The sequence below is a fragment of the Streptomyces sp. NPDC051183 genome, from assembly GCF_040682455.1.
In the GTDB taxonomy this organism is placed as follows: domain Bacteria; phylum Actinomycetota; class Actinomycetes; order Streptomycetales; family Streptomycetaceae; genus Streptomyces.
In genome coordinates this window covers 1-42,870 of record NZ_JBFBBA010000054.1, presented here as the reverse complement: position 1 = coordinate 42,870, position 42,870 = coordinate 1, and the positions used below count along the sequence as shown (strand labels likewise).

The window sequence follows — 42,870 nt, the reverse complement described above, 5'->3', positions numbered from 1 at the left end:
AGCCAGGTCTGGATCAACGACCCAGCCAAACGCAGAGAACCCGAACCACAAGGTTTATAGCACCACAAACGTCTCATTTGACTTGACAACTACCGCTCTGCGGCTGGTGCGAGCACAAGTGCCAGATGGCACCCATGGGCAACACTCTCGTCGATCACGGTGGACTCGGCTGGCTGGCTTATCGATGCCTTGGCTGCGGCGGCCTCTCGCTGGCCCAAGGCGAGCTCTGGGGGAGCTCGGGGCAGGCACGGGTTGAGGACTTCCGACCCAATGGCTGGTACCCCGAGAGCCCACTGATCAAGACCTACCCTGAGAGCGTTCCGTCACAGATCGCCGCGACGGCCTCGGATGCCTGGAAGTGCCACAGCGTCGGGGTCCACCAAGGCGCGGCCGTCCTCTCTCGGGCTGTTGTCGAATCCGCCGCCAAGAGCAAAGGCATCACAAGTGGCAGCTTGATGAAGAAGATCGAAGAACTCTTGGCCGGCGGACACATCTACCCACACGTGAAGGATGCCGCCGACGAGATCAGGCACGCCGGGAACGACATCGCACACGGCGATCTCGTAGACGAGCCCTTCACCGCAGACGAGGCGGAGGCGGTACTGGAACTGATGGATCAGGTCTTGGACGGAGTGTTCATAGCCCCTGCGAAGTCCTCCAAGCAGAAGGCTCGGCAGCTGGCGAAGGCTGCAGAGGCCATCTCCCTCGCGTCACCGACGGGCCTCACACCTGCCCAATAAGGAGTGGTGTACACATGGGACACTCGGTACCCTTGGGCGCATGACGCAGCCACTGCCCATAGAGTCCATCCGCGACGTACGCGCCCACCTGGCGGAGGTCGTCGAGCGGGCGGACCGCGACGACGTGCCCACGGTGATCACGCGCCGCGGCAAGGAAGTCGCTGCCGTGGTCTCCATCGAGGTGCTGCGCAAGTACCAGGAGTGGGAAGAGCGCGAGATCAATCGGATCATCGACGAGCGCATGGCCAGCCCCGCGCCTGGCATCCCGATCGAGGACATCATGAGGGAGACGCTGGCGCGCGGTGAGTGAGTACCGAACCGTCTTCCGCCCGGAGGCGCAGGCCGAACTTCGGAAGATCCCTCGCGACATGGCCCTGCGCATCCTGGCCAAGCTGACCGAGCTGGAGACCGACCCCCTCGGCTTCAACACCACCGCACTCGTATCCCAGCCCGAACGACGCCGCCTGCGCGTCGGCGACTACCGCGTCGTCTACACGCTCGACAACGGAGAACTCGTGGTCTGGGTCGTTCACGTGGGGCACCGGTCCACCGTTTACGAGACCTGATCTCCACTGACAAACCGTCAGAATATCCAGCACCCATCCAGCACGGTGACGACGAAGGGGCCGGACTCGATAGAGTCCGACCCCTTCTGACCTGCATGTTTGCCACGTCAGCGACGTGGTGTTATCTCATCCGCTCAGACGTTGAAGCGGAACTCCACCACGTCGCCGTCCTGCATGACGTAGTCCTTGCCTTCCATGCGGGCCTTGCCCTTGGCGCGGGCTTCGGCGACCGAGCCGCATTCGACCAGGTCCTCGAAGGAGATGACCTCGGCCTTGATGAAGCCGCGCTGGAAGTCGGTGTGGATCACGCCGGCCGCCTCGGGGGCGGTGGCGCCCTTCTTGATCGTCCAGGCGCGGGTTTCCTTCGGGCCGGCCGTCAGGTAGGTCTGCAGGCCCAGCGTGTCGAAGCCGACGCGGCCGAGGGTGGCCATGCCCGGCTCCTCCTGGCCGACCGACTGGAGGAGTTCGAGGGCCTCGTCGTCGTCGAGCTCGACGAGTTCCGCCTCCAGCTTGGCGTTCAGGAAGATCGCCTCGGCCGGGGCGACGATCGCGCTCTGCTCGGCCTTGAAGGCTTCGTCCGTCAGCTCGTCCTCGTCCACGTTGAAGACGTAGAGGAAGGGCTTCGTGGTCAGCAGGTGCAGCTCGTGGAGGAGGTCGCCCTTCTCCGTGCCCTTGGTGATGCCCTTCGAGAAGAGGGTGTCGCCCGCTTCGAGGATCTTCTTGGCCTCGACGACCGCCGCCAGGACCGCGACCTTCTCCTTCTGGAGGCGGGACTCCTTCGTCAGGCGCGGCTCCGCCTTCTCGATGGACTGGAGGTCCGCGAGGATCAGCTCGGTGTTGATCGTCTCGATGTCGTCCTTGGGCGAGACCTTGCCGTCGACGTGGACGACGTTCTCGTCCTTGAAGGCGCGGATGACCTGGCAGATGGCGTCCGACTCGCGGATGTTCGCGAGGAACTTGTTGCCCAGACCCTCGCCCTCCGACGCACCGCGCACGATGCCCGCGATGTCGACGAAGTCGACCGTCGCCGGGAGGAGCTTCTGCGAGCCGAAGATGCCGGCCAGGACGGTCAGGCGCTTGTCCGGGACGCCGACGACGCCGACGTTCGGCTCGATGGTGGCGAACGGGTAGTTGGCCGCCAGCACGTCGTTCTTGGTCAGGGCGTTGAACAGGGTCGACTTGCCGACATTCGGCAGGCCGACGATTCCGATCGTGAGCGACACGTTGGCGACTTCCCGTAGCTGGAGGGGGCGGCGGCCCGGGTGCGGGCCACCGGACAGTTTACTTTCCGTGGAGCGGCGCTGGATGTACGCGTGTCCGGGGCCCGATCCGGCCGCCTCCCCGCCTACTTTGGAAGGGTGGAGCGATACAGGACGCAACCGGCGGCTCACCCGCAGCGACCCCCGGCGCAGCGCGGCCGCCCGGCGGCGGCCCGGGCCGCGGCGGCCTCGGGCGTGCCCGAGCAGGGCGCCGCTGCCCGGCGGCCCGCCCCCGCGCGCCGGCTGCCGCGGCCCCGCCTGACCGGCCTCGGCGGCGGGCTCTTCGCGTGCGCCGCCATGGCGCTGGCGGGCGGGATCTCCTGGCTGCTGTTCGACGCCTCGCTGTTCGTGTACGGGCTGCTGTTCCTGCCCGTGGCCGCCGCGACCGCGCTGTGGGTGCGGCCCGCCGACCTGATCACCGCGCCGATCTCCGCGCCGATCGCCTTCGCCGCCGGAGTGTGGCCCGTGGCGGGCGGCTCCGGCGGCTTCGGCGGCCAGCTCATGGGTCTGGTGTCCGCGCTGTCCCTGCACGCCGGCTGGCTGTACGCCGGGACGCTGATCGCCGCGCTGATCGCGGTCGTACGCAAGGCCGTGCTGATCGGCAGGCGCAGGCTGCCCGGGCGAGCCCCCTAGGTGAACGGCCCGGTGGGCGGCAGGACCTAGCTCCGGCGGCCCTTCGGCGGCCGCGCCGCCATCGCCGCCCCCACGATGCCCGCGTTGTTCTGGAGCTTCGCCGGGACGATGTCGGCCCGGATGCCCTGGATCAGCGGCAGGAACTTCTCCGGCTTGCGGCTGACGCCCCCGCCGATGATGAAGAGGTCCGGGGAGAACAGCATCTCCACGTGGGCCAGGTACTTCTGGAGCCGGTGGGCCCAGCGCTCCCACGTCAGGTCCCCGTCCTCCTTGGCCTTCACCGACGCCCGGGTCTCCGCGTCGTGGCCCTTGAGCTCCAGGTGGCCCAGCTCCGTGTTCGGGACCAGCTTTCCGTCGACGAACAGCGCGCTGCCGATCCCGGTGCCCAGGGTGAGCAGGATGACCGTGCCGTCCCGCCCCTCCGCGGCCCCGTACGACCTCTCCGCGATCCCCGCCGCGTCCGCGTCGTTCAGGACCGTGACCGGCAGGCCGCCCAGCTTCCGCGAGAGCAGCGCCGCCGTGTCGACGCCGATCCACGACTTGTCCATGTTGGCCGCCGACCGGGTCACGCCGCCGGTCACCACCCCCGGGAAGGTCACCCCCACGGGGCCGTCCCAGTCGAAGTGGCGCACCACCTCGACGACACAGCCGGCCACCCCCTCGGGGGTGGCCGGCTGCGGTGTCAGTACCTTGTGGCGCTCGCGCGCCAGGTCGCCACGGTCCAGGTCCACGGGAGCGCCCTTGATCCCGGAACCGCCGATGTCCACGCCGAAAATCTGCATGGACACACCGTACGAAAGGGGCTACTTCTCGGCGACCAGTGCGGCCGCTTCGGCGCGCAGGTCGCGGCGCAGTTCCTTCGGCAGCGAGAAGACGATCGACTCCTCGGCCGTCTTGACGATCTCCACGTCCGCGTAACCGCGCGCGGCGAGCCACTCCAGGACTTCCTCGACCAGGACCTCCGGCACCGAGGCGCCCGAGGTCAGGCCGACGGTGGTGACGCCCTCCAGCCAGGCCTCGTCGATCTCGCTCGCGAAGTCGACGAGGTACGCGGCGCGCGCGCCGGCGTCGAGCGCGACCTCGACCAGCCGGATCGAGTTCGAGGAGTTCTTGGAGCCGACCACGATGACCAGGTCGGAGTCTGCGCCCATCACCTTGACGGCGGCCTGCCGGTTCGAGGTGGCGTAGCAGATGTCGTCGCTCGGCGGCGAGACCAGCAGCGGGAACTTGGTCTTCAGCGCGTCGACCGTCTCCATCGTCTCGTCGACCGAGAGCGTGGTCTGCGACAGCCAGACGACCTTCGACTCGTCGCGCACCTCGACCCGTGCCACGTCGTCCGGGCCGTCCACGATCGTGATGTGGTCCGGGGCCTCGCCGGAGGTGCCGATGACCTCCTCGTGGCCCTCGTGGCCGATGAGGAGGATGTCGAAGTCCTCGTTCGCGTACCGGATGGCTTCCTTGTGCACCTTGGTGACCAGCGGGCACGTCGCGTCGATCGTCGCGAGCCTGCCGCGCGCGGCCTCCTCGTGCACCACCGGCGCCACGCCGTGCGCGGAGAACATCACGATGGAGCCCTCGGGGACCTCTTCCGTCCGCTCGACGAAGATGGCGCCCTTCTTCTCCAGCGTCTGAACGACGTACTTGTTGTGCACGATCTCGTGGCGGACATAGACCGGCGCACCGTACTGCTCGAGAGCCTTCTCGACAGCGATCACGGCTCGGTCCACGCCCGCGCAGTAGCCGCGCGGGGCGGCGAGCAGGACACGGCGGGAAGCGGAAGCAGTCATAGGCTCCATCGTACGGGGGTCTCCAGGAGGCCCGCCGTCCCCCGTACGGCACAGACTGGGGCGAAAGCCCGTCCCACCTGTCACCCTGTCGCCCACCTGCCGCTCACCCCTATCACCCGGAGGACGGATGGCGTCCGTTACGGACACGGATCCCGCGACGGCGCCCGCACTGCGGCGGAGCCTCGGATTCCGGGACCTGGTGGTCTACGGGCTGCTCTTCATCGCCCCCATGGCCCCCGTCGGGGTCTTCGGCACGCTCGACGCCAAGTCGCACGGCGCCGTCGCCCTCGTCTACCTGGCCGCGACGGTCGCGATGGCCTTCACGGCCTTCTCGTACGCGCAGATGGTGCGGGTCGCCCCGCAGGCGGGCTCGGTCTTCACGTACGCCCGCAAGGGCCTGGGCGAGGGTCCGGGGCTGATCGCCGGGTGGATGGCGATGCTCGACTACCTGCTGATCCCGGCGGTGGCGTACCTCTTCTCCGGGATCGCGATGAACGCCCTGGTCCCGGAGGTGTCCCGGTGGGTGTGGACGGCGCTGGCGGTCGTGATCACGACGCTGCTCAACCTGTGGGGCGTACGGGCTGCCGCGCGCGTCGGCTTCGCCGTGCTGGCCATGGAGATCCTGGTCCTGCTGGTGTTCCTGGTCTCCGCGGTGACCGTACTGGTCCGGGACGGGGCCCGACGCGGCTGGCTCTCGCCGCTGACCGGCGACGGCTCGCTCGGCTTCTCCACGGCCGCCGTACTGGGCGCCGTGTCGGTGGCGGTGCTCTCGTACCTGGGCTTCGACGCCATCGCATCCTTCGCTGAGGAGGTGACGGGCGGTTCGGCGCGGGTGGCCCGGGCGGTGCTGTTCTGTCTGGCGCTGACCGGGGTGCTCTTCATCGCGCAGACCTACTTGGCGGCGCTGCTGATGCCCGTGTCCGCCGCCGAGCTGGCGGCCGATCCGGCGCGGCAGGGCCCGGCCTTCTACAACGCGGTGGAGTCCTCCGTCGGGCCCTGGCTGCACGACCTGGTCGCGGCCAGCAAGGCGATCGGCGCGGCCTTCGCGGCGCTGGCCGGGCAGGCCGCCGCGGGCCGGCTGCTCTTCGCGATGGCCCGGGAGCGCCGGCTGCCCCGCGTGCTGGCCGGAACCTCGCAGGGGACCCCGCGCCCGGCGCTGCTGGTGGCGGCCACCGTCACGCTGATCGCCGCCGTGTGGGCGGCCCGGCGCGACGACGGGCTCGACCACCTGGTCTCCGTCGTGGACGTCGGGGCGCTGGTCGCGTTCACGCTGCTGCACGCCTCGGTGGTGGGCTGGTTCGTGGCCAAGCGGATGGAGGGGCCCCCGAACTGGTGGAAGCACCTGGTCGTCCCGGTGCTCGGAGCCGCCGTGACCGTGGCCGTGATCGTCGAGGCGGCGTGGACGGCACAGGTCGTGGGGGCGGTGTGGCTGGCGGTGGGCCTGGGGGTACTGGTGTCCCAGCGCGGCCGACGCGCGAGCGACGGACGAGCCGGGCCCGGCTCCGGTGTCGGTCCCGGCGGCTAGCCTGCGTGCATGGGTCTGAATACATCGGCGGAGGCGCCCCTGCCCGTCGGCCAGGTGTCCCGGCTCATCGGGGGCTGGATCGACAAGCTCGGCCAGGTGTGGGTGGAGGGGCAGATCACCCAGCTCTCGCGGCGGCCGGGGGCGGGGGTGGTGTTCCTGACGCTGCGCGACCCTTCACATGACATCTCCCTCAGCGTGACCTGCTTCCGCCAGGTCTTCGACGAGGTCGCGGATTCGGTGACGGAGGGCGCGCGGGTCGTCGTACTGGCCAAGCCGGAGTGGTACGCCCCGCGCGGCCAGCTGTCCCTGCGGGCCACCGAGATACGGCCCGTCGGCATCGGTGAGCTGCTGGCCCGGCTGGAGCGGCTCAAGCGGTCGCTCGCCGGCGAGGGGCTGTTCGCGCTGGACCGCAAGAAGCCTCTGCCCTTCCTGCCGCAGCTGATCGGGCTGGTGGTGGGGCGGGCCTCGGCGGCCGAGCGCGACGTACTGGAGAACGCGCGGCGCCGCTGGCCCGCGGTCCGCTTCGAGGTGCGCAACGTCGCCGTCCAGGGGGTCAATGCCGTGCCCCAGGTGATCGAGGCGGTCAAGGAGCTCGACGCCCTGCCCGAGGTGGACGTGATCATCGTGGCGCGCGGCGGCGGCAGCGTGGAGGACCTGCTGCCGTTCTCCGACGAGGAGGTCGTGCGCACGGTCGCGGCGGCCCGCACCCCGGTGGTCTCCGCGATCGGCCACGAGCCGGACTCCCCACTGCTGGACCTGGTCGCGGACGTACGGGCCTCCACCCCCACGGACGCGGCGAAGAAGGTGGTCCCGGACGTGGGCGAGGAGCTGGAGCGGGTACGCCAGCTCCAGGGCCGGGGCCTGCGCGCGGTGCGGGGGCTGCTCGACCGGGAGGAGCGGGGGCTCGCGCACGCCCTGGCGCGGCCGGTCTTCGTGCATCCGCAGCGGATGGTGGAGACCCGCGAGGCCGAGGTGGAGGCGCTGCTGGCGCGCGGCCGGCGCACGCTGGGGCACCTGCTGGACCGGGCGGACTCGGAGCTCGCGCACACCCTGGCCCGGGTGGTGGCGCTGTCCCCGGCGGCGACGCTGGAGCGCGGGTACGCGGTGCTCCAGCGGGCGGACGGGCATGTGGTGCGTTCGCCGCGGGACGTGGCGGCGGGCGACGAGCTGCGGGCGCGGGTGGCGGAGGGCGAGTTCGCGGTGCGGGTCGCGACGGCCGACGCGCAGGGCGCCGACCAGGGCGCCGACCCGGACACCGGATCGGGCGACGGATCGGGCGCTGCCCAGGGCGTCGACCCGGCCTAGAGACCCAGCTCAGGGGCCCTCGCGGAGCCCCTGAGGACGACACACTGCCGCAACAATTTCTTCGTAGGACACATTTAAGGTGGGAGCGGGAATGGCCGAGACCGAAACGGCGCTGGGGTACGAGCAGGCTCGGGACGAGCTGATCGAGGTCGTCCGCAAGCTGGAGGCCGGCGGCACCTCGCTGGAGGACTCGCTGGCGCTCTGGGAGCGCGGCGAGGAGCTCGCGAAGGTGTGCCGGCACTGGCTGGAGGGAGCCCGTGCCCGGCTCGACTCGGCGCTGGCGGCCCGCGACACGGGGGCACAGACGGGCGCCGGAGCGGACGAGGAGTGAGGTCGCTCACCCCCGGGGGGATTTAGTTGAAGTTTCATCTATTTGCCCCGTAGAGTCTGGGACATCGCTTCACCTCCGTATGGAAGAAGGCTTTCCGATGTCTCTCGTTCTTGACTCCGCCGCTCAGGACCTCCTGTTCCGCGAGGCCCGTACCGCCAACTCGTTCTCCGACGAGCCGGTGACCGAGGAGCAGGTCCAGGCGATATACGACCTGGTGAAGTTCGGTCCCACCGCCTTCAACGCGACCCCGCTGCGCATCACCCTGGTCCGCTCCCCCGAGGCCCGCGAGCGCCTCGTGCGGCACATGGCCGACGGCAACAAGGCCAAGACCGCCTCCGCGCCGCTGGTCGCCATCCTCTCCGCGGACAACGAGTTCCACGAGGAGCTCCCGCACCTGCTGCCGCACTTCCCGCAGGCCAAGGACGCCTTCTTCTCCGAGCGCCCGGTCCGCGAGCAGGCCGCCCTGGTGAACGCCTCGCTGCAGGCCGCCTACTTCATCGTCGGCATCCGCGCCGCCGGCCTGGCCGCCGGTCCGATGACGGGCCTGGACTTCGCCGGTCTCCAGAAGGAGTTCCTGGACGACGACCACACCCCGCTGATGGTCGTCAACATCGGCAAGCCGGGCGAGGACGCCTGGCTCCCGCGCAGCCCGCGCCTGACCTCCGAGCAGGTCATCACCACCGTCTGACACCACCGTCCGACACCGACGGCAGTACCCGCAGGCACACGCGAAGGCCGCGCTCCCGGATTCCGGGGGCGCGGCCTTCCGCGTACGTTCCGCGCACGCCGCCGCCGCAGCAGCGACGACGGCGGCTACGACGACCGGGCGGCTACTTGTCGCCCTGCTTGAACTCCAGCGCCGCCGCCATCACGCCGAGCTGCTCGTAGGAGGCCGTGCCCGTCACGACGGTGACGTAGCCCTGCTCCCGGCGCACGAGGGCGTCGTACTTCTCGCCCTCCCAGCGCTCCCAGGCCGTGTCCCCCACCTGCTGCGTCCGGCCCGTGGCCGTCGCGCGCTGGGTGACCTTGCCGAGGTACTTGTCCGAGGTGTCCGTGGACTGCTCGACCGCCACGTACTGCTTATGCGGGTCGAGGAAGCCCAGGTGCCAGCTGTTGGCGTCCTTGCGGACGAAGTCCACCGAGGTCGCCCGCCAGTCCGACAGCCCCACGGGCGCCGCCACCGGATACGGCGCGGCGCGGCGGGCGGTGATCACCTCGACCCGGTAGTCCACGACGCGCGTCGGGTCGGCCTTGTCGTCGTGCGGGATGCACAGGTAGATCCCGCCGACAAGAAGACCGATCACGACCAGCGACCGGACCATGTCCCAGACCGTCTGCTTCCCCTTCATACCTGCCATCGCACCATCGTCCCGCATGGTCGGCGGCGATCACCGCCGGGGTCGGCGCGGCGGACAGAAGAGCCCCCGGATCTGTCCGCTCAGGCCAATCGCCTGACCGATATTCCGCTCATACGTGACCCGCTCTGCTCAATTTGTCGACGTACCGATAGAGTTCCAGCACCCTCACTTCCCGGCCGTCGCCGTACAGAAAGGTGCGCTCCGATGACCGAGCACAACCTGCCGCCCCAGCTCGAAGTCTCTCCGGAGGCCCCCGACCGCAACCTCGCCCTGGAACTCGTCCGGGTCACCGAGGCCGCCGCCATGGCCGCGGGCCGATGGGTCGGGCGCGGCGACAAGCTCGGCGCCGACGGCGCCGCGGTCAACGCGATGCGGACCCTGATCTCCACCGTCTCGATGAACGGCGTGGTCGTCATCGGCGAGGGCGAGAAGGACGAAGCCCCGATGCTGTTCAACGGCGAGCGGGTCGGCGACGGCACCGGTGCCGAGGTCGACATCGCCGTCGACCCGATCGACGGCACCACCCTGAACGCCAAGGGCATGCCGAACGCGATCGCCGTCCTGGCCGCCGCCGACCGCGGCACCATGTTCGACCCGTCCGCGGTGTTCTACATGGAGAAGCTGGTCACCGGCCCCGAGGCCGCCGACTTCGTCGACATCAACGCCCCCGTCTCGGTGAACATCCGCCGGGTGGCCAAGGCCAAGAAGATGGCCGTCGAGGACGTCACCGTGGTCATCCTGGACCGCCCCCGCCACGAGGGCATCGTCAAGGAGATCCGCGAGACCGGCGCCCGGATCAAGTTCATCTCGGACGGCGACGTCGCGGGCTCGGTCATGGCGGTCCGCGAGGGCACCGGCGTGGACCTGCTTCTCGGCATCGGCGGCACCCCCGAGGGCATCATCTCGGCCTGCGCCATCAAGTGCCTCGGCGGCACCATCCAGGGCAAGCTGTGGCCGAAGGACGACGCCGAGCGCCAGAAGGCCATCGACGCGGGCCACGACCTGGACCGGGTCCTGCACACCAACGACCTGGTCTCCGGCGAGAACGTCTTCTTCGTCGCCACCGGCATCACGGACGGCGAGCTGCTGCGCGGCGTCCACTACCGCTCCGAGACCGCGACCACGTCCTCGCTGGTCATGCGCTCGAAGTCGGGCACGATCCGGCAGATCGACTCGACCCACCGGCTCTCCAAGCTCCGGGCCTACAGCGCGATCGACTTCGACCGCGCCCTGTAGGACCCCGCCCGAACCCGAAGGGGCGCTTCCCTGTGCGGGGGAAGCGCCCCTTCGGCGTGTCTTTGCGCGGCTGCGCCCCTGCGGGCTCCGCGTACGGGCTCCGGGCGGACGGCCCGGCCCGGCTCAGCCCGCGGCGGCGATCGGGCCCGCCGCGGGCCCCTGGCGCAGCTCCGCCGCGCGGCGCCGCCTGCGTGCCAGCACCACGCGCCGCTCGGCGGCGGTGAGCCCGCCCCAGACCCCGTACGGCTCGGGCTGGAGCAGCGCGTGCTCCCGGCAGGCGACCATCACGGGGCAGCGGGCGCAGACCCGCTTGGCGGCCTCCTCGCGCGACAGCCTGGCCGCGGTCGGCTCCTTGGAGGGGGCGAAGAAGAGTCCCGCCTCGTCCCTCCGGCACACCGCCTCCGCGTGCCATGGGCCGTCCTCTTCCCTCGCCGGCACCCGCGGCTTCGGTACGGCTGACGGGCGCGCCCCGAGCCCCTGGAGGCTTTTTATGGCGGCTACCTGCAGGGACTGATGCGGCGGATGCGGCACGGTCTACTCCTGACGACGTATACGCGAGCGAGAGACGATGCACCAGTCCCTACCCGCTGTACGCCCCCCTATGCACTGCGTGCCGCGGGGCGAGGGAGGTTCGACCGAAATCCGACGCCCCCGTGCATACCCCGCGCCGTCCTCACGCCCCCGGCGGCGCCCAGCCGGGAGCGCGGCCGCGGGCGCCGGGCAGGAGACCGGGGGCGAAGCCGCGCAGGGGCTCGGCGACGGCCTCGGCGGTGCCGTCGGCGGGTATGCCGGCGGTGGCCGACCGCGGCCTCAGCCCTGGCCGCCCTCCAGGCGCTTGCGCATCTTCAGCGCCAGGTCGACCAGCCGGGCGCCGAGCTTGGGCCGGGCCTCGATGTTGCCCAGCAGGGCGAAGCCGCGGACGATCACGACCGGGGCCTGCGGGTCGGTCACGGCGCGGGCCTCGCCGCGCACCTCGAAGTTGCCGAGGACCCCGCTGCCGTAGCCGCGCAGGGTGACGTTCTCCGGGACCAGGACCTCGACGTTGCCGAGGACGCAGGTCACGTTGATCTCGGTGACCTGCTGCTCGAAGACGGCCTCGGTCAGGTCGATGGTGATGTCACCCATGACAGACACGGCGCGGGTGTGGGCGCTCGGGCGCCAGCGCCCCTTGCGGGCGGAGCTGCTGCACACGGCGACGACGGTCTCGGCGGGCCCGCCGGCGGGGACCCCCGCGGGCCCGGCGTGCGCGCCCGGCTGCGGGGCGCCGCCGGGCGCGGGCAGGTCCCGTACGAGGACCTCCAGCTCGCCGACCGTCTTCAGGGCGTACAGCGAGTCCAGGCGCTCGGAGTGCTCCTCGGCGTCGAGCCGGCCCTCGGCGAGGGCGTCGGCCAGGATCGCGGCGATCCGGTCCCGGTCCGCGTCGGAAGCGCGCAGCTCGGCGGGGGCCGGCGCGGCGGGAGCGGCAGGGGCGGCGGGAGCGGCAGGGGCGGCGGGGTGCTTTTCCAGGTCCACGGGACCCAGCATAGCGAGACACGATAGATCGCGATACTGGCCAGTGAGCCTTACCTCACAGACACAGCCCGCGGCGGAGGTCCTACGCTGGTTAACCGCGCTGCCAATTGGTCGTCAGCGCTGTCTGCCGAGTGAGGAATGACTGCCGTCATGCCAGAGTTTGCGTACACCGACCTGCTGCCCCTGGGCGAGGACGCCACCCCCTACCGGCTGGTGACCTCCGAAGGCGTCTCGACCTTCGAGGCCGACGGCCGTACGTTCCTCAAGGTCGAGCCGGAGGCGCTGCGCAAGCTCGCCGAAGAGGCGATCCACGACATCCAGCACTTCCTGCGCCCCGCGCACCTCGCGCAGCTGCGCCGCATCATCGACGACCCCGAGGCCTCGGCGAACGACAAGTTCGTCGCCCTGGACCTGCTCAAGAACGCGAACATCGCGGCGGCCGGCGTGCTCCCGATGTGCCAGGACACCGGCACGGCGATCGTGATGGGCAAGCGCGGCCAGAACGTCCTGACCGAGGGCGGTGACGAGGCGGCGCTGTCCCGCGGCATCTACGACGCGTACACGCGCCTGAACCTGCGCTACTCGCAGATGGCCCCCCTCACCATGTGGGAGGAGAAGAACACCGGCTCGAACCTGCCCGCGCAGATCGAGCTGTACGCGACCGACGGCGGCGCGTACAAGTTCCTCTTCATGGCCAAGGGCGGCGGCTCGGCCAACAAGTCCTTCCTCTACCAGGAGACGAAGGCGGTCCTCAACGAGGCCTCCATGATGAAGTTCCTGGAGGAGAAGATCCGCTCGCTCGGCACCGCGGCCTGCCCGCCGTACCACCTGGCGATCGTGGTCGGCGGCACCTCGGCGGAGCACGCGCTCAAGACCGCGAAGTACGCCTCGGCGCACTACCTGGACGAGCTGCCGACCGAGGGTTCCGCCCTGGGCCACGGCTTCCGCGACCTCGACCTGGAGCAGCAGGTCTTCGAGCTGACCCAGAAGATCGGCATCGGCGCGCAGTTCGGCGGCAAGTACTTCTGCCACGACGTCCGTGTCGTCCGCCTGCCCCGCCACGGCGCGTCGCTGCCGGTGGCCATCGCGGTGTCCTGCTCGGCGGACCGCCAGGCGACCGCGAAGATCACCGCCGAGGGCGTCTTCCTGGAGCAGCTGGAGCGCGACCCGGCCCGCTTCCTGCCGGAGACCACCGACGAGCACCTGGACGAGGCCTCGGACGTCGTCTCCATCGACCTGACCCAGCCGATGGCGGACATCCTCGCGACGCTCACCGAGCACCCGGTGAAGACGCGGCTCTCGCTGACCGGTCCGCTGGTCGTGGCGCGCGACATCGCGCACGCCAAGATCAAGGAGCTGCTGGACTCGGGCGCGGAGATGCCGCAGTACCTGAAGGACCACCCGGTCTACTACGCCGGCCCCGCGAAGACCCCCGAGGGCTACGCCTCGGGCTCCTTCGGCCCGACCACGGCCGGGCGGATGGACTCCTACGTCGAGCAGTTCCAGGCGGCGGGCGGCTCCATGGTCATGCTGGCCAAGGGCAACCGCTCCCAGCAGGTGACGGACGCGTGCGGTGCGCACGGCGGCTTCTACCTCGGCTCGATCGGCGGCCCGGCGGCGCGCCTGGCCCAGGACTGCATCAAGAAGGTCGAGGTCCTGGAGTACGAGGAGCTCGGCATGGAGGCGGTCTGGAAGATCGAGGTCGAGGACTTCCCGGCCTTCATCGTGGTGGACGACAAGGGCAACGACTTCTTCCAGAACCCGGCCCCGGAGCCGACGTTCACCCACATCCCGGTCCGCGGCCCGGGTCTGGCGTAACGCCCCGGCCGGGACCGGTCCGGCAGCTTCGGGCCCCGGGGGTGACCATCACCGCCGGGGCCCGCCGTGCGTCCCCCGCAGCAGCTCCGCCTCCAGCGGGGTCGCGGCCAGGCCGTGTACGCGCGCCTCGCGCAGCTGCGGGAGCGTGAGCGCGTACAGCTCGCGGACGAGGGCCAGGGGGACGCCGTCCGGTCCGCCTACGGCGAGGCGGACCGCGCCCTCCTCGGCGATGATCCGCTCGCGGATCCACGGCGGGGGCGGGCCCCAGCCGCCGCCGCTGGTCTCGTACCCGTTCGCCGGGTCGGTGCAGTGCGAGGACTCGTACCAGCGCAGCCGGCCGTCTATCAGGCGCTGCCAGACCCGGTTGTGGCAGGAGTCGCAGGGTTCGCCATGCAATGTCACGGAGAATTCGACCATCCGTGGATGATGCGGTACCCGGGGCTCCACCGCACCCGGTTAACGTCTCCCCCATGACGCAGCTGCTGCCCACCGCCCGCGCCACGCGCGTGGTCGCCCACCGCGGGGCCTCCCACGCGCACCCCGAGCACACGCTCGCGGCCTACCGGCAGGCCATCGCCGACGGAGCCGACTCGCTGGAGTGCGATGTGCGGCTCACCGCCGACCGGAAGCTCGTGTGCGTGCACGACCGGCGCGTCGAGCGGACCTCCGACGGGCGCGGGGTCGTCTCGGAGATGACGTACGAGGAGCTGCGCGCCCTCGACTTCGGGGCGTGGAAGGGGCCCGGGCACGCCGGGGCCCGGGTGCTGCTCTTCGAGGACCTGCTCCAGGAGGCGCTGGCCGCGCCCTACCCGGTCGGACTCGCCGTCGAGACCAAGCACCCGACCCGTGCGGGCGGCCGTCTGGAGGCCGAACTGGTGCGGATGCTGCGGCAGTACGGGCTGGCCGACGGGGCCGCCGGGCGCGTCGAGGTGATGAGCTTCTCCCGCGCCGCGCTGACCCGGATGCACCGGCTCGCGCCCGGGCTGCCCTCCGTGTACCTGATCGAGCGCCGGGTCCGGCCGGTCCGGCCGCCGTACGCCACCCACGCGGGCCCGGGGATCGACCTCGTACGGCGCGATCCGGGGCTGGTGGGCCGGCTCCGGGCCAGGGGGCTGGCGGTACGGGTGTGGACCGTGGACGAGCCCGAGGACGTGGAGCTGTGCGTGCGGCTCGGGGTGGACACCCTCATCACCAACCGGCCGCGCGAGGTGCGCAAGCTGCTGAACGACATGTGACACCCGGCCGGGGTGCGCCGGCCGGGTGTGGGGGGTTCGGATCTGGCGGTTCAGGTCCCGCGGAACGCTTACGCGAAGCGCTGGTTCGCCGAGCCGTTGCAGGTCTGCAGTCGCAGCGGCTCGTGCGGGGCGGACACCGTCAGGCACATGCCCGGGGCGGCCGCGGGGCGGATCGTGGCACCGTCACGGACGAACTGCTGGTTCGCGCCGCCGTGGCAGTTCCAGATGATCAGGCCGGTGCCGCTGCCGTAGTTGGCGCCGGGGGCGTCGAGGCAGCGGTCGTGGGTGAGCTCGATGTGGATCGACTTGCGGGCCGCGTCGTACCACCAGCCCTGGTTGCGGCCTCCGTGGCAGTCCCAGCCGACGACCTTGGTCTCGTTGGCGCTGGCACCGCCGAAGGAGTCGAGGCAGTTGCCGGTCGCCTCGTTCTTGAGCGGCTTGTACAGGTCGTCCCACGCCCCGGCCTGCAGGACGGGGGTGCCGGTGCTCGCCGGGTCCGCGCAGGACGCCTCGCGCAGGCCGGAGTCGTAGAGCTGGGTCAGGCAGGACGCGAACGCGCCGTGGCCCCGGTAGTTGGGGTGGAAGGACTGGCGGGCGGTGTTCTCGTCCCACGGGAAGTGGTCCCCGAGGTCCAGGTAGAGGCCGCGGGCCCAGGTGTCCTCCATGCACACCTCGTGGCCGTTGAAGAGCCGCGAGTTGTCCAGGTAGGTGGCGCCGGCCGCGCGGGCCGCGGCGCGCATGCCCTTCTCGAAGGTGGGCACCGCGTAGTTGCGGCCCCAGGTGGCGTCGGAGTCGTACCCGGCGCAGCCGCCGGGCAGTTTGCCGGGGAAGCTCGGGTTGTCGTAGAAGTCGGGCCCGATGGGGCTGGGGTAGCCCATGACGACGAGCTTGTAGTCCGAGTCGGCGTAGCCCGCGTCGCGCATGACCGTCTTGAGGTCCGCGATGGTGGACTCCACCTTGGGCCTCAGGCCGTCGACGCGCGCCTGCCACCCGGGGGCGTACTTGGGCTCGCAGGTGCCCTGGCTGAGCACCCAGCGGGTCACGCAGTCGGTCATGACCGGGCCGAACTGCAGGTCGTCGTTGGCGCCGGCGACCAGCAGCACCATCTTGATCCTGGTGTTGCGGGCCTTGATGGCGAGGCTGTCGCTCTGCACCAGCTCGTCGGCGTACTGCTTGCTGCCGCCGATCCGGATGTTGCCGGTGTACCCGCCGGAACAGGCCACGTTGAAGGTCAGGTCGGCCGGGATGCCGGTGCGGTGGATCGCCGAGTCGGGCGAGCGGTGGCACTGGTTGTTCGGCGTGTTGGTCGCGGGGTCGTAGTTGCCCACGCCCTCGCCCGATATCTCGCTGTCGCCGAGCGAGATGAGTCCGGTCTTGCGCTCGCCCGCCGGGCGGATCGCCGGGTCGCCGTAGATCCTGGTGGCCTCCGCGGCGCGGATGGCCTCCAGCTCGGGCGACAGGGGGGTGACGGCTGCGGCGGGGGCTGCCGCCTGGGCCATGGGGGTGATGGCGGTGACGCCCCCGAGGGCGGCCGCGACCGCCGCGACGGCGGCGAAGGTAGATCTGAGCCTTGGTTTCGTGCGTGTGCGCGCCATGAAGGCCTCCCCGAGATCGGTGTTACCCCCGGTATTTACTGGTCAGTAGGGGAGTTGGGAACACTTCGAACAAGACAATTGCTCAACTTTTTGAGGAGGCCACGAACATGACAGAAGATCAGCAGGCCGCAGCAGCCGGGAACGCCTACCGGATCGAGCACGACTCCATGGGCGACGTACGGGTCCCCGCGCACGCCAAGTGGCGGGCCCAGACCCAGCGCGCGGTGGAGAACTTCCCCATCTCCGGGCAGCACCTGGAGCGCGCCCACATCGAGGCACTGGCCCGGATCAAGGCCGCGGCCGCCAAGGTCAACGCCGGGCTCGGCGTCGTGGACCAGGACGTCGCCGAGGCGATCCGCTCCGCCGCGGCCGAGGTCGCCGAGGGCCGCTGGGACGAGCACTTCCCCGTCGACGTGTTCCAGACCGGCTCCGGCACCTCGTCCAACATGAACGCCAACGAGGTGATCGCCACCCTGGCCACCGAGCGGCTCGGCCGCGACGTGCACCCCAACGACCACGTCAACGCCTCGCAGAGCTCCAACGACGTCTTCCCGTCCTCCATCCACATCGCCGCGACCGCGGCCGTCACGCGCACGCTGATCCCGGCGCTGGAGCACCTCGCTGCCTCGCTGGAGCGTAAGTCCGAAGAGTTCGCCGACGTGGTCAAGGCCGGGCGCACCCACCTGATGGACGCCACCCCGGTCACCCTGGGCCAGGAGTTCGGCGGGTACGCCGCCCAGCTGCGCTACGGCGTGGAGCGGCTGCGCGCCGCGCTGCCCCGGCTGGCCGAGCTGCCGCTGGGCGGGACCGCCGTCGGCACCGGCATCAACACGCCGCCCGGTTTCTCCGCCGCCGTGATCGCGGAGGTGGCCGGGGCCACCGGGCTGCCGCTCACCGAGGCGCGCGACCACTTCGAGGCCCAGGGAGCCCGGGACGCGCTGGTGGAGACCTCGGGGATGCTCCGTACGGTCGCCGTCTCGCTCACCAAGATCTCCAACGATCTGCGCTGGATGGCCTCCGGACCGCGCACGGGATTGGCCGAAATCAACCTCCCGGATCTCCAGCCGGGGTCCTCGATCATGCCCGGGAAGGTCAATCCGGTCGTCCCGGAGGCCGTCCTGATGGTCGCCGCCCAGGTGATGGGCAACGACGCCGCGGTCGCGGTGGCGGGCGCCGCCGGCAACTTCGAGCTCAACGTGATGCTCCCCGTGATGGCCCGCAACCTGCTCGAATCGATCCGGCTGCTGAGCAGCGCGAGCCGCCTGCTGGCCGACCGTACGGTCGACGGGATCACCGCCAACACGGCCCGGGCCAGGGAGTACGCCGAGTCCTCGCCCTCCGTGGTGACCCCGCTGAACCGGTACATCGGCTATGAGGAGGCCGCCAAGGTCGCCAAGAAGTCGCTCGCGGACCGCAAGACGATCAGGGAGGTCGTGCTGGAGTCCGGCTACATCGAGCGCGGCGATCTGACCGTCGAGGAACTGGATCAGGCCCTTGACGTGCTGCGTATGACCCGACCCTGAGCGGGGGCCGGATTCGGTCGTTTCCCGTCCCCGAACACCTCCGTGACCTGCACCGCAGCGGGGCCGCGGGCCCCAGCCCTAAGATCTGCGCATGACAGGTACCGGAGGCCGCGGGGGCGGCGTGGCGCACGACGGGGCGCGGGGCACGCACTGGTCGCCCGGGGAGCAGATCCTCTGGCGGTACCGCGACCACGCCCCGGGCCTGAGGGGCCAGGTGCACATCTGCCGCCCGGTGACCGTGGTGCAGGACACCGACGAGCTGCTCGCCGTGTGGATGGCCCCCGGAACCGAGTGCGTCAAGCCGGTGCTCGCCGACGGGAGCCCCGTGCACGAGGAGCCGCTCGCCACCCGCTACACCGCGCCGCGGACCACCGTGCGCGCGCACTGGTTCGGGGCGGGCGTGCTGAAGCTGGCGCGGCCCGGGGAGCCGTGGTCGGTGTGGCTGTTCTGGGAGCACGGCTGGCGGTTCAAGAGCTGGTACGTGAACCTTGAGGAGCCCCGCTCGCGCTGGTCGGGCGGGGTGGACTCGGAGGACCACTTCCTGGACATCTCCGTCTACCCGGACCGGACGTGGAAGTGGCGCGACGAGGACGAGTTCGCGCAGGCCCAGCGGTCCGGTCTGATGGACCGGGAGCAGGCGCTGCGGGTGCAGGCCGCCGGGCGCGCGGCGGTGGACGTGATCAAGGACTGGGGCACGCCCTTCCGCGACGGCTGGCAGGACTGGAGACCGGACCCGGCCTGGGGAGTTCCCGTTCTGCCCGAGAACTGGGACCGCACTCCGGCGCATATGACCTCATGAGACCCTTGATGCGCCCCCGGGGGGCAAACATAGGATCGTCCTCCGCCGGGTTCCCCGCGGCGCCGCCGCGAGGTCGTCCATCCGTAAATGTCGTGCCGTGAGCCGGACTTGACCGGAGGTCAACGCGAGACGATGAGGTAACGAGCGGGACGCGGAACCGCGGGGTGATGGTGTCCCCGCCGCTGAGCGGGTATACCGCGACTGACCGAGTTGAGTGCAGCGCACATCGAGCGCAAACGGACGGAATTCCACGCGTGACGGAGTACCCCACCTCGCAGGAGGGCCCGCAGCCCGCCACGGCCGCCGCGACACCGGCCCCGGGCGGCTCCGGCGCGCCCTCCTCCGGTACGGCCCGCGGCGGGCTCGGCCAGGTCGCCGTCGCCTCCGGCGCCTCCGGCGGAGGAAGCGACGAACCGGGCCACGGCAAGGCCCCGGTGCCGGCCGCCGAGGCCGTACGCGGCACGGGCGCGGGCACGCCCGGCGGCCGCCTGCCGCACGCACGCGGTGGCGAGGCCGCCCGGGGCAAGGCCTCGGCGGCGGGCGGCGACACCCCCGGTGACGCCCTCCAGGACCCTGCCCGGGCCGCGGCCGCGGGTACGGGCCCGGGACCCTCCGGCGCCCCCGCGTCCGGTGCCCCGGCCACCGCGGCCGGCGGCGCGGGCCGCCACGGCGGCGGCGCGATACCGGGCGGCGCGGCCGGGGAGGCCACCGCCGCGCGCCGCGAGGGCGACCGGCTGCGCTTCGTCGGCGCCGCCACCCGCCGGATCGCGCGCGGGATCGACCTCGACGAGATCGTGCTCGGCCTGTGCCGGGCCACCGTGCCCACCTTCTCGGACGCCATCCTGGTCTACCTGCGCGACCCGCTCCCGGTCGGGGACGAACGCCCCGTCGGCCCGGTCGTTTTAAGGCTGCGGCGCACCGACCGGCTCCGTCCGATCGACGACCTCACGGGCGGCGTGACGGGCGCCATGGCCGCCGCCGACACGGCCGCCGCCACCCATGCGGCCCTCGCCCCGGGCGGCGAACTCGACTTCAGCCAGCTCCCGATGGTCGGCCCGCAGGGTGACCTGCCGGCCGCCGAGCTCTGCGAGATCCGCCCCGGCGGAGCCCTCGCCGAGGTGCTGCGCGGCGTACGGCCCGTCTTCGGGTCCTCCGCCGCCGCGCGGGCCGCGCTGCCGGAGCTGCTGGGCGCGGAGCACCCCGTCCCGCGCGGGCAGCGGGCCATCCTGGCTCCGCTGCGCGGCCGCCGGCGCGTGATCGGCGCGGCGGTGTTCCTGCGTACCCCGGACCGGCCCGCCTTCGAGCAGAACGACCTGCTGGTCGCCGCCCAGCTGGCCACCCACACCGCGCTCGGCATCGACAAGGCGGTGCTCTACGGCCGCGAGGCGTACATCGCCGACGAGCTCCAGCGCACCATGCTCCCCGACAGCCTCCCCCAGCCCACCGGGGTCCGCCTCGCCTCGCGCTACCTGCCGGCCGCCGAGACGGCCCGGGTCGGAGGGGACTGGTACGACGCGATACCGCTGCCCGGCAGCCGGGTCGCGCTCGTCGTGGGCGACGTCATGGGCCACTCCATGACCTCCGCCGCGATCATGGGCCAGCTGCGCACCACCGCGCAGACCCTCGCCCAGCTCGACCTGCCGCCCGCCGAGGTCCTGCACCACCTGGACGAGCAGGCCCAGCGCCTGGGCTCCGACCGGATGGCCACCTGCCTCTACGCGGTCTACGACCCGGTCTCGCACCGGATCACCATCGCCAACGCCGGCCACCCGCCGCCGGTGCTGCTGCACCTGGGCGGCCGCGCCGAGGTGCTCCGCGTACCGCCCGGCGCCCCGATCGGCGTCGGCGGCGTGGACTTCGAGGCCGTGGAGCTGGACGCGCCCGCCGGGGCCACCCTGCTGCTGTACACCGACGGCCTGGTGGAATCCCGGCTGCGCGACGTGTGGACCGGCATCGAGCAGCTCCGCGAGCGCCTGGCCACCACCGCCCAGCTGACGGGTCTGGACCACCCGCCGCCGCTGGAGGCGCTCTGCGACGACGTGCTGGACATGCTCGGCCCGGGCGACCGGGACGACGACATCGCGCTGCTCGCGGCCCGGTTCGACGGGATCGCGCCCAGCGACGTCGCGTACTGGTTCCTGGACCCGGAGGAGACCGCGCCGGGCCGGGCCCGCCGGTTCGCCCGCCGTGCCCTGACCCGGTGGGGCCTGGAGGAGCTCCAGGACTCCCTGGAGCTGCTGGTCAGCGAGGTGGTCACCAATGCCGTGCGGTACGCCGAACGGCCCGTGACCCTGCGCCTGCTGCGTACGGACGTACTGCGCTGCGAGGTCGGCGACGACTCCCCGCAGCTGCCCCGCCAGCGCCGGGCCCGGGACACCGACGAGGGCGGCCGCGGCCTGTTCCTGGTCAACCGGATGGCCCGCCGGTGGGGTGCCACCCGCCTCAGCAGCGGCAAGGTGGTCTGGTTCGAGCTCGCGCTGCCGGGGGCGGCTGCCGAGCGGCGCTGACACCGGAGCGGAGCGAACGAGAGCCGCCCCGCAGCCTTCGGGCTGCGGGGCGGCTCTCGTTCGCTTACGGCTGCGGCACCTGGTTCGGCGGCACCACCGGCGGGTCCGGGGTCTTCGTCGGGGTCTTCGTCGGGGTCTTGGTCGGGTCCGGCGACTTCGTCGCGCTCCCGGTCGGGTCCACCGGCTTGGAGGTGCCCGGGTCCGGGCTGTTCTGCGTCGGCGGGGTGTACACCGGCGTGCTCGGGGTCTGGCTCGGCGTGTTCGACGGGGAGTTGCTCCGCGTCGGCGTCTGGGTCGGGCCCATCTTGGCCTCCTCCAGATCGAAGTCGCCGGTCTTCTGGCCCTTGAGCGCGGCCAGGGTGTACGCCTTCCAGATGGCCGCGGGGAAGCTGGAGCCGCCCGCACGGCCGCCGCCCGCCGTGCCGGTCAGGCTGACCTGCTCGTGGGAGGTGGGGTCGGTACCGAACATGGCGACGACGGTGACCAGCTCCGGGGTGTACCCGGTGAACCAGGCGGCGACGTTCTTCTCGGTGGTACCGGTCTTGCCGGCCGCCTCGTAGACGGAGCTCTTGACGGCCTTGCCCGAGCCGTCCTCGACGACTCCGGTGAGCACCTTGGTGACGGTGTCGGCGGTCTCGCGGCTGATGGCCTGGTCGCCGACGGGGCGGACGGGCTTGTACTCCCGGTCCGCGTGCACGGCGGACTTGATGACGGTCGGGGTGATCTTCTTGCCGTGGCTGTCGAGGGTGGCGTAGACCCCCGCCATCTCCAGGGTGTTGGCGCTCATCGTGCCGAGGGCCATGGCCGGCTGGTCCGCCGGCCAGCCGGGCCGGTCCTGCATGCCGAGGGCGAGACCGGTCGTCTTCACGTTCTGCGGCTTCGTGTCCACGATCATCTGGGCGTAGACCGAGTTCACCGACGAGTTGGTGGCGGACTGGACCGTCATCATCGGGTCGCCGTAGTCCTTGTCGTCCTGGTTCTGCGGGTTGAAGGGGACCTTGCTGCCGACCACGGGGCGCTTGCTGGTGCCGTCGTAGAGGGTGTTCGGGGTGATCGGCTTGCCGTCCTGGGTGGTGGCCTTGTTCTCCAGGGCGGAGGCGAGCACGATCGGCTTGAAGGTCGAGCCCGGCTGGTAGTCGGTGCGCAGCGCGTTGCTGGCCCACTGGTCGGACAGGCCGGTGCCGCCGTACATCGCGACGACGGCGCCGGTCTTCGGGTCCACCGAGGTGGCGCCCGCCTGGACGGCGCCGTCGACGGCGCGGCCCTTGCGGTCGAGCTTGGACTCCAGCTCGTCCTGGACGGCCTTCTCCAGCTCGGCCTGCTTCTTCGGGTCGATGTTGAGGGTGATCTCCCAGCCACCGGCCTTGAGCTCGGCGTCGGTCATGCCGGTCTGCTTCTTCAGCTCCGCGTCGGCGGCCTGGACCAGGTAGCCCTTCTGTCCCTCCATGCCCGGGGCGGCCTTGGGCTTGATGGGCTCCTGGAACTTCATCTCCTTGCGCTTGGCCGCGTCCAGCTTGCCCATCTCGACCATGTTGTCGAGGACCGCGTTGAAGCGGACCATGACCAGCCGCTTGCCGTTCTCCCCGGCGGTCGCCCAGTCGTACTGGCTGGGGGCCTGGAGGACGGCGGCGAGGTACGCGCCCTGCTCCAGGGTCAGGTTCTCGGCGTCGACGCCGTAGTACGCCTGGGCCGCGGCCTGGATGCCGTACGCGTTGCGCCCGTAGAAGTTGGTGTTCAGGTAACCGGCGAGGATGTCCGGCTTCTCCATGCGCTGGTCGACCTTGAGGGAGATCACCAGCTCCTTGAGCTTGCGGGTCGCCGTCTGGTCCTGGGTCAGGTAGAAGTTCTTGACGTACTGCTGGGTGATGGTCGAGCCGCCGGCCTTGCCCTTGCCGGTGGCCGTGTTCCACACACCGCGGGCGATGCCCTTGAGGTCGACGCCGCTGTCCTTGTAGAAGGACTTGTTCTCGATCGCGATGAAGGCCGTCTGGACGTCCGACGGGATCTTGCTGATGGGCAGGATCTGGCGGTTGAGCTTGCCGTCCTGGGCCATGACCGAGCCGTCGGAGTACTTGTAGACGTTGCTCTGCTTGAGGGCGTCGGCGTTGGGGTCGGGCTCCTCCACGTAGAAGTAGAGGGCGATCAGGGCGCCCATGCCGAGCAGGATCAGCCCGAGGAACGTGCCCAGGATCTTCTTCCAGGTGAAGAAGCGGCGTATGCCGGTCGGTTTGCCCGCGCTGCCCTTCCCCTTGGCGCGCTCGCGCGGCGCCCGCCGCGCACCGCGCTGCTGCTGCGCCCGTCGCGCTTCTGCTCGGCCCATCGCTCCCGCTCCGCTCGATTACCCCCCCGACATCAGCTCAGAAAGCTAACACCGCAGGCTGTGACAAAGGTTGACTAACCGTGCTTATAACCGGTCAATTCGGACGTGAGAATCAGCACCCACATCAATGGAACCGACGCACGCAAAGCCATAAGGGTTGCGGCCCGCCAGAAAAGTGATATCACTTTGCTAAGCGGTCTGACCGGCCGCCGACAAGCGAAACGGGGCAGATCATGACAGACACGGCAACGGAGATCGAGTCGGGTACCGGCGCGGCCACGCGGGAGTTCGCCGCACGCAGCGTCGGCGGCGGACTGGCGCTGCTGCTCGGGCTCGTGGGCCTGGCGGCCGGTGCGGGCCTGATCGCCTTCGGCGCCGCGGCCACGGCCACCGCCCTCAAGGTCTGCCTGATATTCGCGGGCGTCGCCACGATCCTCGCCGCCATCACGGCCATGAGCGGGCTGAACACGGTGGCCCCCGGCGAGGCCCGCGTGGTCCAGCTGTTCGGCCGCTACCGCGGCACGATCCGCACCGACGGCCTGCGCTGGGTCAACCCGCTGACCTCGCGGGAGAAGATCTCCACCCGGGTCCGCAACCACGAGACCGCCGTCATGAAGGTCAACGACGCCTACGGCAACCCGATCGAGCTGGCCGCGGTCGTGGTCTGGCGGGTCGAGGACACCGCGCGCGCCGTCTTCGAGGTCGACGACTTCACGGAGTTCGTCGAGACCCAGACCGAGGCGGCGGTCCGCCACATCGCGATCGAGTACCCCTACGACTCCCACGACGAGGGCGGCCTGTCGCTGCGCGGGAACGCCGAGGAGATCACCGAGAAGCTGGCCGTCGAGCTGCACGCCCGGGTGGAGGCGGCCGGTGTGCACATCATCGAGTCCCGCTTCACGCATCTCGCGTACGCTCCGGAGATCGCCTCCGCGATGCTCCAGCGCCAGCAGGCGGGCGCGGTCGTGGCGGCCCGCAAGCAGATCGTCGAGGGCGCGGTGGGCATGGTCGAACTGGCCCTGACCCGCCTGGCCGAGCAGGAAATCGTGGAGCTCGACCCGGAGCGGAAGGCAGCGATGGTCTCCAACCTGATGGTGGTCCTGTGCGGTGATCGCGCGGCCCAGCCGGTCGTCAACACGGGCACCCTCTACCAGTGAGTCCCGCCGAGGAGGACCCCGCCCCGGCCCCCGGGGCGAAGCGGCAGGCGCGCAAGCAGGTGCTGCTGCGGCTCGACCCGCAGGTGCACGACGCGCTCGCGCGCTGGGCCGGCGAGGAACTGCGCAGCGCCAACGCGCAGATCGAGTTCCTGCTCCGGCGGGCCCTGGCGGAGGCCGGCCGGCTCCCGGGCGGGGCCGGCCCGATCCCGCCCCGCGGCCGCCCCCGCACCTCTCCGGACTCCTGACCTTCAGGGCCGGCGGTTCAGCAGGACGAACCCGTCCTGCTGGGCCACCGTCCGGTACCCGTCGCCCTTCGCCATGTCGAGGGCGATCGCCTCCTCCACCACGGACAGCGGCCAGCGCCGGTGCGGCGCCACCTTCGTGTCCACGATGATCCACTCGGGGCGCGGCCGGCTCTGCGGCCAGCCGTACAGGCTGGTGCTGGTGCGGTTGGTCAGGTGCGGCACCAGCCCGTCCGAGGCCTGGACCGTGGCCCCGTCGGGGATCCGGTCCATCAGCTCCTGCGCCACGGCGACCCGGGGGTCCGCCCGCCAGGTGTCCGGCTGGACCAGCTGCCACACCGGGAATCCGGGCAGCAGCAACAGGCAGATCCCGGCCGCGCCCGCGAGGTACCGGCGCAGCCCGGCCACCGTGGTGCCGCGCCGGACCAGGGCGTCGGTGAACGCCGCGAAGACGATCGGCATCAGCACCAGCGAGTAGTGGTAACCGGTGCCCCAGTGGGCCGAGTTCTGCGAGACGAACCGCCACAGCAGCGTCGGCAGGGCCACCAGCGCGATCGGCGAGCGCAGGGCCAGGAACAGGGTCGGCGCCAGCACCAGCACCAGGGTCGAGACCTTGGTCTCGGGGGTGACCAGCCCGACCGTGGCCTCGTGCAGCAGCTCCCCGGCGCCGGCCCAGAAGCCCGCCCCGCCGCCCTCGGAGCCGCCCAGGTACGACGTGTAGGCGTACTCGCCGCCCGGGTTGAAGGCGGGCAGCACCACCAGCATGGCCAACGCCGTCCCGGCCACGCCCACCACGGCGGTGACGATCCCGAGCCGCCTCGCGCCCGGGCCCGCGCGCCAGGCGATGACCAGGCCGATGACGGCCACCGTCAGCCCGAGGTCCTCCTTCACCAGCACCAGCGGCACCGCCCAGTACGCGGCCGCCCGCAGCCGCCCGGAGCCGAGGGCCGCGAGCGAGCACGCGAGCAGCGGGAGGGCGAAGGCCACCTCGTGGAAGTCGAAGCCGACTCCGCTCGCGATGCCCCAGGACAGCCCGTAGCAGAGCCCGATCACCACGGCGGGCACCCGGCCCAGCGACCGGTGCGCCCAGCCGGCGAGCGGCACCACGCTCGCGGCGACGAGCACCGCCTGCGCGACGAGCAGGGTCTGGGCCGAGGGCCACAGCCGGTACAGGGGCGCGAGGACGGCGAGGACCGGCGAGAAGTGGTCCCCCAGGATGGGGAAGTCCGGGGCCTTGAGCTCGGACACGGGCAGCCGGCCCACCGCGTAGGAGCGGACGACCTGGTCGAAGATGCCGAGGTCGTAGCTGTGCGAGAGCAACCGGTGGTGGATGCGCAGGGACAGGGCCAGGTAGCAGAGGAGGAGCCCGGCGGCGAGGGTCCAGATCCACCACGGGGGCGTGTACGGAGCCTCGGCGGACCGCTCCGGCTCCGTCCGGCCCGCGGGTCCGGACTGCTGCGGGGGGAGGGTGGCGGCGACGTCGGAGGGGGGTGCGTGCATGGCGCGCCTTTCGGAAAGCGGGGCCGACTGCCTCAACCTGCCAGCCGCCTCCGGCCCCCGCGCCGTGCGGCATCCAGGAGGACCCGAGTCCCTACGAATGGCCCCCATCGGCGTGCGCGGCGCCCGCTGCACCGTGCGTATACACCACGCGTATACACCATGTGTATAGTCGCTGTCATGTCCATCGGTCACACGCTCCTCGCGCTGCTGGAGGCCGGCCCCCGGCACGGCTACGACCTCAAGCGGACCTTCGACGAGAAATTCGGCCACGACCGCCCGCTCGCCTACGGACAGGTCTACTCGACCATGTCCCGCCTCCTGAAGAACGGCCTCGTCGAGGTCGACGGAGTGGAGATCGACGGCGGTCCCGAGCGCAAGCGCTACGCCATCACCGAGGCCGGCATCACCGACGTCGCCGCCTGGCTGGCCACCCCCGAGAAGCCGGAGCCCTACCTCCACTCGACGCTCTACACCAAGGTCGTCCTCGCGCTGCTCACCGGCCGCAGCGCCCAGGAGCTGGTGGACTCCCAGCGCTCCGAACACCTGCGCCTCATGCGCACCCTGACCTCCCGCAAGCGCAAGGGCGGCCTCACCGACCAGCTGATCTGCGACCACGCCCTGTTCCATCTGGAGGCCGACCTGCGGTGGCTGGAACTCGCCGCGGCCCGCCTCGACCAGCTCGCCCAGGAGATACGCCGATGAGGATCCCGCCCGGCACCCTGCTCGCCGCCCAGGACCTGCGCAAGGCGTACGGGACCACCCAGGCGCTGGACGGAGCCGAATTCACCATCCACCCCGGCGAGATCGTCGCCGTCATGGGCCCGTCCGGCTCCGGCAAGTCGACCCTGCTGCACTGCCTCGCCGGGATCGTCCCGCCCGACTCCGGCTCCATCACCTACGACGGCCGCGAGATCGCCGGGATGAGCGACGCGGCGCGCAGCGCCCTGCGCCGCACCGAGTTCGGCTTCGTCTTCCAGTTCGGCCGGCTCGTCCCCGAGCTGACCTGCCTGGAGAACGTCGCTCTCCCGCTGCGCCTGAGCGGCGTCAGGCGCAAGGCGGCCGAGGCCACCGCCCTGGAGTGGATGGTCCAGTTGGAGGTGGACCACGTCGCAGGCCGGCGCCCCGGCGAGGTCTCGGGCGGTCAGGGTCAGCGGGTGGCCATCTCCCGCGCGCTCGTCACGCGGCCCCGGGTCGTCTTCGCGGACGAGCCCACCGGGGCCCTGGACTCCCTCAACGGCGAGCTGGTGATGCGGCTGCTGACCGAGGCGGCCCGCTCCGCCGGAGCCGCCGTCGTCCTCGTCACGCACGAGACGCGCGTGGCGGCGTACTCCGACCGCGAGATCCTCGTGCGCGACGGCAGGTCCCGCGACATGGAACACGTCGTATGAGCCTGACGGAGAACGGCCGGGCCTGGTGGCGCGACCTGGCCATGGGCGTCCGCTTCGCCTTCGGCGGCGGCCGCGAGAGCTGGATCCGCACCCTGTTCACCGGCGTCGGCGTCGGCCTCGGCGTCGCCCTGCTGCTGGTCACCACCGCCCTGCCGAGCGCGCTGACGGCCCGGACCGACCGCGGCGACGCCCGACTCGCCGTCGAGATGGAGGCCGACCGTCCCGGGCCCGACACCCTGCTCACGGCGTCGGCCGACCAGGACTACCGCGGCAAGAGCATCGAGGGCGTCCTCATCAAGGCCGAGGGCCCCGAGGCCCCCGTACCGCCCGGGCTCAGCCGGATCCCCGCTCCGGGCCGGCTCGCGGTCTCCCCCGCCCTCGACCGCCTGATGAAGTCCGACGAGGGGGCGCTGCTGCGCGAGCGCCTCGGGGGCGAGGTCACCGAGCTGATCGGCGACGCGGGCCTGCTCGGGCCGGGCGAGCTCTACTTCTACGCGGGCAACGCCGAACTGGAGCGCCCGCCCGGCACGGAGATCAGCATCGTCCACCGGTCCAGGGCCTTCGGCGGCGATCCCGAACCCGACGCGCTCGACCCGGTGCTGGCCCTGATGGTGGTCCTGACCTTCGTGGCCCTGCTCATGCCGGTCGTCGTGTTCGTCGCGGCGGCCGTCCGCTTCGGCGGTGACCGCCGCGACCGCCGCCTCGCCGCCCTGCGCCTGGTCGGCGCCGACCACCGGATGGTCCGCCGGATCGCGGCGGGCGAGGCCTTGGCCGGGGCCCTGGCCGGGCTGCTGCTCGGCGCCGCCTTCTTCCTGGCCTCCCGTCAACTCGTGGGCAGCTTCGCGCTGTCCCAGCGCAGCGTCTTCCCGGCCGACCTCGATCCGAGCTGGTGGCTGGCCGCGCTCGTCGCCCTCGCCGTGCCGGCCGCCGCCGTGGCCGTCACCCTGTTCACGCTCCGCGGCGTGCTCGTCGAACCGCTGGGCGTCGTACGGGCGGCCGCGCCGGTCCGGCGCCGGATCTGGTGGCGGCTGCTGCTGCCGGCCGGCGGACTCGGCCTGCTCGCGCCGCTGATGGGCCGTGGCACCGTCAGCGGCGAGTTCGGCCAGGTGCAGGTCAGCGTCGGCGTCGTCCTGCTGCTCGTCGGCATCACGGCCCTGCTGCCCTGGCTGCTGGAGCGTACGGCCGGTCTGCTGTCCGGCGGTCCGGTGTCCTGGCAGCTCGCGGTACGCCGGCTCCAGGTCGCCAGCGGTACGGCCTCCCGGCTGGTCAACGGGATCGCGGTCGCGGTGGCCGGAGCCATCGCCCTGCAGATGCTCTTCGCGGGCACGGAGAGCGGCTACACCGTGGAGACCGGCGCGGATCCGGCGCGGGCCGCGCTGTCGGTGGCGGTCGACCCGTCGAGCGGCACCGGGTCGCTGGAGGCGGTGACCGGCGAGCTGGCCCGGACCCGGGGGGTCGCCAGGGCGGCCGCGCTGAGCAGCCTCAGCGCGGCCGCCGAAGTGCCGTCGCCCGACCGGACCGTCCACCTCACCGTGGGCACCTGCGAGGCCCTGCGCGAGGTGGCGCGCCTGGCTGCCTGCGCCGAGGGCGACGCCTTCGTGCTGGCCGACGACCCCCGTGCGGACTGGGGGTCCCCGGGAGCCACCGCCCGGCCCGGCGAGAAGCTCTTCGCCGGTGGTGTCATGGGCTACGCCTTCGATTCGGGCGTCGTGGAGTGGACCGTCCCGGCGAACGCCCGTACCGTACCCGCCCGTCCGGACCCGGACGGCCGCGTGCGCTCCGGTCTGCTGGTGACCCCCTCCGCCGCGCCGCAAGGGGTCGAGGCCCTCCGACAGGTGTTCGTGCAGCTCGACCCGGCCGTGCCGGACGCGATCGAGCTCGCGCGCACCGCCGCCTTCCGGGCCGATCCGGCATCCATGGTCGGCACGCTCTCCCCGACCCGGCTGGACCCCCAGTACGGGGCGATCCGCAGCGGCCTGTTCATCGGCGCGACGCTGGTGCTGGTACTGATCGGGCTGAGCCTGCTCGTCGCACAGCTGGAGCAGCTGCGCGAGCGCAGGAAGCTGCTGTCCGCCCTGGTCGCCTTCGGCACCCCGCGCCGGACGCTGAGCCTGTCGGTGCTGTGGCAGACCGCGCTGCCGGTCACGGTGGCCATGGTGCTGGCGAGCGCCACGGGCCTGGCCCTCGGGTCGGTGCTGCTGAGGATGTCCGAGATGCCCGTCAGCGTCGACTGGGGTGCGGTGCTGGCGCTGGTCGGCGCCGGCGCGGGCGTGGTCGTCCTGGTGACCCTGCTCAGCATGCCGCCGCTGCTGCGGATGATGCGCCCGGACGGACTGCGTACGGAGTGAGCGCACCCCCGCCCGCTCCAGGTAGCGCCCCCGTCAGTCGGTGGGCCACACCGGGAGCGGGCGCACGGCTTCGCGCAGGGCGGCCGCGACGGCCCTGAACTCCTCCTGCCGCGCCGTCCCCGTACGCATGGCCAGCGCGATCCGCCGCGAGGGCGCGGGCTCCGCGAAGTACCCGGTGGCCAGGTACTCGTTGCGGGCGGTCTCCAGCCGCAGCGCGGTCCGCGGCAACAGCGTCACCCCCATTCCCCCGGCGACCAGTTGTACGAGGGTGGACAGTCCCGCGGCGGTCGTGGTGACGTCGGCGCCGCTCGTGCGCCCGGCTTCGCGGCAGATGTCGAGGGCCTGGTCGCGCAGGCAGTGCCCCTCGTCGAGCAACAGCAGCTGCAGGCCCCGCAGTTCTTCGCGCGGGATGTCCCTGCGCCCGGCCAGGGGGTGCTCCCGGGGCGCGAGGAGTACGAAGTCCTCGTCGAAGAGCGGCAGTTCGGTGACGCCGGGAACGCCGAGCGGCACCGCCAGCAGCAGCAGGTCGAGCCGCCCGGCGGCCAGCCCCTCCAGCAGCGAGGCCGTCTGCTCCTCGTGCACCTGGAGGTCCATGCGCGGGTAGCGCCGGTGGAAGAGCCCGAGCACGGTCGGCAGCAGGTACGGGGCCACGGTCGGGATCACCCCGAGCCGCAGGGCCCCGGTGAAGGGGGCCCGTACCGCCTCGGCCTCCTCCAGCAGCCCGCCCATCGCGTCGAGCACGGCCCGCGCCCGGGCCGCGATCCGCTCGCCCGCCGGGGAGAGCAGCACCTTGCGGGTGGTGCGCTCCAGCAGCTGCACCCCGAGGGCCTCCTCCAGCGCGGAGACGGCGCCGGAGAGCGCCGGCTGGCTCATCCCGATGGCGGCGGCGGCGTCGCGGAAGTGCAGGTGCTCGGCGACGGCGACGAAGGCGCGCAGCTGCGCGAGCGTCGCCTGCTTCGCTCCCCTATTACCGATGGCCACTGATAGGTACCTCCGATCACCCGACACAACAGTAGCTATTTCTGTAATCAATGCAGCTGTGTCAGCATGTGAGATCAGTCCAACCCCCTCGGAAATCCCCCAAAAGGGTCAGTTTCCATTCCGCAAGGAGAGCACGTGCTCACTGTCGGTGACAAGTTCCCCACCTACGATCTGACCGCCTGCGTCTCGCTCGAGGCCGGCAGCGAGTTCGCCCAGATCGACCACAAGACCTATGAGGGCAAGTGGCGCGTGGTGTTCTTCTGGCCGAAGGACTTCACCTTCGTCTGCCCGACCGAGATCGCCGCCTTCGGCAAGCTGAACGAGGAGTTCCAGGACCGCGACGCCCAGATCCTCGGCGTCTCCGGCGACTCCGAGTTCGTCCACCACGCCTGGCGCAAGGACCACGCCGACCTGCGTGACCTGCCCTTCCCGATGCTGGCCGACTCCAAGCACGAGCTCATGCAGGCGTGCGGCGTCCGCGGCGAGGACGGCTTCGCCCAGCGCGCCGTCTTCATCGTCGACCAGAACAACGAGATCCAGTTCACGATGGTGACCGCCGGTTCCGTGGGCCGTAACCCCAAGGAGGTCCTGCGGGTCCTCGACGCCCTGCAGACCGACGAGCTGTGCCCCTGCAACTGGAACAAGGGCGAGGGCACCCTCGACGCCGGCGCGCTGCTGGCCGGTGAGTGACGGATGTCCCTCGACGCCCTGAAGTCCGCCATACCGGACTTCGCCAAGGACCTGAAGCTGAACCTCGGCTCGGTCATCGGCAACAGCGACCTCCCGCAGCAGCAGCTGTGGGGCACGGTCCTGTCCTGCGCGATCGCCGCCCGCTCCCCGCGCGTCCTGCGTGAGCTGGAGCCGGAGGCGAAGGCGAACCTCTCCCCCGAGGCGTACACCGCCGCCAAGTCCGCCGCCGCGGTCATGGCGATGAACAACGTCTTCTACCGCACGCGGCACCTGCTCTCCGACCCGGAGTACGGCACCCTGCGGGCGGGCCTGCGGATGAACGTCATCGGCAACCCGGGTGTGGAGAAGGTCGACTTCGAGCTGTGGTCGCTCGCCGTCTCCGCCATCAACGGCTGCGGCCAGTGCCTGGACTCGCACGAGCAGGTCCTGCGCAAGGCCGGCGTCGGCCGCGAGACGGTCCAGGAGGCCTTCAAGATCGCCTCGGTGATCCAGGCCGTAGCCGTCACCCTCGACGCCGAGGCCGCCCTCGCCGCCGAGTAGTACCGCCCAGCACGACGAAGGACCCCGCTGCCGTTCCCGGCCGCGGGGTCCTTCGCTTCTCTCACTTCCTGAGCGCGGCCATCAGCTCGCGCGCGTCCTCGATGAGCGCCGCCTTGAGCGCGTCCCCGTCGGGCTCGGGCTGCCCCTCCTGCCCGAACCACTGGACGACGACCGAGAGGACCACGCCGCCGTCGAGGACGTCGATCCGGCAGGCGCCCGCGTACTCGGCGATCAGCGCCCGCTCGCCGAGTCCGGGAACCAGTTCCGACGTGGCGATCCTCATGCGCAGGTCCGGGTCGAAGCCGGGCCCCGTGCCGAACTCCGGCTCGGGGTCGGTCTTGCGGTGCGCCTCGACGGCCGTCTGCACCTGGTAGTTGAGCCGGTCCTCGCCCCACCGCATGGCGTACGAGCAGTACGACCAGTCCACGGCCGGGGTCTCGGCGTGGTGCGGAATGCCGCCGCCGTCGAACCCCCCGACCAGCTTGCCGAGCGCCTGCATCTTGGCGTCCGCGCACAGGTCCTGGGAGTGCCGGTACGCGATGGGCGGCCCGGCGTCAGCGAAACGATCCTCCAGCGTCCACGCGCCCGCCCACACGGCGGACGCCAGCACCGCACCGCCCAGGGCCCATAACCAGGGCCGGGCCGGCCCGCGTACGGACCCGCCCGCCGCGGCCGGCTCCTGCGCCGGACCGGCCGGGGACTCCGGGGCCGCCCGGGGCCACTCCCCCTCCAGCTCAGGCTCGCTGATCATGCGCGGCCTCCCGGGCGGCCGAACCCACGGCGGTCGCCCCGTGCGGCGCGGGCCCGACCGGCGAGGCGCCGTGCCGCAGCCGGTCGCGCGAGTACGCCCTCAGGTAGACCACCACCGTGTTGGTGACGGCGACCAGCGGCACGGCCACCACCGCTCCGCCGATGCCGGCGATCATCCCGCCGGCCGCCACCGACAGCACCACCGCGAGCGGGTGGACGCGTACGGCCCGGCCCAGGATGAAGGGCTGCAGCACGTGCCCCTCGATCTGCTGCACGGCCAGGACCACGAGCAGCACCATCAGCGCGGTGAACGGCCCCTGGGTCACCAGCGCCACGACCACCGCGAGGGCGCCGGAGACCACCGCGCCGACGAGCGGGATGAAGGCGAACAGGAAGATGAAGACGGCGAGCGGCACCGCCATCGTCACGTCCAGGAAGTACAGGCCGAGTCCGATGAAGATGGCGTCGATGAGCGCGACGAGGACCGTGCCGCGCACGTACGCGGTCAGGGTGCGCCAGGCGCGCGGTCCGGCGCCGGCGACTCCGGGGCGGGCGGCGCCCGGGACCAGGCCGAGGACCCAGTTCCAGATGCGCTTGCCGTCGTAGAGCAGGAAGAGCGTGGAGAACATCGCGAGGAGGATGCCGGTCAGCACCTCGACGAGGACCGTCACGCCCTGGAGGCCGGCGGAGGTGATCTGCTCGGTGTTGGTGCCGATGGTCTCGCTGAGGTTCTTCGCGATGTCGTTGATCTGCTTCTCGGTCACGTGGAACGGACTGTCCAGTGCCCAGAGTTTGAGTTCGTTGATGCCGTCGCGGACGCGGTCGGAGAGGTCGTCGAGGTTCTCCATGACCTGCCAGACCACGAACCAGCCGACCAGCCCGATGACCACGAAGCCGAGGACCGCGGTGACCGCGGTGGCGAGCCCGCGCGGAAGGCCGAGCCGGCGCAGCCGGACCACGAAGGGCTGGAGCAGGGCCGTGACGAGCAGGGCGGCGGCGAAGGCGAGGACGACCAGGCGGACTTCGCTGATCATCTTCATCAGCACCCAGAGCATCCCGGCGAGCAGCAGCAGCCGCCAGCTGGCCTCGGCCGCGACCCGCAGCCCCCAGGGGAGCACGCTCGCCGGGGCGGGACGCTCGGGGAGGACGGGGTGTTCGGCGGTCACGGGCGCGGGCGCCGGTGCGGGCGCGGTCACGGCGGCCGCCGGTACGGGTGCGGGCGCGGGCGCGCGCGAGGACTCGGGGAGGTCGCCGGAGGTCTCGGCCTCGACCTCCGCACGCCGCTCGTCGAGGCGGGCCTCCATCCGGCTCAGCCTGCTACCGAGCCGGCCGAGCCAGCCTGACCTCTTCGCCATGTCGATCCCTTCCCCCCGCCCGTTGGACACCCCTCGAAAGACCGTACACGCGAGGAGCCCCGCACCGTAGGACGGTGCGGGGCTCTTCGAGGTTGTGCGGCGGAGCCGGTCAGTACCAGCCGTTGGCCTGGTGGAAGTTCCAGGCTCCGCACGGGCTGCCGTAGCGCCCGTTCATGTAGTTCAGACCCCACTCGATCTGGGTGGCGGGGTTGGTGCGCCAGTCGGCACCGGCCGAGGCCATCTTCGAACCGGGCAGGGCCTGGACGAGACCGTACGCGCCCGAGGACTTGTTCACGGCCAGGTAGTTCCAGGTGGATTCCTGGTTGATGATGTTGGAGAAGCACTGGAACTGCCCCGCCGGAACCATCTGCTGGGCGATCGCCTTGACCTGCGCGACCGTGTAGGAGGCCTGGACCTCGAAGTCGGCGCCGTCGCGGGCGGCGGAGCGGCTGGCGACCTGCTCCTTCGCGTCGCGCTCCTTCTTCGCCTTCTCGTCGGCCGCCTTCTGGGCCTCGGCCTTCTTCGACTTGGCGTCCTGGGCGGCCTGGATACGGGCTGCCTCCTCGGCCGAGCGCTTGGCGTCGGCGTCGGCGGCGTGGGCGATGGCGTCGGCCTGCTGCGTCAGGGACGCGTTCTGGACCTGAGCGTGGTCGCCGACCGGGATGTCAGTGAGGAGAGTCGTCCCGGACGCGGTCGTCTCAAGATCGTTCGAGGCGGGGTCGCCAGTGGCAACGCCCACGACTGCGCCAACGGTGGTGACCGCAGTGGCCGAAGCAACTGCGAATCCCCGGACCGAGATCCGGCTCACACGGTGTCCTTCCAGCAGCGTCCGCAGTGACCGCGCGGCGCAAGAGTGCCCCTCGACACTGGCCTCCACGGTTCTGCGGTCACTGGAGGCGCGGGCCCGTGGGCAACTCCCTTGCGGGAGTGCCGCGTGATGCTCGGGCGGCATACGGCGAACGACTGTGGAGTTGTGGTGCTGCGCGCATCTCAAGGGAGATACAGGTGTGCCGTATGCGGGGCCTGACGGAAAACAGACTCTGCCGGACCGCCACGCCGCAGGGCAATTCTCCGTTGCGTGGGAAAGGTCACACCTGCCATGTCTCCATTGATTCCGCGAAATCCCTGTGCAGCACGACGCCGCCCGGCTAGGCTCCTGGGCCTTTGCCGGGCGGCGTCAACTCACCTTCCCGCTATGGGTGTTTTGGGCTGGTTTTCCTTGCCGTACGGCCCTACAGGGTCTCCAGCATCTCGGTGACCAGCGCGGCGATCGGGGAGCGCTCGGAGCGGGTCAGCGTGACGTGCGCGAAGAGCGGATGCCCCTTCAGCTTCTCGACCACGGCGACGACTCCGTCGTACCGGCCGACCCGCAGGTTGTCCCGCTGGGCCACGTCGTGGGTCAGGACAACCCTCGAATTGGCCCCGATACGGGACAGAACGGTCAGCAGGACATTGCGTTCCAGCGACTGCGCCTCGTCCACGATCACGAAGGCGTCGTGCAGCGAGCGCCCGCGGATGTGCGTGAGCGGCAGGACCTCCAGCATCCCGCGGTTCAGCACCTCCTCGATGACCTCGCGCCCGGCGACCGCCGAGAGGGTGTCGAAGACCGCCTGGGCCCACGGGCTCATCTTCTCGGAGGCGTCCCCGGGGAGGTACCCGAGGTCCTGGCCGCCCACCGCGTACAGCGGCCGGAAGACCATGACCTTCTGATGCTGCCTCCGCTCCAGCACCGCTTCCAGGCCCGCGCAGAGCGCCAGCGCCGACTTGCCGGTACCGGCCCGGCCGCCCATCGAGATGATCCCGATCTCCGGGTCGAGCAGCAGGTCCAGCGCGATCCGCTGCTCTGCGCTGCGGCCGTGCAGCCCGAAGGCCTCCCGGTCGCCCTTCACGAGCCGCACGTTCCCGTCGGCGGTGACCCGGCCCAGCGCCTTGCCGCGCTCGGACTGGAGGACCAGTCCGGTGTGCACGGGCAGTTCCGCGGCCTCCGGTACGTAGAGCCGGTCCTCGGAGTAGAGGAGGTCGACCTGCTCGCCGGAGAGGGCGAGCTCGCTCATGCCGGTCCATCCGGCATCGGTGATCGCGAGCTCGGCGCGGTACTCCTCGGCGATCAGCCCCACGGAGGAGGCCTTGATGCGCAGTGGGAGATCCTTCGAGACCACCGTGACGTCGTAGCCCTCGGCCTGCAGATTGCGGGCGACCGCGAGGATCCGCGAGTCGTTGTCCCCCAGTCGGAAGCCGGCGGGCAGGACGCTCGGGTCGGAGTGGTTGAGCTCGACGCGCAGGGTGCCGCCCAGATCGCCCAGCGGGATGGGGGCGTCGAGGCGTCCGTACCGGACCCGGAAGTCGTCGAGCAGGCGCAGGGCCTGCCGTGCGAAGTAGCCGAGTTCGGGATGGTGCCTCTTTGCCTCCAGCTCGGTGATCACCACGATCGGGAGCACGACCTCGTGCTCGTCGAAGCGGGAGATCGCGTTGGGGTCTGCCAGCAGGACGCTGGTGTCGAGGACGTAGGTCCGCCTGTCGGGCAGGCGGCGCTTTGTGCTGGTCACCACGGAAGGACGTACCCCCTCGGAAGAGGTCGGGCCATGAAGACCGGACCGGTCATCGGCACCCATGCCGGGGCCGATTTCCGGCCCTCCACTCCGTCCGTGCGAACCGCACGTTCGTCCTGGTGCAAAGGGCCTCCCGGGCGGACGGCCCCATGCCGTCCGCTGAGACTCGACACCCGTGGATCGGGCATCGACCTGCAAGGGATATTCCCCGAATGGGTCCAGCCATGCCATGGCATATGACGGACGCTCGGTGAATCCCTGGTGAAGGCCTCGCGAGGAGGGGGTGCCGGGGCGCCGGAGGGTCCCCGGGGACGCCCGCGGACGCGGCAGCGGCGCGCCGCGGAAGGACCGGGGCGCGCCGCGGGTGGTGCGGGGCGACTGCCGAAAGGGCGTCAGACCAGGGGGTTGCCGCCGGCCGGGCGGATCAGGTCCCGTACCGCCGGTGGCGGGCCGCGTAGTCGCGCAGGGCCCGCAGGAAGTCGACCTTGCGGAAGGCCGGCCAGAAGACCTCGCAGAAGTAGTACTCGGAATGCGCGCTCTGCCAGAGCATGAATCCGGACAGGCGCTGCTCGCCGCTGGTGCGGATCACGAGGTCCGGATCGGGCTGGCCGCGCGTGTAGAGGTGCTCCGCGATGTGGTCGATGTCCAGGATCTCGGCGAGCTCCTCGAAGGAGGTGCCCTTCGAAGCGTGCTCCAGGAGCAGCGAGCGGACCGCGTCGGCGATCTCCTGGCGGCCGCCGTATCCGACGGCGACGTTGACGAGTATCCCGTCGATGCCGTGGGTGGCCTCCTCGGCCTCCTTCAGCACGCTCTGCGTCCCGGCGGGCAGGATGTCGAGGTTGCCTACGTGGTGCACGCGCCAGCGGCCGTCCGCGGCGAGGCCCCGGACGGTGTTCTCGATGATGTTGAGCAGCGGGCGGAGCTCGACCTCCGGCCGGTCCAGGTTGTCCGTGGAGAGCATCCACAGGGTGACGACCTCGACGTCGGTCTCGGTGCACCAGCCGAGCATCTCGGAGATCTTGTCGGCTCCGGCCTGATGGCCCTGCTCCGTCGTGCCTCCGGACGCCTTGGCCCAGCGCCTGTTCCCGTCCAGGATGACGCCGATGTGCTTGGGCGCCGCGTCATGGTCGAGGCGGCCTTCCACCCGGCGTGCGTAGAGCCTGTACACCAGGTCGCGCAGCTTCACGATCTTCCAGCCCCTCCGAGCAATGCCCCCGTGCGAATTGCGGTCCCTCCCCCGAGTCCGCCACATTACTGCTCGGCGGGATCCGGTACCCAACTCGGGATGTCACAAGTCCGTGATAGGGAGGACATCGTGACTGATACCAATCCCTATCGGGCAGAACCCTCGCGGTACGACTCCATGGAGTACCGCCGCACGGGCCGCAGCGGCCTCAAGCTCCCCGCGATTTCCCTCGGCCTCTGGCACAACTTCGGTGACGACAAGTCCCTGGAGTCCCAGCGGGCGATCCTGCGCCGGGCCTTCGACCTCGGCGTCACCCACTTCGACCTGGCCAACAACTACGGCCCGCCCCCCGGCTCGGCGGAGCTGAACTTCGGCAAGATCTTCGCGCAGGACTTCGCGTCCCACCGCGAGGAGCTGGTGCTGTCCACCAAGGCCGGCTACCTGATGCACCCCGGCCCGTACGGCGAGTGGGGCAGCCGCAAGTACCTGCTCGGCTCGCTCGACGCCTCGCTGAAGCGGATGGGCGTGGACTACGTCGACATCTTCTACTCGCAGTGCGGCTAGAAGTCGCACAATCAAGGGCCTGCCCGTAAGGAGATAGGGGCAGGCCGGTCCTGTGACCAATGGACCGTCCACCGCTCAGCATGCGTCGGGAGTAATCCTTTCGTGTGAAGCCTGAGTTCGCGACCGAAGGCCGAAGCGTCCACTGCAACGGCACGGGTCCGGTGGAAGTTCGGACGGGTGAACGTAAGTGAATCGTCATTGAGGTCTCGTAAAGAACGAACCGCCCTAGTGGGTTGCGACCGGGCGGAAAAGGAGCAGGGGGCGAGATTCCCTCACACGATCCGCCAAGCTGGCTGTGAAGGCGCGGATAGGTCACCGTGGCTCCCGGGATAGAGACGGCACCCACCCCGAACGCAACTTGATTGTGTGGAACTAGACAACCCCGTAGAGGTCCCCCAGAGATGGGGGTAGGCCAGAGGTAACAAAGGCACAGAACCTCTGCGGGCGCAGGATGGTCCGAGAAGCGAATGCCACTGGGGCGAAAGCCCAGGGGAAAGGCTGGAAAAAGGGGCTTCACCCTCCAGCTATAACCCGGTGGATACCGGCCTCATGGCCGGGTCCGAAAGGGGGCCCACGCGGACCAGGTTCGTCCTTGAAGAACCGGCAAACCAACGCCGACATAACGACGGTGCACGTTAGACAGGGAGGACAGATGGACGAGTACGTGGGACGGAAGTCCTTCTGGAACGAAACCGGCGACGACGCCGAAGCCTGGCACAGCATTGACTGGAACCGGGTGGACGCGGACGTAAGAAGGCTTAGGCAGAGGATCTTCAAGGCTGCTCAGGAATACGACATGCCGAAGGTCAGGAACCTCCAGAAACTCATGTTGCGTTCGACGGCGAACACTCTCCTGAGTGTCCGGCGGGTAACGCAGGTGAGCAGGGGGCGAAAGACGGCCGGCGTAGACGGCGACACAGCGCTCACTCCGCAGGAAAGGGGCCTCCTCGCGAGGCATCTGATCGCGGAGAAGAATGTGAAACCGTCACCGGTAAAGCGTGTAAACATCCCGAAGGCCAACGGCAAGACAAGGCCGCTGGGCATCCCGGTCATCCGTGACCGGGTACAGCAGGCCAGGGTCAAGAACGCCCTGGAGCCCGAGTGGGAGGCCCGCTTCGAGGCGAGGAGCTACGGCTTCCGCCCCGGACGGGGCTGCCACGACGCGATGGCAGCGATCTACCAGATCGCTGGCAAGAAGCAGGCTCACAGGGTGTGGGTGCTGGACGCCGACCTTTCGGCTGCGTTCGACGGCATCAGCCACCAGCACCTGATGACCTCCCTCGGAAAGTTCCCCGGAAGGGAAATGATCCTGGGATGGCTGAAGGCCGGGGTAATGGACAAGGGAAGGTTCGCGCCTACCACGGAGGGAACTCCGCAGGGCGGCGTAATCAGTCCTCTTCTCCTGAACATCGCCCTCCACGGGATGGAAAAGGCAGCGGGTGTGGTCTACCGCAAGAAGGGCGCCCACAGGGCGGTCAGGGAAGACTCTCCCGCACTGGTGAGATACGCGGACGACTTCGTGGTCATGTGCCACACGGAGGAGCAGGCGTACGAGTCGAAGCGACGGCTGGCGGAATGGTTCAAACCGAGGGGGGTGGCCTTCAATGAGGAAAAGACACGAGTCGTTCACCTCACCGAAGGCTTTGACTTCCTGGGGGGCAACGTCCGCCGGTACGACAACGGCATCACTCTCATCAGGCCGAGCAAGGATGCCATGAAGAGCGCCGCGGCACGTATCAGGGAAATCGTCCGGGAGAACCGGGGACACGAGACCAAGCGTCTGATCGGTCACGTGAACTCGTTTATCCGGGGGTGGACCGCGTACTACCGGCCGTGGAGCTCAAAGGATGCCTTCAAACACCTCGACTGGCTTCTGTTCAACCAGCTCTGGCAGTGGGCGAACAGGAACCACCGGAGGAAGGGAAGGGTCTGGATCGCCAGCCACTACTGGAAACAGCGGATCAAGGGAAGTCAGAACCGCTGGATCTTCGGGGACGACACGGGGTATATCACTCCGGCCACCCACACGAAGATCGTTCGTCACGTCCCGGTCATGGACTCACATTCGAAGGATGACCCGGCGCTGACGCAGTATTGGAAAGACAGGGCCAGCAAGCGGAGCAAGTTGGAGACGGAGAGCAAGTTCCTCCAGTCCCTGGCGGCGAAGCAGAAGGGTCTCTGCCCGGAATGCGGTCTGGATCTTGTAGAAGGCGCGGAGTTTGAACCGGACAACGTCCATGACTGGATTGCGTGGTTCGACGCGCGCCGAAAGGCCCTGAACGTGCACCACAAGATTTACCGCGTGCACGGCGGGACCAACGACTACAAGAACCTGGTGCTCCTGCACACGCAGTGCCACCACCAGCGCCATGCCCAAGAGGGCAAGGCGCAGAGCAGCCCACAGGACGTGCTTGAGCCGGGTGCGGTGAAAGCCGCACGCCCGGTTCTGAGGGGGCCGGGGGTTCAGCAATGACCCCCGGCTACCCGACCCGCTTCGACCCGGAGACCCCGCTGGAGGAGACCATGGGCGCGCTCGCGTCCGCGGTCCAGCAGGGCAAGGCGCTCTACGTCGGCGTCTCCTCCTACACCGCGGAGCAGACGGCCGAGGCGGCCCGGCTGCTCAAGGAGATGGGCGTACGCCCCCTCATCCACCAGCCCTCGTACTCCATGATCAACCGCTGGACGGAGGACGACGGCCTGCTGGACACCCTGGAGGAGGCCGGCATGGGCTGCATCTCCTTCGTGCCGCTCGCGCAGGGACTGCTGACCGGCAAGTACCTGAAGGGGATCCCGGAGGGCTCGCGGGCCACCCAGGGCAAGTCCCTGAACCCGGATCTGCTCTCGGACGAGGTGCTCCGCCGGCTGAACGGGCTGAACGACATCGCGGTCCGGCGCGGGCAGAGCCTGGCGCAGCTGGCGCTCAACTGGGTGCTCCGCGACGAGCGGATGACCTCGGCGCTGATCGGCGCTTCGAGCGTGAAGCAGCTGGAGGAGAACGTGGCCGCGCTGGCCGGCGAGGCGCTGTCGGAGCAGGAGCTGAAGGAGATCGACTCCTTCGCGGTGTCCACCCCCGGCGCCAACATCTGGGCCCAGCGCGGCTGACCTGCGCGTTTGGCGAGCGGGCCGGCCGGGGGCGGGGAAACAAAAAACGGGCCGGTCCGTGGGGGGGATACGGACCGGCCCGAGGGGGGGGTTCCACCATAACCCTTCGTAAAGCGTGATGCGTGCATTGGCGCGTGATGATTACGCTCCGAAGTCGCCCGGCAGCACTTCGGTGAGTGTCCGGGCGGCCCGGGAAGGCCCGGGCGCGAACCGCTCCCGGACCCTCCGAGGCCGGGCGCCGCAAGGGCGAGCCCCCACCGGGCGCCGCGGCGACGGCCCGCGGGAAGCCCTGCGGATCATACCCCCCACCCGTACCACCCAAGAGGGACCCCCCACGAGCGCGTCGGCTTGACGCGACCTCCCCTCCCGGGAGGGCGAGGGCCGGGGGACGGGCCGGGCGGCCCGGCGGCCCTAGGGGGTGGGTGGGGGGTGGTGGGGGGGGGCGGCGCGGGTGGGGCCGCCACGCGCC

At 70.8% G+C, this 42,870-nt stretch carries 38 protein-coding genes and 2 pseudogenes; 24 read left to right on the top strand and 16 right to left on the bottom strand.

Annotated elements, in window-relative coordinates; genetic code table 11:
- The first annotated feature begins 134 nt into the window (after positions 1 to 134).
- The 3 genes from AB0M99_RS33155 to AB0M99_RS33145 are packed head-to-tail and all read left to right on the top strand — an operon-like array spanning position 135 to position 1,306.
- Positions 135 to 740 carry a DUF4145 domain-containing protein gene (locus AB0M99_RS33155; protein WP_365927103.1) on the top strand — a complete coding sequence of 202 codons (606 nt, stop codon included), beginning with the start codon at positions 135 to 137 and terminating at the stop codon, positions 738 to 740.
- A gap of 40 nt (positions 741 to 780) precedes the next feature.
- Positions 781 to 1,050, top strand: a complete 270-nt coding sequence (locus AB0M99_RS33150; protein ID WP_365927101.1) for a type II toxin-antitoxin system Phd/YefM family antitoxin — start codon at positions 781 to 783, stop codon at positions 1,048 to 1,050.
- Entirely contained in the window at positions 1,043 to 1,306 is a 264-nt protein-coding gene (locus AB0M99_RS33145) for a type II toxin-antitoxin system RelE/ParE family toxin (protein WP_365927099.1), read from the top strand. The genes AB0M99_RS33150 and AB0M99_RS33145 overlap by 8 nt, the downstream gene beginning before the upstream one ends.
- A 134-nt stretch (positions 1,307 to 1,440) precedes the next feature.
- On the opposite strand, the gene ychF is transcribed toward AB0M99_RS33145, so the two are convergent.
- Positions 1,441 to 2,529: a redox-regulated ATPase YchF gene (gene ychF, locus AB0M99_RS33140; RefSeq protein WP_365927097.1), complete on the bottom strand. Its 1,089-nt coding sequence runs from the start codon at positions 2,527 to 2,529 to the stop codon at positions 1,441 to 1,443.
- 231 nt (positions 2,530 to 2,760) lie between these two features.
- Between ychF and AB0M99_RS33135 the strand changes: the two genes are divergently transcribed.
- Positions 2,761 to 3,198, top strand: coding sequence for a DUF6542 domain-containing protein (locus tag AB0M99_RS33135; RefSeq protein WP_365927109.1), 438 nt, complete (start codon positions 2,761 to 2,763; stop codon positions 3,196 to 3,198).
- Between the two features lie 26 nt (positions 3,199 to 3,224).
- Here AB0M99_RS33135 and ppgK read toward each other — a convergent pair whose 3' ends face one another.
- Both ppgK and AB0M99_RS33125 read right to left on the bottom strand, forming a co-directional pair.
- Positions 3,225 to 3,980: a polyphosphate--glucose phosphotransferase gene (ppgK, locus tag AB0M99_RS33130; protein ID WP_365927095.1), complete on the bottom strand. Its 756-nt coding sequence runs from the start codon at positions 3,978 to 3,980 to the stop codon at positions 3,225 to 3,227.
- Between the two features lie 21 nt (positions 3,981 to 4,001).
- Positions 4,002 to 4,994 carry a 4-hydroxy-3-methylbut-2-enyl diphosphate reductase gene (locus AB0M99_RS33125; protein ID WP_365927093.1) on the bottom strand — a complete coding sequence of 331 codons (993 nt, stop codon included), beginning with the start codon at positions 4,992 to 4,994 and terminating at the stop codon, positions 4,002 to 4,004.
- Between the two features lie 118 nt (positions 4,995 to 5,112).
- On the opposite strand from AB0M99_RS33125, the gene AB0M99_RS33120 reads away from it, so the two are divergent.
- The 4 genes from AB0M99_RS33120 (at position 5,113) to AB0M99_RS33105 (ending at position 8,834) form a co-directional block, all read left to right on the top strand.
- Positions 5,113 to 6,510, top strand: coding sequence for an APC family permease (locus tag AB0M99_RS33120; protein WP_365927091.1), 1,398 nt, complete (start codon positions 5,113 to 5,115; stop codon positions 6,508 to 6,510).
- Positions 6,511 to 6,519: 9 nt separating this feature from the next.
- Positions 6,520 to 7,815: an exodeoxyribonuclease VII large subunit gene (gene xseA, locus AB0M99_RS33115; RefSeq protein WP_365927090.1), complete on the top strand. Its 1,296-nt coding sequence runs from the start codon at positions 6,520 to 6,522 to the stop codon at positions 7,813 to 7,815.
- Between the two features lie 91 nt (positions 7,816 to 7,906).
- The gene (locus AB0M99_RS33110) at positions 7,907 to 8,146 is read left to right on the top strand and encodes an exodeoxyribonuclease VII small subunit (protein WP_365927088.1); all 240 of its coding nucleotides are present in this window, start codon (positions 7,907 to 7,909) and stop codon (positions 8,144 to 8,146) included.
- Between the two features lie 97 nt (positions 8,147 to 8,243).
- A complete protein-coding gene (locus AB0M99_RS33105; RefSeq protein ID WP_365927086.1) occupies positions 8,244 to 8,834 on the top strand; it encodes a malonic semialdehyde reductase in 591 nt (196 codons plus the stop codon).
- A gap of 142 nt (positions 8,835 to 8,976) precedes the next feature.
- Here the strand turns inward: AB0M99_RS33105 and AB0M99_RS33100 are convergent, their stop codons facing one another.
- Positions 8,977 to 9,504 carry a DUF4245 domain-containing protein gene (locus tag AB0M99_RS33100; RefSeq protein WP_365927084.1) on the bottom strand — a complete coding sequence of 176 codons (528 nt, stop codon included), beginning with the start codon at positions 9,502 to 9,504 and terminating at the stop codon, positions 8,977 to 8,979.
- A 204-nt stretch (positions 9,505 to 9,708) separates the two neighbouring features.
- On the opposite strand from AB0M99_RS33100, the gene glpX reads away from it, so the two are divergent.
- Positions 9,709 to 10,740 (top strand): class II fructose-bisphosphatase, encoded by a 1,032-nt coding sequence (gene glpX, locus AB0M99_RS33095; protein WP_365927082.1) that lies wholly within the window; start codon positions 9,709 to 9,711, stop codon positions 10,738 to 10,740.
- A gap of 123 nt (positions 10,741 to 10,863) precedes the next feature.
- Here the strand turns inward: glpX and AB0M99_RS33090 are convergent, their stop codons facing one another.
- Together AB0M99_RS33090 and AB0M99_RS33085 are read right to left on the bottom strand one after the other, a co-directional pair.
- Positions 10,864 to 11,232: a WhiB family transcriptional regulator gene (locus AB0M99_RS33090; RefSeq protein ID WP_365927107.1), complete on the bottom strand. Its 369-nt coding sequence runs from the start codon at positions 11,230 to 11,232 to the stop codon at positions 10,864 to 10,866.
- A gap of 318 nt (positions 11,233 to 11,550) precedes the next feature.
- Positions 11,551 to 12,252, bottom strand: a complete 702-nt coding sequence (locus AB0M99_RS33085; RefSeq protein ID WP_365927080.1) for a DUF1707 domain-containing protein — start codon at positions 12,250 to 12,252, stop codon at positions 11,551 to 11,553.
- A gap of 150 nt (positions 12,253 to 12,402) precedes the next feature.
- Between AB0M99_RS33085 and AB0M99_RS33080 the strand changes: the two genes are divergently transcribed.
- Positions 12,403 to 14,070 (top strand): fumarate hydratase, encoded by a 1,668-nt coding sequence (locus tag AB0M99_RS33080; protein ID WP_365927078.1) that lies wholly within the window; start codon positions 12,403 to 12,405, stop codon positions 14,068 to 14,070.
- Between the two features lie 48 nt (positions 14,071 to 14,118).
- Here the strand turns inward: AB0M99_RS33080 and AB0M99_RS33075 are convergent, their stop codons facing one another.
- The gene (locus AB0M99_RS33075) at positions 14,119 to 14,487 is read right to left on the bottom strand and encodes a hypothetical protein (RefSeq protein WP_365927076.1); all 369 of its coding nucleotides are present in this window, start codon (positions 14,485 to 14,487) and stop codon (positions 14,119 to 14,121) included.
- A gap of 53 nt (positions 14,488 to 14,540) precedes the next feature.
- On the opposite strand from AB0M99_RS33075, the gene AB0M99_RS33070 reads away from it, so the two are divergent.
- Entirely contained in the window at positions 14,541 to 15,305 is a 765-nt protein-coding gene (locus tag AB0M99_RS33070; protein ID WP_365927074.1) for a glycerophosphodiester phosphodiesterase, read from the top strand.
- 68 nt (positions 15,306 to 15,373) lie between these two features.
- Here AB0M99_RS33070 and AB0M99_RS33065 read toward each other — a convergent pair whose 3' ends face one another.
- Positions 15,374 to 16,900 carry a ricin-type beta-trefoil lectin domain protein gene (locus tag AB0M99_RS33065; RefSeq protein WP_365927072.1) on the bottom strand — a complete coding sequence of 509 codons (1,527 nt, stop codon included), beginning with the start codon at positions 16,898 to 16,900 and terminating at the stop codon, positions 15,374 to 15,376.
- 107 nt (positions 16,901 to 17,007) lie between these two features.
- On the opposite strand from AB0M99_RS33065, the gene AB0M99_RS33060 reads away from it, so the two are divergent.
- The 3 genes from AB0M99_RS33060 (at position 17,008) to AB0M99_RS33050 (ending at position 21,729) form a co-directional block, all read left to right on the top strand.
- On the top strand, positions 17,008 to 18,423 hold the full coding sequence (locus AB0M99_RS33060) for a class II fumarate hydratase (RefSeq protein ID WP_365927070.1): 1,416 nt from the start codon (positions 17,008 to 17,010) through the stop codon (positions 18,421 to 18,423).
- A gap of 91 nt (positions 18,424 to 18,514) precedes the next feature.
- Positions 18,515 to 19,222 carry a DUF402 domain-containing protein gene (locus AB0M99_RS33055; RefSeq protein ID WP_365927068.1) on the top strand — a complete coding sequence of 236 codons (708 nt, stop codon included), beginning with the start codon at positions 18,515 to 18,517 and terminating at the stop codon, positions 19,220 to 19,222.
- Between the two features lie 254 nt (positions 19,223 to 19,476).
- The gene (locus tag AB0M99_RS33050; RefSeq protein ID WP_365927066.1) at positions 19,477 to 21,729 is read left to right on the top strand and encodes an ATP-binding SpoIIE family protein phosphatase; all 2,253 of its coding nucleotides are present in this window, start codon (positions 19,477 to 19,479) and stop codon (positions 21,727 to 21,729) included.
- A 64-nt stretch (positions 21,730 to 21,793) separates the two neighbouring features.
- Here the strand turns inward: AB0M99_RS33050 and AB0M99_RS33045 are convergent, their stop codons facing one another.
- Complete coding sequence (locus AB0M99_RS33045) at positions 21,794 to 24,049, bottom strand: transglycosylase domain-containing protein (RefSeq protein WP_365927064.1); 2,256 nt, start codon at positions 24,047 to 24,049, stop codon at positions 21,794 to 21,796.
- A gap of 233 nt (positions 24,050 to 24,282) precedes the next feature.
- Here AB0M99_RS33045 and AB0M99_RS33040 point away from each other — a divergent pair, with 233 nt between their 5' ends.
- Together AB0M99_RS33040 and AB0M99_RS33035 are read left to right on the top strand one after the other, a co-directional pair.
- Positions 24,283 to 25,206, top strand: a complete 924-nt coding sequence (locus AB0M99_RS33040) for an SPFH domain-containing protein (protein WP_365927062.1) — start codon at positions 24,283 to 24,285, stop codon at positions 25,204 to 25,206.
- Positions 25,203 to 25,451, top strand: coding sequence for a hypothetical protein (locus AB0M99_RS33035; protein ID WP_365927060.1), 249 nt, complete (start codon positions 25,203 to 25,205; stop codon positions 25,449 to 25,451). Before AB0M99_RS33040 ends, AB0M99_RS33035 begins: the two co-directional genes overlap by 4 nt.
- A 3-nt stretch (positions 25,452 to 25,454) precedes the next feature.
- Here AB0M99_RS33035 and AB0M99_RS33030 read toward each other — a convergent pair whose 3' ends face one another.
- Positions 25,455 to 26,948, bottom strand: a complete 1,494-nt coding sequence (locus AB0M99_RS33030; protein ID WP_365927058.1) for a DUF2079 domain-containing protein — start codon at positions 26,946 to 26,948, stop codon at positions 25,455 to 25,457.
- Positions 26,949 to 27,125: 177 nt separating this feature from the next.
- On the opposite strand from AB0M99_RS33030, the gene AB0M99_RS33025 reads away from it, so the two are divergent.
- From AB0M99_RS33025 to AB0M99_RS33015, 3 genes are read left to right on the top strand one after another with little or no spacing between them, the layout of a single operon-like run.
- Positions 27,126 to 27,650, top strand: coding sequence for a PadR family transcriptional regulator (locus AB0M99_RS33025; protein ID WP_365927056.1), 525 nt, complete (start codon positions 27,126 to 27,128; stop codon positions 27,648 to 27,650).
- Complete coding sequence (locus AB0M99_RS33020) at positions 27,647 to 28,336, top strand: ABC transporter ATP-binding protein (protein ID WP_365927054.1); 690 nt, start codon at positions 27,647 to 27,649, stop codon at positions 28,334 to 28,336. The genes AB0M99_RS33025 and AB0M99_RS33020 overlap by 4 nt, the downstream gene beginning before the upstream one ends.
- Positions 28,333 to 30,684 carry an FtsX-like permease family protein gene (locus tag AB0M99_RS33015; protein ID WP_365927052.1) on the top strand — a complete coding sequence of 784 codons (2,352 nt, stop codon included), beginning with the start codon at positions 28,333 to 28,335 and terminating at the stop codon, positions 30,682 to 30,684. Before AB0M99_RS33020 ends, AB0M99_RS33015 begins: the two co-directional genes overlap by 4 nt.
- 33 nt (positions 30,685 to 30,717) lie before the next feature.
- Here AB0M99_RS33015 and AB0M99_RS33010 read toward each other — a convergent pair whose 3' ends face one another.
- The gene (locus AB0M99_RS33010) at positions 30,718 to 31,665 is read right to left on the bottom strand and encodes a LysR substrate-binding domain-containing protein (protein WP_365927050.1); all 948 of its coding nucleotides are present in this window, start codon (positions 31,663 to 31,665) and stop codon (positions 30,718 to 30,720) included.
- A gap of 135 nt (positions 31,666 to 31,800) precedes the next feature.
- Here AB0M99_RS33010 and AB0M99_RS33005 point away from each other — a divergent pair, with 135 nt between their 5' ends.
- Entirely contained in the window at positions 31,801 to 32,355 is a 555-nt protein-coding gene (locus AB0M99_RS33005) for a peroxiredoxin (RefSeq protein WP_365927048.1), read from the top strand.
- Positions 32,356 to 32,358: 3 nt separating this feature from the next.
- Complete coding sequence (locus tag AB0M99_RS33000; protein ID WP_365927046.1) at positions 32,359 to 32,895, top strand: alkyl hydroperoxide reductase; 537 nt, start codon at positions 32,359 to 32,361, stop codon at positions 32,893 to 32,895.
- Between the two features lie 61 nt (positions 32,896 to 32,956).
- On the opposite strand, the gene AB0M99_RS32995 is transcribed toward AB0M99_RS33000, so the two are convergent.
- From AB0M99_RS32995 to AB0M99_RS32975, 5 genes are all read right to left on the bottom strand, one after another.
- Positions 32,957 to 33,646: a hypothetical protein gene (locus AB0M99_RS32995; protein WP_365927044.1), complete on the bottom strand. Its 690-nt coding sequence runs from the start codon at positions 33,644 to 33,646 to the stop codon at positions 32,957 to 32,959.
- Positions 33,630 to 35,000 carry an AI-2E family transporter gene (locus AB0M99_RS32990; protein WP_365927042.1) on the bottom strand — a complete coding sequence of 457 codons (1,371 nt, stop codon included), beginning with the start codon at positions 34,998 to 35,000 and terminating at the stop codon, positions 33,630 to 33,632. Before AB0M99_RS32990 ends, AB0M99_RS32995 begins: the two co-directional genes overlap by 17 nt.
- A gap of 109 nt (positions 35,001 to 35,109) precedes the next feature.
- Complete coding sequence (locus AB0M99_RS32985) at positions 35,110 to 35,826, bottom strand: transglycosylase SLT domain-containing protein (RefSeq protein ID WP_365927105.1); 717 nt, start codon at positions 35,824 to 35,826, stop codon at positions 35,110 to 35,112.
- A 406-nt stretch (positions 35,827 to 36,232) separates the two neighbouring features.
- Positions 36,233 to 37,549, bottom strand: a complete 1,317-nt coding sequence (locus AB0M99_RS32980; RefSeq protein WP_365927040.1) for a PhoH family protein — start codon at positions 37,547 to 37,549, stop codon at positions 36,233 to 36,235.
- Positions 37,550 to 37,973: 424 nt separating this feature from the next.
- The gene (locus AB0M99_RS32975; RefSeq protein ID WP_365927038.1) at positions 37,974 to 38,735 is read right to left on the bottom strand and encodes an isoprenyl transferase; all 762 of its coding nucleotides are present in this window, start codon (positions 38,733 to 38,735) and stop codon (positions 37,974 to 37,976) included.
- A 129-nt stretch (positions 38,736 to 38,864) separates the two neighbouring features.
- Between AB0M99_RS32975 and AB0M99_RS32970 the strand changes: the two are divergent.
- The 3 genes and pseudogenes from AB0M99_RS32970 to AB0M99_RS32960 all read left to right on the top strand — a co-directional run.
- Positions 38,865 to 39,287: pseudogene (locus AB0M99_RS32970) on the top strand (aldo/keto reductase); the annotation flags it as partial.
- 664 nt (positions 39,288 to 39,951) lie between these two features.
- Complete coding sequence (gene ltrA / locus AB0M99_RS32965) at positions 39,952 to 41,772, top strand: group II intron reverse transcriptase/maturase (RefSeq protein ID WP_365927036.1); 1,821 nt, start codon at positions 39,952 to 39,954, stop codon at positions 41,770 to 41,772.
- Positions 41,773 to 41,789: 17 nt separating this feature from the next.
- Positions 41,790 to 42,401, top strand: a pseudogene (locus AB0M99_RS32960) (aldo/keto reductase); the annotation flags it as partial.
- Positions 42,402 to 42,870 lie beyond the last annotated feature (469 nt).

Excerpts from the sequence above, each read along its gene's own strand:
- AB0M99_RS33000 (WP_365927046.1), top strand. The coding sequence starts at position 32,359 with ATGTCCCTCGACGCCCTGAAGTCCGCCATACCGGACTTCGCCAAGGAC.
- AB0M99_RS33100 (WP_365927084.1), bottom strand. The coding sequence starts at position 9,504 with ATGGCAGGTATGAAGGGGAAGCAGACGGTCTGGGACATGGTCCGGTCG.
- AB0M99_RS33155 (WP_365927103.1), top strand. The coding sequence starts at position 135 with ATGGGCAACACTCTCGTCGATCACGGTGGACTCGGCTGGCTGGCTTAT.
- AB0M99_RS33080 (WP_365927078.1), top strand. The coding sequence starts at position 12,403 with ATGCCAGAGTTTGCGTACACCGACCTGCTGCCCCTGGGCGAGGACGCC.
- AB0M99_RS33075 (WP_365927076.1), bottom strand. The coding sequence starts at position 14,487 with ATGGTCGAATTCTCCGTGACATTGCATGGCGAACCCTGCGACTCCTGC.
- AB0M99_RS33110 (WP_365927088.1), top strand. The coding sequence starts at position 7,907 with ATGGCCGAGACCGAAACGGCGCTGGGGTACGAGCAGGCTCGGGACGAG.
- AB0M99_RS33025 (WP_365927056.1), top strand. The coding sequence starts at position 27,126 with ATGTCCATCGGTCACACGCTCCTCGCGCTGCTGGAGGCCGGCCCCCGG.
- AB0M99_RS32995 (WP_365927044.1), bottom strand. The coding sequence starts at position 33,646 with ATGATCAGCGAGCCTGAGCTGGAGGGGGAGTGGCCCCGGGCGGCCCCG.
- AB0M99_RS33020 (WP_365927054.1), top strand. The coding sequence starts at position 27,647 with ATGAGGATCCCGCCCGGCACCCTGCTCGCCGCCCAGGACCTGCGCAAG.
- glpX (WP_365927082.1), top strand. The coding sequence starts at position 9,709 with ATGACCGAGCACAACCTGCCGCCCCAGCTCGAAGTCTCTCCGGAGGCC.
- AB0M99_RS33105 (WP_365927086.1), top strand. The coding sequence starts at position 8,244 with ATGTCTCTCGTTCTTGACTCCGCCGCTCAGGACCTCCTGTTCCGCGAG.
- AB0M99_RS33015 (WP_365927052.1), top strand. The coding sequence starts at position 28,333 with ATGAGCCTGACGGAGAACGGCCGGGCCTGGTGGCGCGACCTGGCCATG.
- AB0M99_RS33045 (WP_365927064.1), bottom strand. The coding sequence starts at position 24,049 with ATGGGCCGAGCAGAAGCGCGACGGGCGCAGCAGCAGCGCGGTGCGCGG.
- ppgK (WP_365927095.1), bottom strand. The coding sequence starts at position 3,980 with ATGCAGATTTTCGGCGTGGACATCGGCGGTTCCGGGATCAAGGGCGCT.
- AB0M99_RS33040 (WP_365927062.1), top strand. The coding sequence starts at position 24,283 with ATGACAGACACGGCAACGGAGATCGAGTCGGGTACCGGCGCGGCCACG.
- AB0M99_RS32990 (WP_365927042.1), bottom strand. The coding sequence starts at position 35,000 with ATGGCGAAGAGGTCAGGCTGGCTCGGCCGGCTCGGTAGCAGGCTGAGC.
- AB0M99_RS33150 (WP_365927101.1), top strand. The coding sequence starts at position 781 with ATGACGCAGCCACTGCCCATAGAGTCCATCCGCGACGTACGCGCCCAC.
- AB0M99_RS33030 (WP_365927058.1), bottom strand. The coding sequence starts at position 26,948 with ATGCACGCACCCCCCTCCGACGTCGCCGCCACCCTCCCCCCGCAGCAG.
- AB0M99_RS33065 (WP_365927072.1), bottom strand. The coding sequence starts at position 16,900 with ATGGCGCGCACACGCACGAAACCAAGGCTCAGATCTACCTTCGCCGCC.
- AB0M99_RS33060 (WP_365927070.1), top strand. The coding sequence starts at position 17,008 with ATGACAGAAGATCAGCAGGCCGCAGCAGCCGGGAACGCCTACCGGATC.
- AB0M99_RS33055 (WP_365927068.1), top strand. The coding sequence starts at position 18,515 with ATGACAGGTACCGGAGGCCGCGGGGGCGGCGTGGCGCACGACGGGGCG.
- ltrA (WP_365927036.1), top strand. The coding sequence starts at position 39,952 with ATGGACGAGTACGTGGGACGGAAGTCCTTCTGGAACGAAACCGGCGAC.
- xseA (WP_365927090.1), top strand. The coding sequence starts at position 6,520 with ATGGGTCTGAATACATCGGCGGAGGCGCCCCTGCCCGTCGGCCAGGTG.
- AB0M99_RS33120 (WP_365927091.1), top strand. The coding sequence starts at position 5,113 with ATGGCGTCCGTTACGGACACGGATCCCGCGACGGCGCCCGCACTGCGG.
- AB0M99_RS33070 (WP_365927074.1), top strand. The coding sequence starts at position 14,541 with ATGACGCAGCTGCTGCCCACCGCCCGCGCCACGCGCGTGGTCGCCCAC.
- AB0M99_RS33125 (WP_365927093.1), bottom strand. The coding sequence starts at position 4,994 with ATGGAGCCTATGACTGCTTCCGCTTCCCGCCGTGTCCTGCTCGCCGCC.